The sequence below is a fragment of the Dyella marensis genome, assembly GCF_900112865.1.
Lineage (GTDB): Bacteria > Pseudomonadota > Gammaproteobacteria > Xanthomonadales > Rhodanobacteraceae > Dyella_D > Dyella_D marensis_A.
Genome location: NZ_FONH01000017.1, coordinates 57,672 through 99,137, shown reverse-complemented (window position 1 = coordinate 99,137; position 41,466 = coordinate 57,672). Strand labels below are relative to the sequence as shown.

The 41,466-nt window shown below is 66.3% G+C and carries 38 protein-coding genes, 1 tRNA gene and 1 pseudogene (1 of these 40 cut by a window edge); 19 read left to right on the top strand and 21 right to left on the bottom strand.

The genetic code is table 11. The features are described from left to right. From BM172_RS17770 to BM172_RS17760, 3 genes and pseudogenes are all read left to right on the top strand, one after another. A pseudogene (locus tag BM172_RS17770) lies at positions 1–375 on the top strand (IS30 family transposase); the annotation flags it as partial. A 50-nt stretch (positions 376–425) separates the two neighbouring features. Then, entirely contained in the window at positions 426–743 is a 318-nt protein-coding gene (locus BM172_RS17765) for a hypothetical protein (RefSeq protein WP_026633441.1), read from the top strand. A gap of 68 nt (positions 744–811) precedes the next feature. Further along, a complete protein-coding gene (locus tag BM172_RS17760) occupies positions 812–1,249 on the top strand; it encodes a hypothetical protein (protein ID WP_026633442.1) in 438 nt (145 codons plus the stop codon). 444 nt (positions 1,250–1,693) lie between these two features. Here the strand turns inward: BM172_RS17760 and BM172_RS17750 are convergent, their stop codons facing one another. The 8 genes from BM172_RS17750 to grxD form a co-directional block, all read right to left on the bottom strand. Further along, positions 1,694–2,773: an alpha/beta fold hydrolase gene (locus tag BM172_RS17750; RefSeq protein WP_231504110.1), complete on the bottom strand. Its 1,080-nt coding sequence runs from the start codon at positions 2,771–2,773 to the stop codon at positions 1,694–1,696. A 238-nt stretch (positions 2,774–3,011) separates the two neighbouring features. After that, a tRNA-Asn gene (locus tag BM172_RS17745) sits at positions 3,012–3,088 on the bottom strand. A gap of 79 nt (positions 3,089–3,167) precedes the next feature. After that, entirely contained in the window at positions 3,168–4,568 is a 1,401-nt protein-coding gene (ppnN, locus tag BM172_RS17740; RefSeq protein ID WP_026633444.1) for a nucleotide 5'-monophosphate nucleosidase PpnN, read from the bottom strand. 170 nt (positions 4,569–4,738) lie between these two features. Continuing rightward, positions 4,739–8,041 (bottom strand): TonB-dependent receptor, encoded by a 3,303-nt coding sequence (locus tag BM172_RS17735; RefSeq protein ID WP_231504111.1) that lies wholly within the window; start codon positions 8,039–8,041, stop codon positions 4,739–4,741. Between the two features lie 482 nt (positions 8,042–8,523). Next, a complete protein-coding gene (locus tag BM172_RS17730) occupies positions 8,524–10,236 on the bottom strand; it encodes a bifunctional ornithine lipid synthase OlsF (RefSeq protein WP_026633446.1) in 1,713 nt (570 codons plus the stop codon). A 102-nt stretch (positions 10,237–10,338) separates the two neighbouring features. Beyond that, positions 10,339–10,938: a YhgN family NAAT transporter gene (locus tag BM172_RS17725; RefSeq protein WP_026633447.1), complete on the bottom strand. Its 600-nt coding sequence runs from the start codon at positions 10,936–10,938 to the stop codon at positions 10,339–10,341. Positions 10,939–10,985: 47 nt separating this feature from the next. After that, complete coding sequence (locus BM172_RS17720) at positions 10,986–11,753, bottom strand: SDR family NAD(P)-dependent oxidoreductase (RefSeq protein WP_026633448.1); 768 nt, start codon at positions 11,751–11,753, stop codon at positions 10,986–10,988. Beyond that, entirely contained in the window at positions 11,750–12,076 is a 327-nt protein-coding gene (grxD, locus tag BM172_RS17715) for a Grx4 family monothiol glutaredoxin (RefSeq protein ID WP_026633449.1), read from the bottom strand. The genes BM172_RS17720 and grxD overlap by 4 nt, the downstream gene beginning before the upstream one ends. 119 nt (positions 12,077–12,195) lie before the next feature. On the opposite strand from grxD, the gene sodB reads away from it, so the two are divergent. Beyond that, complete coding sequence (sodB, locus tag BM172_RS17710; protein ID WP_026633450.1) at positions 12,196–12,774, top strand: superoxide dismutase [Fe]; 579 nt, start codon at positions 12,196–12,198, stop codon at positions 12,772–12,774. A gap of 83 nt (positions 12,775–12,857) precedes the next feature. Here sodB and BM172_RS17705 read toward each other — a convergent pair whose 3' ends face one another. After that, positions 12,858–14,012 (bottom strand): 5-(carboxyamino)imidazole ribonucleotide synthase, encoded by a 1,155-nt coding sequence (locus tag BM172_RS17705; protein ID WP_026633451.1) that lies wholly within the window; start codon positions 14,010–14,012, stop codon positions 12,858–12,860. Further along, positions 14,009–14,512: a 5-(carboxyamino)imidazole ribonucleotide mutase gene (gene purE, locus BM172_RS17700; RefSeq protein ID WP_026633452.1), complete on the bottom strand. Its 504-nt coding sequence runs from the start codon at positions 14,510–14,512 to the stop codon at positions 14,009–14,011. The genes BM172_RS17705 and purE overlap by 4 nt, the downstream gene beginning before the upstream one ends. Before the next feature lie 62 nt (positions 14,513–14,574). On the opposite strand from purE, the gene BM172_RS17695 reads away from it, so the two are divergent. From BM172_RS17695 to BM172_RS17680, 4 genes are all read left to right on the top strand, one after another. Then, the gene (locus BM172_RS17695) at positions 14,575–14,847 is read left to right on the top strand and encodes a Trm112 family protein (protein ID WP_026633453.1); all 273 of its coding nucleotides are present in this window, start codon (positions 14,575–14,577) and stop codon (positions 14,845–14,847) included. A 153-nt stretch (positions 14,848–15,000) separates the two neighbouring features. Further along, a complete protein-coding gene (locus BM172_RS17690; RefSeq protein WP_026633454.1) occupies positions 15,001–17,277 on the top strand; it encodes a DUF1631 domain-containing protein in 2,277 nt (758 codons plus the stop codon). A gap of 37 nt (positions 17,278–17,314) precedes the next feature. After that, positions 17,315–18,172 carry a carboxylating nicotinate-nucleotide diphosphorylase gene (nadC, locus tag BM172_RS17685; protein WP_026633455.1) on the top strand — a complete coding sequence of 286 codons (858 nt, stop codon included), beginning with the start codon at positions 17,315–17,317 and terminating at the stop codon, positions 18,170–18,172. A gap of 84 nt (positions 18,173–18,256) precedes the next feature. Beyond that, on the top strand, positions 18,257–18,667 hold the full coding sequence (locus tag BM172_RS17680; RefSeq protein ID WP_051548313.1) for a DUF3301 domain-containing protein: 411 nt from the start codon (positions 18,257–18,259) through the stop codon (positions 18,665–18,667). Positions 18,668–18,696: 29 nt separating this feature from the next. On the opposite strand, the gene BM172_RS17675 is transcribed toward BM172_RS17680, so the two are convergent. From BM172_RS17675 to petA, 5 genes are all read right to left on the bottom strand, one after another. Further along, complete coding sequence (locus BM172_RS17675; RefSeq protein ID WP_026633456.1) at positions 18,697–19,119, bottom strand: ClpXP protease specificity-enhancing factor; 423 nt, start codon at positions 19,117–19,119, stop codon at positions 18,697–18,699. Positions 19,120–19,173: 54 nt separating this feature from the next. Then, on the bottom strand, positions 19,174–19,797 hold the full coding sequence (locus BM172_RS17670; protein WP_026633457.1) for a glutathione S-transferase N-terminal domain-containing protein: 624 nt from the start codon (positions 19,795–19,797) through the stop codon (positions 19,174–19,176). Positions 19,798–19,868: 71 nt separating this feature from the next. Next, a complete protein-coding gene (locus BM172_RS17665; protein ID WP_035322344.1) occupies positions 19,869–20,603 on the bottom strand; it encodes a cytochrome c1 in 735 nt (244 codons plus the stop codon). 13 nt (positions 20,604–20,616) lie between these two features. Then, positions 20,617–21,921: a cytochrome b gene (locus tag BM172_RS17660; protein ID WP_026633459.1), complete on the bottom strand. Its 1,305-nt coding sequence runs from the start codon at positions 21,919–21,921 to the stop codon at positions 20,617–20,619. Beyond that, the gene (gene petA, locus BM172_RS17655; RefSeq protein ID WP_026633460.1) at positions 21,921–22,526 is read right to left on the bottom strand and encodes a ubiquinol-cytochrome c reductase iron-sulfur subunit; all 606 of its coding nucleotides are present in this window, start codon (positions 22,524–22,526) and stop codon (positions 21,921–21,923) included. Before petA ends, BM172_RS17660 begins: the two co-directional genes overlap by 1 nt. Positions 22,527–22,708: 182 nt before the next feature. Between petA and BM172_RS17650 the strand changes: the two genes are divergently transcribed. After that, on the top strand, positions 22,709–23,896 hold the full coding sequence (locus tag BM172_RS17650; protein WP_026633461.1) for a S1C family serine protease: 1,188 nt from the start codon (positions 22,709–22,711) through the stop codon (positions 23,894–23,896). Positions 23,897–23,911: 15 nt separating this feature from the next. Here BM172_RS17650 and BM172_RS17645 read toward each other — a convergent pair whose 3' ends face one another. After that, positions 23,912–24,952 (bottom strand): lytic transglycosylase domain-containing protein, encoded by a 1,041-nt coding sequence (locus BM172_RS17645; protein ID WP_035322346.1) that lies wholly within the window; start codon positions 24,950–24,952, stop codon positions 23,912–23,914. A 274-nt stretch (positions 24,953–25,226) separates the two neighbouring features. Here BM172_RS17645 and miaB point away from each other — a divergent pair, with 274 nt between their 5' ends. Next, positions 25,227–26,555 (top strand): tRNA (N6-isopentenyl adenosine(37)-C2)-methylthiotransferase MiaB, encoded by a 1,329-nt coding sequence (miaB, locus tag BM172_RS17640; protein WP_051548314.1) that lies wholly within the window; start codon positions 25,227–25,229, stop codon positions 26,553–26,555. A 99-nt stretch (positions 26,556–26,654) separates the two neighbouring features. Here the strand turns inward: miaB and BM172_RS17635 are convergent, their stop codons facing one another. The 4 genes from BM172_RS17635 to BM172_RS17620 are packed head-to-tail and all read right to left on the bottom strand — an operon-like array spanning position 26,655 to position 30,365. Beyond that, positions 26,655–27,764 (bottom strand): ABC transporter permease, encoded by a 1,110-nt coding sequence (locus BM172_RS17635; RefSeq protein ID WP_026633462.1) that lies wholly within the window; start codon positions 27,762–27,764, stop codon positions 26,655–26,657. Then, on the bottom strand, positions 27,761–28,702 hold the full coding sequence (locus tag BM172_RS17630) for an ABC transporter ATP-binding protein (RefSeq protein ID WP_026633463.1): 942 nt from the start codon (positions 28,700–28,702) through the stop codon (positions 27,761–27,763). The genes BM172_RS17635 and BM172_RS17630 overlap by 4 nt, the downstream gene beginning before the upstream one ends. 29 nt (positions 28,703–28,731) lie before the next feature. Continuing rightward, entirely contained in the window at positions 28,732–29,694 is a 963-nt protein-coding gene (locus tag BM172_RS17625; RefSeq protein ID WP_051548315.1) for an HlyD family secretion protein, read from the bottom strand. Beyond that, a complete protein-coding gene (locus BM172_RS17620) occupies positions 29,691–30,365 on the bottom strand; it encodes a TetR/AcrR family transcriptional regulator (RefSeq protein WP_026633465.1) in 675 nt (224 codons plus the stop codon). Before BM172_RS17620 ends, BM172_RS17625 begins: the two co-directional genes overlap by 4 nt. Positions 30,366–30,456: 91 nt before the next feature. Here BM172_RS17620 and BM172_RS17615 point away from each other — a divergent pair, with 91 nt between their 5' ends. From BM172_RS17615 to corA, 5 genes are all read left to right on the top strand, one after another. Then, the gene (locus tag BM172_RS17615; protein ID WP_026633466.1) at positions 30,457–31,437 is read left to right on the top strand and encodes a PhoH family protein; all 981 of its coding nucleotides are present in this window, start codon (positions 30,457–30,459) and stop codon (positions 31,435–31,437) included. After that, positions 31,434–31,916: an rRNA maturation RNase YbeY gene (gene ybeY, locus BM172_RS17610; RefSeq protein WP_081805000.1), complete on the top strand. Its 483-nt coding sequence runs from the start codon at positions 31,434–31,436 to the stop codon at positions 31,914–31,916. The genes BM172_RS17615 and ybeY overlap by 4 nt, the downstream gene beginning before the upstream one ends. Before the next feature lie 93 nt (positions 31,917–32,009). Then, complete coding sequence (locus BM172_RS17605) at positions 32,010–32,858, top strand: HlyC/CorC family transporter (RefSeq protein WP_026633468.1); 849 nt, start codon at positions 32,010–32,012, stop codon at positions 32,856–32,858. 32 nt (positions 32,859–32,890) lie between these two features. Further along, entirely contained in the window at positions 32,891–34,108 is a 1,218-nt protein-coding gene (locus BM172_RS17600; RefSeq protein ID WP_026633469.1) for a lipoprotein N-acyltransferase Lnb domain-containing protein, read from the top strand. A gap of 41 nt (positions 34,109–34,149) precedes the next feature. Next, positions 34,150–35,181 carry a magnesium/cobalt transporter CorA gene (gene corA, locus BM172_RS17595; protein WP_026633470.1) on the top strand — a complete coding sequence of 344 codons (1,032 nt, stop codon included), beginning with the start codon at positions 34,150–34,152 and terminating at the stop codon, positions 35,179–35,181. 87 nt (positions 35,182–35,268) lie between these two features. On the opposite strand, the gene BM172_RS17590 is transcribed toward corA, so the two are convergent. Further along, on the bottom strand, positions 35,269–37,371 hold the full coding sequence (locus BM172_RS17590) for an alpha/beta hydrolase family protein (RefSeq protein WP_026633471.1): 2,103 nt from the start codon (positions 37,369–37,371) through the stop codon (positions 35,269–35,271). 150 nt (positions 37,372–37,521) lie between these two features. Between BM172_RS17590 and BM172_RS17585 the strand changes: the two genes are divergently transcribed. The 4 genes from BM172_RS17585 to BM172_RS17570 all read left to right on the top strand — a co-directional run. Further along, the gene (locus tag BM172_RS17585) at positions 37,522–39,252 is read left to right on the top strand and encodes a peptide MFS transporter (protein WP_051548316.1); all 1,731 of its coding nucleotides are present in this window, start codon (positions 37,522–37,524) and stop codon (positions 39,250–39,252) included. 155 nt (positions 39,253–39,407) lie between these two features. Then, on the top strand, positions 39,408–39,851 hold the full coding sequence (locus BM172_RS17580) for a pilin (RefSeq protein ID WP_026633473.1): 444 nt from the start codon (positions 39,408–39,410) through the stop codon (positions 39,849–39,851). Positions 39,852–40,172: 321 nt separating this feature from the next. Then, positions 40,173–40,613, top strand: coding sequence for a pilin (locus tag BM172_RS17575; protein ID WP_026633474.1), 441 nt, complete (start codon positions 40,173–40,175; stop codon positions 40,611–40,613). 70 nt (positions 40,614–40,683) lie between these two features. After that, positions 40,684–41,466, top strand: partial view of a tetratricopeptide repeat protein gene (locus BM172_RS17570; RefSeq protein ID WP_231504112.1) — the 5' end (the start) only. It continues 1,242 nt past the right edge of the window; the window shows 783 of its 2,025 coding nt (coding positions 1–783); the start codon lies at positions 40,684–40,686; the stop codon falls past the right edge of the window.

Sequence of the window (41,466 nt, the reverse complement as noted above, 5' to 3'; positions counted from 1 at the left end):
CATGTTGGTGAAGGTCACGGGCAAAGACACGCAAACCGTCATCGACGCATTGATCAAGCACGCTCACAAGCTGCCTAGAGAGCTCTACAAATCGCTGACCTGGGATCGTGGCAAGGAAATGGCTGACCACCAGCGCTTCACGCTGGCCACGGACATCCAGGTCTACTTCTGCGACCCGCAGCATCCGTGGCAGCGGGGGTCCAACGAGAACACCAACGGGCTGCTACGCCAGTATTTTCCGAAGGGCACCTGTCGGGCTACTCGCAGGCTAAACTCGATGCTGTGGCCCGGCGCTTGAACGAGCGTCCTCGACAGACGTTGAACTTCGAAACACCGGCCGAACGATTCCAACAATGTGTTGCGTTGACTGACTGAAATCGCAACCCCGAGCGGACCTTGGGTTCGAAAGCCCGAGCATTCGAAATATGGAGATCACGATGGTGCGCTTGAGTTGCGCGGGTGCCAGGTTCGGCTCCTACCTCGACGAGAAGCACTTGTTCACCTGGGCGGAGGAAATTCCGTGCTTCGATCGCTGGGACGGCGATACGCTGGTTTTGCGGTCAAAAGAGATATCTGACGCCGACCTGCGGGACCTTTTGGCGCTGTTTTCGCGCTACCGGATACCAATGCAGCAACTTGCCCAGTTCAAGACGGACGCCAACCGGGACTGGTTCACAGCCCCTTCTACCTACTGGTTTTCGGAGGTTTTCACGGTTGATGATCTAAGTTCAGGCCAAGACTAAAGTGTCCGCTTACGACCCAAGGCCGACCTTGCGACCCCTGCGACAATTGACCAGACAAGGAGGGCCGGATGACGAAGCTAACGTGGGCGGACATCTTTATTGATGCTTCCGCCTTGAATGAGGCAGCGTTGTTCGAGCAGTGGCCGAGTACCGTGCAAGGCAGAGTCGCGCTCATTGGTGCGTCCGTGTTTGGCGACCTTTTCTTCCATCGCGCAGATGGAAGCGTTCATCGCCTAGATGTCTTGGAGGGCGGGGTGGGCCAAGTGGCCGCCACTTTCAATGAGTTTTCAACATACATGAACACCCCCAACTGGCAACAGGACAATCTGCTGACAAACGGCGTTGCACTGCTAGTAGAGCGCGGGGTGACTCGTGGACCAGCTCAGTTCTATGGGTTTGCGCCCCACCCTTCGTTGACCGGCAGGATTGATTGGCAGCGCGCGATGGCGCTCGATGCTGTGGTTTGGCACTCGATATGCGCGCAGATTCTCGATGGAACTGCTTAGGCCTGCTTCCGCCCATGGCAGACATTCATCCAGCACCTACGATGACCTAGAGCCGCCTCATTTAGGCGGCTCTTTTTTTGCTGGCGATAAATGCGCCGCGCGTCGCCGCGGCTTTCACGATCAAGTCGTTTTCCCCAGCGCAGCTCAGTAGTGGCACGCTTCACGGCCTACATGCTCGGCGGTGGTTGAAACGTGTTGAAAATAAAAAGGGCCTACCCGAAGGTAAGCCCTTGAATTTTGGCGCCCGATGTTGGACTCGAACCAACGACCCCCTGATTAACAGTCAGTGCGGTTGTGCAATCACTTCAATGGGTTAGGTCGATCATTTTTCAACGAACCGCCAACTTTTTTCCCGCTTAGCCCGCGCTTCCCGACGCAATTTTCAACACCGTGTAAGACGCAAACGGATGCGCAAGCGTCCACCGGACTATGAGGCCGCCTGCGCTATCTATCGCGAGTCAGCGGAAGCACTCTCTCGCGGAGCACTTTGTACTCGGCATCCACGACTTCCTGATTCGGATCGTGCCCGGAATGTTCCAGCAACACCCAATCTTTCTGCGGTGCGCTGATCGCTTCGTAATACCGGCGAGCCATCTCCGGTGGCGCAAGCAAGTCATGCGCGCCTTCGATGAAGAACACCGGGATAACGAAGTCCGTGCCCAACTTGGGCAGATCGACCTGCGACAGCATGCCGTCGCCATGCATCCCGACGAAGTTCAGGAAGGAATAGTCCTCGCCTGCCTCGTAGTCTGCTTCTGCTTTAGGGGTGGTGTAGGCAGGCGCTCGATGCCAGGTGTCGGGTGGCGGCAGCGTGACCTTCGCTTCGTACTTACGAATGATCCGGCGCACCTTTCCAAAGCTGCGCGGGTCGGTCCAGGGGGGCGACCCGACCTGTTCGAGCACGGCCAGTGCATCCTTGTCATCCGTACTGGTCGCGAGTGCGAGGAGCTTCTTGTAGCTCTCGCTTTGGGTTTCCACGGAATTGACGACCTGGGACGTACCTACGTAGGCGTAGAACAGCTCCGGATGCGCCTTGGCCATGTGCACGGCGAGGATCGAACCCCACGAGCTACCCCACAAAATGACCTTCCGCTTTCCGTAACGCTTGGCGAGGTACCCGGCCAGCTCGTTGCCGTCCTGGGCCATCCGCTCGATGGTGAGCTTTTCATCTGGCGCCGGGGGACTCCGCCCATAAGTCATGCCAGAACCGCGCTGATCCCACTGGACGATGATGAAGTCGCGCTGTCCCTCGCCATAGACACTGTCGGAAATACCGCTAAGTGGATTGCCGGGACCGCCACTGATGAAGAGAAGGATGGGATTGGCGCAACTGTCTCCCTTCGCCGTCACCCACTGCTCGATGCCGCCGATGACGACGAAGCCTTCGTCGTCGACCTTGGCCGGCCTGCCCTTGCATGAAGGTGAAACGCTCACCTTCGATTGCATGCTCTTGCCCGATGCATCGGCGCCATTCGCCTGCGCCACCCACGCCAACACCGCCAGCCCCAGGGCCAGCGCGCTCAACCTTGTCATCGTCTACTTCCCCTGTAATGGCTCACTTACGTGCCAACTGGTTGGGAATATAGCTTGTCGGCCGTTGCCGAGCGGAGGGAACCTGCCGAGCAGGCAGCGTCCGAAATCAAGCGGTCTATCCCAAGCGCAGCTCAGCAACGGCATGGCGTCGCGAAGTGGACGCGCAACCATCGTTGAAAATTCCGTAGAAAAATAAAAAGGGCCTACCCGAAGGTAAGCCCTTGAATTTTGGCGCCCGATGTTGGACTCGAACCAACGACCCCCTGATTAACAGTCAAGTGCTCTAACCGGCTGAGCTAATCGGGCGGGGTGAGTCGCGTAGTTTGAAGTCCGCTGCCCGGGCTGTCAAGCCTGACGGCCCGGGCAGGGCGAGCGAACGCGGAGCTCAGCTCGTGCGCACGCGATAGCACGGCACATAGGCTGCACCGCCCGGCAGCTTCATGCGGTGCTGCACGACGAAGGCCTGCAGCAGTTCGTCCAGCGCGCGCATGATGTCGGGCTCGCCGTCGATGTCGAACGGGCCGTACTGCTCGATCGCGCGCACGCCTTCTTCCTTCACGTTGCCGGCCACGATGCCCGAGAAGGCGCGGCGCAAGTCCGCCGCCAGCTCGTGGCGCGGGCGCTCGCGCTGGATCGCCAGGCCGCGCATGGCCTCGTGGGTGGGACGGAACGGCAGCTGGAACGGATACGGGATGCTCAGCGCCCAGTTGAAGAAGAACGCGTCCTTGTTGTCCAGGCGGTGATTGCGCACCTTGTCGATGCCGCGAACCATGGCGTGCGCCACGGCCGCCGGATTGTCGACGATGATCTGGTAGTGCTGCGCCACGCTGTCGCCCAGCGTGAGGCGGAGGAACTTGTCGATCTGCTCGAAATAGGCGGCGGACTGGCGCGGGCCGGTGAACACCAGCGGGAACGGGATGCCCGCGTTGTCCGGATGCAGCAGGATGCCCAGCAGGTAGAGGATTTCCTCTGCCGTGCCCACGCCGCCCGGGAACACGATGATGCCGTGGCCGATGCGGACGAAGGCCTCCAGGCGCTTCTCGATGTCCGGCATGATCACCAGGTTGTTGACGATCGGATTCGGCGACTCGGCGGCGATGATGCCCGGCTCGGTCACGCCGATATAGCGGTTGGCGCGACGGCGCTGCTTGGCGTGGGCGATGGTGGCGCCCTTCATCGGGCCCTTCATCGCGCCCGGGCCGCAGCCGGTGCAGATGTCCAGGCCGCGCAGGCCGAGCTGGTAGCCGACCTGCTTGGTGTATTCGTACTCGTCGCGCGAGATCGAATGGCCGCCCCAGCACACCACCAGGTTCGGGTCGATCTGCGGCTTGAGGATGCGCGCGTTGCGCAGGATCTCGAACACCGCGTGGGTGATGCCCACGGTGTCGTCGAGGTCGAAACCGCCCTGTTCCAGCTGCGTCGACACGTAGACGATGTCGCGCACCACCGCCACCAGCAGCTCGTTGATGCCGCGGATGATCTGTCCGTCGACGAAGGCCTGGGCCGGTGCGTGCTGCAGCTCGATCTTGATGCCGCGGTCCTGCTGCAGCACCTGGATGTCGAAATCGGGGTACTGCTCGAACATCGAGCGCGGATCGTCGCTGACGTTGCCCGAGGTCAGCACGGCCAGCGCGCAGCGGCGCAGCAGTGCGTGCATGCCCGAACCGCTGGCGTCGCGCAGGCGCGCCACCTCGTTGCGGGACAGGATATCCAGGCCGCCGGCGGGCGAGATGCGCGCGCTGACGGTGGCCTGCTTGCCGGACTTGCCGGTCTGAACATCGTTCATCGAATCTCCTTCGGCCGCGCGATCGCGGCTACACACCGCCGGAGCGGGCCGTCCCAAGCTGGGACGGCCGGCTAGCTTGGCTCCGGGGAACCGGGGCGGTCAACCTCTCCCATAAAAAAAACCGGCGCCCCGAGGGGCGCCGGTTCCTAATCGCAAAGTCCAGCCCTGGCTTAGAACGTGTAGCGCAGGCTGAGCATGGCGGACCAACGCGAGGCCGGGTTGACCTTGGTCGCGCTGTTGTCGGTGGAGCTGTCGTAGATCGTCTTCTGGCCCGGCTGGTAGTTGCCGTTCGGGTCGGTCGGCAGGGTGTAGATGTACTTGCCGGTGGCCTTGTCGACGCCCGCGAAGTTCGCCAGCGTGCGGGTGTAGGGGAAGCCGACGTAGTTCTGCTGACCCCACTTGTCGTTCATCAGGTTCAGGACGTTGTAGATGTCCAGGCGGATCTCGCCCTTGTTGCCCTTGAAGATGCCCGGCACTTCCTGGCTGAAGCTCAGGTCGAGCTGGTTGACCCAGGCCGACTTGGCGGCGTTGCGGCCGGCCACCTTGCCCTGGTGGTCGCTCAGGTAGTCGTCGCTCTTGATGAACGCGTAGAACTGCTGCTCCAGCTTCGCGGCCTGGGCCGGCGTCGCGGCGGAGATGATCACCTGGCCCGGGTTCGGGATGAAGACCAGGTCGCTGCGCGAGTAGGAGTCGCCGTTGGCATCGTTGCCGAACACCCAGCTGTACGGCACGCCCTTGTGGCCGTCGTAGAACAGGCTGACGGTGGTGGCATAGTTGCCGAAGAAGTTGTGCGACCAGGCCACCGAAGCATTCACGCGCAGCGGCACGTTGGTGTTCGAGGTCGAGGCGACGTCTTCGTTCGGGTTGGTCCAGGCGCTGTTGCTGAAGTTCGAGGTGGCCTGGCTGGAGGTGCCCGGGTTCACTTCGGTGGCGTGCGAGCCGGTGACGCTCAGGCTGGCGGCCCAGCTGTCGGAGAACGGCTTGCTCAGCGACAGGGTCAGCGACTCGGCCTTGCCCTTGCTGGTGTTGGTCAGGTAGGTCACGCCCTGGGCGAAACGGGCATCCGAACGGATGCGCGAGTTGTTGACGATGGCGCCGCCGGTCACGGTGCCGTTCGGGTTGGTGTTGCAGTTGGCGCCGGTGGCTCCGTTCAGCGACTGCGCACCGCCGATGCAGCCGTAGTACGTGAAGCGGCCATCCGGCAGCACGCCCGACGGAGCGCCGATGTTGAGGTTCTTGTACAGAATGCCGTTACGCGTCTCCAGGCGCTGGTATTCCGCGGTGGCGATCACGCCCCACCACGGCAGCTCGCGGTCGATGGCCAGCGAAGCCTTCCACACGCTCGGCAGCTGGAAGTTCGGATCGATCGAGTCCACCGCCATCTGCGGGGTGACGCCGGCGCCCGAGGTGTTCTGCTGCAGCGGGTTGGAGCTGAACGGCGGGCACGGCACGTTGTTGTTGTTGCCGAAGCGGCACAGGCCCGAGGTCTGGCGGTCGTACTGGTAGGTGACGATGTTGATACCGTTGTTCTGGTACGGGTTCGTCATCCACACGGTCGGCGGGCTGGACTGGAACAGGCCCACGCCGCCACGCAGCTGGGTCTTCAGCTCGGTGTCGAAGGTGTAGTTGAACGAGAAGCGCGGCTGCACCAGGGTGCTGCCATTGATGGTGCCGGCATTGCTGAAGCCGAAGCGCTGCTGGAACGTGGCGTTGTACAGCGGCTTGTCGTCGGTCATGTAGTGATTGACGCGGAAGCCGTACTGCACCGACAGGTTGTTGTTGACCTGCCAGGTGTCCTGCAGGAACACGTCGCGCTCGCGCAGCTCCCACTTCGCGGCGATGCCGTTGATGTCGTAGCCCGGCGCCGGCTGGTACAGGCTGTAGCTGGAGTACAGGCCCTGCTCGATGGCCGGGATGCTGTTGAAGGTGTAGGCGCCGAACTCGGTGCGGCCGAACAGGTTGTAGATGCGGTTGCGGCTGTAGTCGAGGCCGCCCTTTACGGTGTGGTCGCCCAGGTACAGCGTGCCGGCCCAGAACGCGCTCAGGTCCTTCACCTTGGCCGCGTTGTAGTGGCTGAACTGGTCTTCGCCCAGGTTCACCGTCGGCGCGGAGGTGCTGGTGACGTTGCTCGCACGCACCGTGATCTGCGGCTGCTGCGTGGACACCGTGCGGTGCAGGTAGAAGTCGCTGTAGGAGACCTTGGTCTCGGACGAGAAGATGTCGCTCCAGTCATCGAAGAACTGCAGCGTGTAGTTCTTGTTGTCGGTGGCGACGTTGTACCAGTAGCTGCTCAGGCCAATCGAATTGGTGCTGTTGCCCTGCGGGTTCGGCTTGAATTCCTTGGTGCGCTGGTAGGCGAAGCTGGCACGGTGGTGGTCCGTGATGTTCCAGTCGAGCTTGGCCAGGTAGCGCTTGTCGTCCAGGGTGCCGGCGTCGGCGCCGAGGCTGCCCGGCACCAGGCCGAGACGGGTCGCGGCATTGGTGATGCGCGTCAGGTCGCTGGGCGAGATCTTGTTGCTGGTGGAGCCGCCGGTCAGCGTGCTGTCGAGGCCATTGGCGGCGCCCGAGCTCAGGCCGGTGACCTTTTCCTTTTCGTAGCTGGCGAAGAAGAACAGCTTGTCCTTGATGATCGGACCGCCGAAGGTGACACCCGCCTTCCAGTTGGTGTCGAACTCGGTGTAGTCGCGGTTCTTCTGCAGCCAGCCGGCCTTGCCGACCATGTCGTCGGTGTTCTTGTAGGTGTAGTACACCGAGCCGTGGAAATCGTTGGTGCCGCTCTTGGTGACGGCATTGATCTCGGCGCCGACGGAGTCGGAGGTCACGTCATAGTTGGCGGTGGAGATCGAGTATTCCTCGATGGTGTCCATCGCGATCGGCGAGCCGACGGTCGGCAGGCCACTGCCGTTCAGGCCAAAGGGGTCGCCCACGCCCAGGCCGTCGACCTTGATGCTGTTGAGGCGGGCGTTCTGGCCGTTGGCCGAGATCGCGCCGGTGACGTGGTCCACGTTCACGCGCGGATCGAGGCGGGCGATGTCGGCGATGTTGCCGCTCGGCGCCGGGGTCATCTTGAGCTGGCGCTGCGACACGTTGGTCGACAGGCCCTTGTTCTCGGAGGTGAAGAGCTGCGAACCGGCCGTGGCGGAAACGGTCACGCCCTCCAGGTTCTTGGCGGCGATGGCGGCGCCGACGGTCAGGTTCACCGCGGTGTCCTGCGACAGCTGCAGGAAGACGTTGTCCTGCTCGGTGGTCTGCCCGTCCTTGGTCACCTTGACGTCGAACGGACCGCCCACGCGCAGACCCGCGGAGGCGTAGCGGCCGTTGGCGTCGGTGGTGACGGTCTTGGTGGTGCCCGACGGCTCGTGCACGATCTGCACGGTGGCGCCGGCAACCGGCTGGCCATTGCCATCGAGCACGCGACCGCTGATGGAGGAGGACGTGTCCTGGGCGATCGCCGGCACCGACATGGCGAGCATCGACGCGATCGCAAACGGCAGGACCTTGGCACGAATTCGGCTATTCACTGTGATTGACCCCTTGGGCGCGCAACATAAAAAAATCTGACGAGCGGAAACCAAAAATGCCGATGCCCGGCTCCAGCCAGGCAGTTGTTTCGCGCAGATTGGTTTCCCCGGAATGTTTTGTAGCTGTCCGAAGCTTTGCTTGCTGCTTTGCTTTCTTGTGGCGAGACCGCCCCGCCTGCCAACAAAGTGTTAAACGGACTTTAACGGCATTCTATGACACTTATGTAACGGATTCACGTCCTTTTTATCTCCGCCCCGCCCCATACCACTGCAGTGGAGTGCGGCACAAGTGACGTGAAAACAGTCACTTGACAATAAAGGTATAGCAACCACCGGCTTTCTTCCCCTTGCTTCCGGCCAGCCGAGGCACATGACGGAACCAACGAAAGCTTAAGTCAGGCTAACAGCCCGACCCTCACCACGGGATAGGAAATTTAGGATTTCCCGAGATACCGCGCACGCTTCGCGGGTTTCAGCGTGGCCAGGTCGAGCATCACCAGGCCGTCGACGCAGCCGGAGAAGCTCGGGTCTTCGCCGAAATCGAGGAACTGCACGCCTTCCGGCTCGACCAGGTCCACGTACTGGCGATACAGCACCGGCAGGCTCACGCCGAGCGCATCGAGGTGATGCTTGAGCTTGCCCAGGCCCGCGGCCGGATCCAGGCCTTCGAGCGCGTCGCGCACCAGGTCGATCACTGCCGGCGAAATCACGAAGGGCTGGCGAGCGGCGGCCAGGCCGGTCACGCCGAAGTAGTGCTTGTGCGCGGCGGCGATCCATTCGCGCGCCTCGCGCGGCAGGCTCACCGACATGCTCACCGGACCGAACAGGTAGCGCAGATCCGGATGGCGCTGCAGGTACAGGCCGATGCCCTGCCACAGCTGGTCCAGCGCGCGCGAACGCCAGTACGCCGGCGCGATGAAGCTGCGGCCGAGTTCGAGGCCCTGCGACAGACGCGATTCCAGCGCCGGCGAATAACTGAACAGGCTGGAGGTGTACAGCCCGGTCATGCCGCGCTCGCCGATGATCTTGCCGCCGTGGCCAAAGCGGTAGGAGCCGACGATGCGCAGCGCCTTCGGATCCCACAGCACCAGGTGCTCGTAGTGCGGATCGTAGATATCGAGGTCGCGCCGCGCGCCGGTGCCCTCGCCGACCTTGCGGAAGGTCAGCTCGCGCAGGCGGCCGATCTCGCGCAGCGCCGCGCTGTCGGTGGCGCCCTTGAGCAGCAGCACCTGCTTGCCGTCGTTGAGGTCGGCCAGCTTCTCGGCGCGCGCGGCCAGGTCGGCCACCACGCGTTCGGTGGGTTCCGGATGCGCGATCGGCGACTGCCCGCCGAAGATCAGGCCGCGATGGCGGCCGACGCGGTACACGTGCCGGCGCATCAGCTTCGCCGCGCGCTGGGTGGAACCGCCGCTGCGCTGTTCCAGCTCGTCGGCGCCGACCAGCGGGCCGACGCTGAAGCCGATGCGGCGCTTGATCGGTGCCACCGCCTCGCGCGGCAGCATCGCGGTGCTGAGCGGCTTGGCCAGCATGGAAAGGCCGTAGAACATGGTGGAATTGCGCGCCGCCACGTGGATCGGCAGCACCGGCGTCTTGCTGCGGAAAGCCAGGCGCGCGAAGCCGTCGGACCAGCGTCCGTCGCGCACGCCATCGGGGCGAATGCGCGACACTTCGCCGGCGGGGAACACGATCAGCGCCTCGCCGCGATCCATCGCGCGGAAAATCTCGCGCATGCGCGAGGCGGCGCCCTTGCCGAACACGTCGACGTGCAGCATCAGGCGATTGAGCTGCGGAATCGAAGCGAGCCAGTCGTTGCCCAGGATCTTCACGTCGCTGCGCACGGAACCGACCAGGTGCAGCAGCGTGATCGCATCGACCATGCCCAGCGGATGGTTGGCCACCACCAGCACGCCGCCCTCGACCGGGATGTTCTCGCGCTCGCGCGGATTGACGTAGTAGTTCGCGCCCAGCACCTCGAGCGCCTTCTCGACGAAGTCGAAGCCTTCGGCCTCGCCGATGGCGGTGAGCACGCGATTGAAACCATCCGCATCGGCAAGGCGGCCCAGCAAGCCCGCGGCCGAACGCAGCAGACCAGGGTGCTGTGCCAGCCATGGCAGACGTTCAGTGAGGGTCTGTTCGACGCTTAGCATGATCGTCTCCTTAACGACTTCGCCCATGCTGGCCGCGGATTATGACAGCAAGGTGATCCCGGAAGGGCAAGGCCCATTGGTCCCGGGCAAACCCTGATCGTTTCAAACGGCAAGATGCAAATACGCTGCCAGTCCGCCCAGGAACATCTGCACCGACAGCGCGATCAGCAGCATGCCCATCACCCGCTCCAGCGCGGTCAGCACGCTTTCGCCGAGCCAGCGGAACAGATAGGTCGAGCACAGCAGGATCACTGCCGTCGCCAGCCAGGCGCCGAGCAGCGCGATCGCCCAGTCGGCGGTGCGCCCCGGTTGCGTATTGGTGAGCAGCAGCAGCGCCGCCATCGCCGAGGGACCGGCCACGCCGGGAATCGCCATCGGCACGATGAAGGGCTCGCCCTCGCCGGACTTGCCGAAGATGCCGCCGCCGTCCGCCGGCGGGAACACCATGCGGATACCGATCAGGAACAGCACGATGCCGCCGGCGATGCTGATCGACTCCTGCCGCAGCTGCAGCAGCCTGAGCAGGTGCTGGCCGCCGACCAGGAAACCCAGCAGCACGCCGAGCGCGATCAGCAGCTCGCGCACCATCACGCGGCGCCGGCGCTTGGGCGCCACGTCCTTGAGCAGGCTGAGGAAGATCGGGATGTTGCCCAGCGGATCCATGATCAGGAACAGCAGGATCGCCGCCGACAGGGTGGTCATCTGCGTTTCCATCTCAGCCCCCTGCGCCGCGAGGACGCGCGCGCCGCTCAGTCATGGCGCAGGTCGAGCATGCCGCCGCGCGCCGCCGCGCCCTGTGCGCTGAGCAGGTACACGGCCGCTTCCGCCGCGGTGTCCGGCAGCGGCAGCTGGCTGGTGTCCTCGCCGAAGTAGGCCTGGCGGCGCAGCGCCGTGCGCATCGGCGCGGGCAGCAGCGCCTGCGTGCGCAGCGGCGTGTTTTCCGTTTCCTGGTGCAGGATCTCGACGAAGCGCTCGGTCGCCGCCTTCGCCACGCCGTAGGCGCCCCAGTGCGCCTTGCGCACCAGCGCGGGATCGTCCAGCAGGAATACCACGGCGCTGTCCGGCGCGGCAGTGAGCAGCGGCATGCAGGCCTGGGTGAGCGCGAACGGCGCGGACACATTGACGTGCAACGCGCGCAGCCATTCGTCCGGCTTGTGCATGGCGATCGGGGTGAGCCCGTCGAAGCTGGCGGCGGCGTGGACGATGCCGTCGAGGCGGCCGAAGTCGCGCTCCAGTCCATCGGCCACGGCCTGGTAGTCGTTCGGCGTGGCGGCTTCCAGGTCCAGCGGATGGATCACCGGCTCCGGCAACTGTTCGGCCAGCATGGCGTCGTACAACTGCTCCAGCTGGCGCCGGCGCCGGCCGGTGATCACCACCGTGGCGCCAGCGCGCGCGGCGGCGCGCGCCACCGCGGCGCCGAGGCCGCCGTAGGCGCCGGTGACCAGCACGACGCGATCCGCCAGTGCGCCGGGCTGCAGGATCCAGTTCGCGGGAAGACGATGACTCTGCAGCGTCATGCCTGCGACGCCCCGCTGACGTCGAGCACCATGCGTGCCAGTTCGCCGGAGGCCTTGAGGTCCTCGACGATGTCGCAGCCGCCGATCAGCTCGCCCTGGATGAACAGCTGCGGGAAGGTCGGCCAGTTCGCGTAGTGCGGCAGCGCGGCGCGCACTTCCGGATCGGCCAGCACGTTGACGGCGTGGACCTCCGCGCCGGCCTCCTTCAGCGCCTGCGCGGCGCGGCTGGAAAAGCCGCACATCGGGAACTGCGGCGTGCCCTTCATGAAGAGCACGATGGGGTGCTCGGCGAGCACGGCCTTGATTCGCTCGTTAACGTCCATAGCTCGGGGATTCATCATTACAATGCGGCAAGATCGGTAGTGTATCAGTCGCGCACCGGCCCGCCGTCCCGCGGCGCCCGCCGCGACTTTCCTTAGCCAACCGCCCAGGAGCCTCCACCATGGCGTTCGAACTCCCCCCCCTGCCCTACGAAAAGAATGCGCTCGAGCCGCATATCTCCGCCGAGACGCTGGAGTATCACTACGGCAAGCACCACCAGGCCTACGTGACCAATCTCAACAACCTGATCAAGGGCACGGAGTTCGAGAACGCCTCGCTGGAGGACATCATCAAGAAGTCGTCCGGCGGCGTGTTCAACAATGCCGCCCAGGTGTGGAACCACACCTTCTACTGGAACAGCCTCAGCCCCAAGGGCGGCAGCGAGCCCAGCGGCAAGCTGGCCGACGCCATCAACAAGGCGTTCGGCTCGTTCGAGAAGTTCAAGGAGGAGTTCTCCAAGTCGGCGGTCGGCAACTTCGGTTCCGGCTGGACCTGGCTGGTGCAGCGTCCGGACGGTTCGCTGGGCATCGTCAATACCTCCAATGCCGCCACGCCGATCACCGGCAGCGACAAGCCGCTGCTGACCTGCGACGTGTGGGAACACGCCTACTACGTCGACTACCGCAATGCGCGCCCGAAGTACGTCGAGGCGTTCTGGAACCTGGTGAACTGGGACTTCGCGGCCAAGAACCTGGCCTGATCTCCGTCCCGGGATCCATAAAAAAAACGGAGCCGGCGACGGCTCCGTTTTTTTTGGACGGCTTTACCGGACAGCGGCGCCGCTCAGCCCAGCACCTGGATGGCGGGCTCCGCCTGCGACTCGCGCTGCAGCGCACGGGCCACGCCGGCCAGGCGCTCGGCCATCGACTTCGCGTCGACCGCGCAGACCGTCGCATGCCCCACCTTGCGGCCCGGACGCGGCTGCTTGCCGTAGTCGTGCCAGTGCCCGTCGACCGCCTGCAGCACCGGCGCGGCATCGGGCAGCTCGCCGATCCAGTTGAACATCGCCGACAGCCCGCGCGCCGAGGTATCGCCCAGCGGCAGGCCGAGCACGGCGCGCACGTGGTTCTCGAACTGGCTGGTGAGCGCGCCTTCGATGGTCCAGTGCCCGGAGTTGTGCACGCGCGGCGCCATCTCGTTGCCGAGCAGCTGGCCATCCTTGACGAACAGCTCCAGCGCGAACACGCCGACGTATGCCAGGCGCTCGGCCAGGGTGCGCGCCAGTTCGGTGGCGCGCTGCTGCAGCCCGTCGACGGCGGGTGCCGGCGCCAGGCTCAGCGACAGTACGCCGTCGGTGTGCCAGTTCTGGGTCAGCGGCCAGGTGCGGAAGTCGCCGTCGCGCCCGCGCACCGCGACCACCGAAAGCTCGCGCTCGAACGGCACGAAGGCTTCCAGGATCAGCCCATGCGCAGCGGCCTGCGCGCCCAGCGCGGCCCAGGCGGCATCCGCGTCGGCCAGCGTGCGCAGGCGGAACTGGCCCTTGCCGTCATAGCCGAGGCGGCGGGTCTTGAGGATCGCCGGCGCACCGACGGTGGCCAGGGCGCGATCCAGGTCGGCGCGCGTGTCGACCGCCATGAAAGCCGGCGTGTCCAACCCGCACTCGCGGAACAGCGTCTTCTCGGCCAGCCGGTCCTGCGCCACCGCCAGCGCGCGCGGCGCGGGGAACACCGCCACGCGTTCGGCCAGCCAGTGCGCGGTCTCGGCCGGCACGTTCTCGAAATCGAAGGTGACCACGTCGACCTGGCGGGCGAAGCTTTCCAGCGCCGCGTAGTCGGTCCAGTCCGCCGCCAGCAGCGGGGCGACCTGGGCCGCGCAGGCATCCGGCGCGCTGTCCACCACCAGGGTCTTCACCCCGAGCGGCGCCGCGGCGAGCGCCAGCATGCGGGCCAGCTGCCCGCCGCCGAGGATGCCCAGCACGGCTTGGCGGCGTGCGGTCACTGGCGCGGGTCCGGATGGTCCAGGACGGTCTGGGTCTGGCGGGCGCGGAAGGCATCCAGCGCCGCGGCCAGTTCGGCGTCGTGCAGGGCCAGCACGGCGGCGGCGAGCAGGCCGGCATTGGTGGCGCCGGCGCGGCCGATGGCCAGGGTACCGACCGGGATGCCGGCCGGCATCTGCGCGATCGAAAGCAGGGAATCCATGCCGTTCAGGGCCTTGGACTGCACCGGCACGCCGAAGACCGGCAAGCGGGTCTTGGCCGCCAGCATGCCCGGCAGGTGGGCGGCGCCGCCTGCACCGGCCACGATCACCTGGATGCCGCGGCCCGGGGCCTGTTCGGCGTACTGGAACAGCAGGTCCGGCGTGCGGTGGGCGGAGACCACGCGCACCTCGTGCGGCACGCCCAGTTCGGCCAGCACGCTGGCCGCATGCTCCATGGTTTCCCAGTCCGAACGGGAGCCCATCACTACGCCCACCAGCGGCGCCCTGCCTGTCGAAGTCATGGTCCGGCCATCCAAAAGGGGCTATTGTACGGACCTTTCCGCAGCATCACACGACCTCCTTCATGGACAAGCGCCTGCTCGACATCCTCTGCTGTCCAGTCAGCAAGACCCCGCTAAGGCCGCTCGGCAAGAACGAGCTGGACGCCATCAACACCGCCATCGCCCAGGGCCAGGTCGACACCGTGGCCGGCACCCGGGTCGAGGCCTCCCTGCACGAAGGCCTGATCACGGTGGACCGCAAGGTCGTCTATCGGATCGACGAGGGCATCCCCGTGATGCTGCCCGAAGAGGGCATCGGCACCGCCCAGCTGCGGGATTTCCCGGCCGCCGCCTGAGGTAGGCCGGACGGCCGCTTGAGGGACGGCGGGAATGTCCCCAGATGCCAACCTGAGCATGACATGGCAATGATCTTTCGCGTATCGTTCCTGGTCATGCGGTCGGCGTAGCCGCCTCGGAACGACGGCAGCACATCACACAGGGGTGTGGCGATGAACAACGCCAGTGAGCCATCGAACATTGTCAGTCTCAGTCAGCGCCTGGACCCTTCCAGCGAGCGCGGCGGTGCCCTGCTGAACACGGTGCGCGACATCGCCTCGCGGCGCCTGCAGCTGCTGGCCAACGGCATGTTCGAGCACGTCGACGACGCCCTGTTCGACCTGGCCGAGAAAGCCGAGAACAACGCCGCCCAGATGCACTACTTCGACGGCATGCGCGAAGTGCGCAAGCGCCGTCCGGCGGTGGAACGGGCGTTCCTGGCCGCGGTCACCCGCGGCATCGCCGACTTCGCCTCCCAGCAGCGCGCCAGCGCCAACCCCACCGCCGGCGTGCCGCTGCCGATCGGCACGGTCGAGCTGACCCTGGTCGCCGACAACGAGCTGGAAGAGTCGCTCGCGATCACCAGCATGATCGGCAAGAACGAAACCCGCCTGACCCGCGACCTGTTCGCGGTGAACCAGCGCCTGTCGGTGATCTACGGCGGCATCCGCGTCGAGGATGCGAACAACCCGGTCGCCCCGGCCTCGCTCACCCAGGCGTTCCGCCAGGCGATGCGCGAGCTGTCGGCGGAGATGCGCGTCAAGCTGATCATCTTCAAGCTGTTCGACCGCTACGTGCTGGCCGCGCTCGACGAGCTGTATCAGGAAATCAACACCGAGCTGGTGCGCGCCGGCGTGCTGCCGCAGCTGCGCCACGAAGTGCAGCGCAGCGGTGGCGCCGCCTCGAGCGGCACCGCCGCGGCCGCGGCAGCCCAGGGCGCCGCGCAGATCGGCGACGTGCCGCTGGCCGACGACGCCGCCTCCGGCGAACTGCTGCAGACCCTCCGCACGCTGTTCAGCGCCCGCCGCGGCGGCATGCCGGAGAACCTGCCGGTCGGCGGCCCGCTGCAGGTTCCCACCGTCAACGAACTGATCGGCGCGCTCAGCGTGCTGCAGAGCCAGGCCGCCACCGTGGGCAGCCCGCTGCCCCTGCGCGGCGGCGCGTCCGCATCCAACGCGGCGGTGATGCAGGAAGTCGCGCACCTCAAGGAGCAGCTGCTCACCCAGATCGGCTCGCTGCGCGGCGAACGTCCCGGCCAGGTCGCGACCATGGACGAGGACACCATCGACCTCGTCGGCATGCTGTTCGAGTTCATCCTCGAGGACCGCAACCTGCCCGCCGAAATGCAGGTGCTGCTGGCACGCCTGCAGATTCCGTATCTCAAGGCGGCGATCCTCGACCGCCGCCTGTTCGCGCACCGCCAGCATCCGGCCCGCCGCCTGCTGGACAGCCTGGCCGATGTCGCCAAGGGCTGGTCGCCCGAATCCGACCGCGACCATCGCCTGCACGACAAGGTGAAGGCGGTGGTCGACGCGCTGCTGCAGGAATTCGACGACGACCTCACCATCTTCGACCGGCTCAATCTCGAGCTGCAGGATTTCCAGGACCAGAGCCGCCGCCGTTCCGAGCTGGCCGAGCAGCGCGTGGCCGAGTCCACCCGCGGCCGCGAGAAGCTGGAACAGGCGCGCCGCCGCGCCGCCAAGGAAATCCTCACGCGCATCGGCGACTACACGCTGCCGCCGCTGATCCACGGCATCCTGTCGCGCGCCTGGGCCAACTACATGGTGCTGACGATCCTGCGCCAGGGCGAGGAATCCTCGGAGTTCCGCGACTCGCTGCGCTTCGTCAACGACTTCATCGCCAGCACGCGCCCCGCGCGTTCGCTGGAAGACCGCCGCATGCTGCGCCAGATGCTGCCAGGCATCGAGCGCTCGCTGCGCCGCGGCCTGGCCAATGTCGCTTTCCAGGAAAGCGACATCGAGCGCCTGCTCGCGCAGTTGCACACTTACTACCGCCATCAGCTCGGCGAGCAGATCCCGGTGGCCGAGGTGCAGGCGGTGGAGGAATCGGCGGTGCTGCCGATCCCGGACAACATCCAGCCGATCACCGAGACCGAAGCGGCGCTGGACCTCGACGCGGCCCCGGCCGAGCCGGAAGAAGACACGCCGGAACTGCGCATGGTGCACGAGCTGAAGCCGGGCATCTGGCTGGAGTTCGCCACCGAGGGCGACACCATCGAGCGCGCCAAGCTGTCCTGGGTCAGCCCGATGAGCGGCCGCTACCTGTTCGTCAACCGGCGCGGCCTGAAAGTCGCCGACTACGCACCGCACGAACTGGCCCGCGAAATCATCGCCGGCCGCGCACGCGTGCTGGAGTCGTCGGCCCTGTTCGATCGCGCGCTGGATGCCATCGTCGGCCGCCTGAGCCAACCGGCCACCGTCGCGCCCTGATAACATCGGCCCGATCACATCGGGCTGATTCCTCGGCATGACCTCTTCGAACCTGCTTGCTCCGCCGCCGGCCGAACTCGTGCTGGCCGATGTCGAACGCGCCTTCGCCGAAGACATCGGCAGCGGCGACGCCACCGCCGAACTGCTGCCCGCCGGTGCCAATGCCAAGGCCACGCTGACCTGCCGCGAAGACGCGGTGATCGCCGGCACGGCCTGGTTCGATGCCTGCTTCCGCCGCCTGGATCCCGCCGTGCGCATCGACTGGCAGGCCGGCGACGGCGCGCGCGTCGCGCCCGGCTCGGTGATCTGCCGGCTCGAAGGCAGGGCGCGCGCGCTGGTCAGTGCGGAGCGCTCGGCGCTCAACTTCCTGCAGCTGCTGTCCGGCACCGCCACCACCACGGCAGCCTATGTGCAGGCGGTCGCCGGCACCGCGGTGCGCGTGCTCGACACGCGCAAGACCGTGCCTGGCCTGCGCATCGCACAGAAGTACGCGGTGCGCTGCGGCGGCGGCCATAACCATCGCGTAGGCCTGTACGACGCGATCCTGGTCAAGGAAAACCACATCATCGCGGCCGGCGGCATTGCGCAGGCGGTGGAAGCGGCGCGGCGGCTGCATCCCAGGCTATTGCTCGAAGTGGAAGTCGAAAACCTGGACGAACTGCAACAGGCCATCGAGGCCGGCGTCGACCGCATCATGATCGACAACTTCACCCCGCCGCTGATGCGCGAAGCGGTGGCCATCGCCGCCGGCCGCATACCGCTGGAGATCTCCGGCAACGTGGATCTCGACACCATCCGCACCTATGCGGAAACGGGCGTCGATTTCATCTCGGTGGGCGCGCTGACCAAGCACGTGCGCGCCGTGGATCTCTCGCTGCGCCTGCAGCTCGACTGAAACCCGATCGGCGCGGCGCCCATGCGCCGCGCCGTTGGCCGGCGGGCCTTGCGGGCGGCACCTGTCGACCACACACTGCCACGCATGGCCCGATTCGACGACTTGTTCCTGCTGCTGCTCCTGGCGAGCATCGTGGTGGCATGGCTGAAACTCAGCCGCCTGCGCGAACTCGCCGCCGCCGAAGCGCGCCGGCAGTGCGAACGCCACGGACTGCAGCTGCTGGACGAAACGGTCGGCCTGAGCAGCCTGCGCCTGCGCCGGCTGGACGGCATGCGCGTGATCGAGCGCGGCTACAGCTTCGAAGTGAGCATCGACGGCAACGACCGCGAACCCGGCCGCCTGTGGCTGGCGCACGGTCGCGTCACCGGGCTGAGCCTGCCGACCATCGAGGCGCGCATTCCCGAGCGGAACGATGCCGACGCGGATGCGAGCAACGTCGTGCCGCTGCGTCCGCGCCTCGAAGGCAGGAAATCAGGGGATCCGCGAATTCACTGAAGCGCGGCGGCGATCGACGCCGCCGCCGCTTACTTCACCACGCGCAGGAAGGGCGCGCCCTTGCGGGGCTTGTCGCCGGTGTCCGGGCTGTCCGGCGGCGGCGTGTCGTCCGAGGGCGGTTCCGGCGGCGGCTGGTCGCCGCCTTCGTCGGCGGGAAACATCATGCCCTGCCCGTTCTCCTGGGCGTACAGCGCCAGCACCGCATGCACCGGGATCAGGATCGAATGGCTCACGCCGGAGAAGCGCGCCTGGAAACTGATCCACTCGTTGCCGAGGTCCAGGTTGGCGACCGCGCGCATCGCCAGGTTCAGCACCACCTGCCCGTTCTTCACCACCTGCGGCGGCACGCGCACGCCTTCGCGCGCGGCGTCGACCAGGATGTACGGAGTGAGGTTGTTGTCGGTGATCCAATCGTAGATCGCCCGCAACAGGTACGGGCGATTGGAACTCATCGGCACATGTGGATCGTTACTGCTCATCGGCCTTTACTGCTCTTCTTTAGATCTTCAGGGCCGCATGGCCTTTTCTTCGGCCGTCATACTGCGCGCAAAGCCCTGGCTATGGAATAGGCGCTCGCCGTAGTCCAGGATCGGCTTGCCTTCGCGGCCCAGGTCCACGCCCAGCCACGGCAGCCGCCACACCACCGGCGCCACCAGGCAGTCGGCCAGGCTCATTTCCGGGTTGAGGAAGAACTTGGCGGCCTTGAACAGCGGCAGCGAGGCCAGCAGGTGTTCGCGCAATCGCTTGCGCGCGCCGTCGGCGGGACGGCCGCCGGCGCGGATGGTGTGCACTTCCGGGAGCCAGTCCAGTTCGATGCGCAGCGAAGCCAGGCGCAGGCGCGCGCGCGACAGCGGATCGATCGGCATCAGCGGCGGATGGGGATAGCGCTCGTCGAGGTATTCGCACACCACCGAGGTGCCGTAGAGCGTGAGGTCGCGATCGACCAGGGTGGGCGTGGAGCCGTAGGGATTGAGGTCCAGCAGGTCCTCCGGCGGCTTGCTCGGATCGACGATTACTCTTTCGTAGCTGACACCCTTGGCCGCCAGCACCAGGCGGGTGCGGTGGCATTGGATGTCATCCGCGGTCGAGTACAAGGCGAGTACGGATCGCGAACGTGCGCTTTGAACCATGCGCGGTCTCCCCATCGACTAAGCGCATGCGGCGGCCGAGGCCGCCGCATGCTGGGCCAAGGAGCGACGTCTCAGTGGACGTCCTTCCAATATTCCTTCTTCAGTGCGTACGCGAGCAAGGTGAACGCGGCCAGGAACAGCAGCACCCAGATGCCGTAGCGCTGGCGCTGCAGGGCGGCCGGCTCCGCGGCGTATTCCAGGAAGGTGGTGAGGTCGCGCGTGGCCTGCTGGTACTCGGCCGGCGTCAGCTTGCCCGGGCGCGAGAGCTCCAGCTTCTCGACCGCCTCCTCGCCGTCGACCTTGTGCATCACCGCGGTCTGCAGGCCCTGCAGTTCCCACAGCGGGTTGGGCATGGAGGCGTTCGGGAACACCGTGTTGTTCCAGCCCACCGGACGGCTCGGGTCCAGGTAGAAGGAGTTGAGGTAGCCGTACACCCAGTCGGCGCCCTTGGCGCGCACTTCCAGCGAGAGATCCGGCGGCGCCTTGCCGAAGAAGGTCGTGGCCGACTCCTCGGGCATGTGCGAGACCACCGGGTCGCCGAACTTCGCGCCGGTCATGTTGAGGTTGCCCATCACGTCCTGCTCGCTGAGGCCCAGGTCCTCGGCGATGCGCGAGTAACGCACGAACTTCAGCGAATGGCAGCCGACGCAATAGTTGAAGAACAGCTTGGCGCCGCGCTGCAGCGCCGCCTGGTCGTGCACGTTGGTGCCGGCGGAGGGCAGCGAGCCCTCCTCCGAGGCCATGGCCGAGGAGCTGCCCAGCAGGAGGCCGGCGGCAAGGGCGATCGAAGAGAGAGTGCGCTTCATCAGGGATTGCCGCTTAGTCATGGTCATACACCACCCGCTCCGGGACCGGCCTGGTCTTCTCACGGCCACCGCGCGTGTAGACCCACATGAACACGAAGAAGCCGAAGTAGACCAGCGTCCACAGGCGGCCGAACGAGTTCTCCCAGAACGTCACGTCGACATTGCCGAACCAGGCCGGGATGACCTCGGCCACCACGCCCGCGCCCACCGCGCCCAGCGCGATGAAGGACAGCACGAACAGGCCCAGCGCCACCTTGAAGCCGGTGCCGCGGTAGCGGATCGAGCGCACCTTGCCGGCATCGATCCACGGCAGCAGGAACAGCAGCACGATCGCGCCGAACATGCCCAGCACACCCCAGATGGCGGTGCTGAACAGGGACGGGATCATGCGCAGGATCGCGTAGAAGGGCGTGAAGTACCACACCGGCTTGATGTGGGTCGGCGTCACCAGGTTGTTCGCCGGCACGAAGTTGTCGTGCTCGAGGAACCAGCCGCCGAAGGTCGGCGCGAAGAAGATGATGAAGGCCGCGATGATCAGGAAGAAGCCCACGCCGACCAGGTCCTTCACCGTGTAGTACGGATGGAAGGGAATCGCGTCGGCCGGCTTGCTGGCATCCCAGCGGTTGCCCTTGGGGCCGTGCTTGACGTCGACGCCGTCCGGGTTGTTCGAGCCCACCTCATGCAGCGCGGCCAGGTGCAGCACCACCAGCAGCAGCAGCACCAGCGGCAGCGCGATCACGTGCAGCGCGAAGAAGCGGTTGAGCGTGGCGTCGGCCGGCAGGTAGTCGCCCATGATCCACTCCACCAGGGAGTTGCCGATCACGGGGATGGTGCCGAACAGCGAGATGATCACCTTGGCGCCCCAGAACGACATGTTGCCCCACGGCAGCACGTAGCCCATGAACGCTTCGGCCATCAGCACCAGGAAGATCAGCATGCCCAGCAGCCACACCAGCTCGCGCGGCTTCTGGTACGAGCCGTACATCAGGCCGCGGAACATGTGCAGGAACACCACCACGAAGAACAGCGAGGCGCCGGTGGAGTGCATGTAGCGGATCAGCCAGCCCCATTCCACGTCGCGCATGATGTACTCGACCGAGGCGAACGCTTCCGCCGCGCTGGTCTTGTAGTTCATGGTGAGGAAGATGCCGGTGACGATCTGGTTGACCAGCACCAGCAGGGCGAGCGAACCGAAGTAGTACCAAAGATTGAAATTCTTCGGCGCGTAGTACTCGGTCATGTGCTTGCGATAGGTCGGCGCCAGGTTCGGCGCGCGCTCATTGACCCAATCGCCGATGCGCGAGAACACAGTAGCCATCAGCCGGCCTCCTTCGGGTCCACGCCGATCTGGATGTGCGTGTCATCCACGAAGTGGTACGGCGGAATCAGCATGTTCTTCGGCGCGGGCACGCCGGCGTAGACGCGGCCGGCCAGGTCGTAGCGCGACTTGTGGCAGGGGCAGTAGAAGCCGCCCTTCCACTCCGGATCGAACGGCTCGGGCTTCATCACCGGCACGAAATCCGGCACGCAGCCGAGGTGGGTGCACAGCGCCACCATGACCAGCCACTCGGGCTTGATCGAGCGCGTGCCGTTCTGCGCGTACTTGGGCTGCTGCTCGGCGGAGCTGCCGTCGGACTTGGCGTCCACCAGGCGGGCGTCCTGCGCGGGCAGGGCGTCCAGCTGCTCCTTGGTGCGATTGACCACGAAGACCGGGAGGCCGCGCCACGGGTAGGTGACCTTCTGGCCGGCCTCGATCTTGCTGATGTCGACCGTGACGGGAGCACCGGCGGATTTGGCTCGAGCGCTCGGTTCCCACGACTTGATGAAGGGCACGGCTGCCGCGATGACTCCAACACCACCAACCACCGCGGTGGTCGCTGTGAGGAACCTTCGGCGGCCATGATCGACGACTTCGTTCGCCATCAGGCTCTCCGGTACTTATGCCATTGAGGTGCGACTTTGGGGGCCGCAAAAATCGCGTTAGTGTAGCGTCAGCCCCTGCCACGTACAATAAAACGGCCCAAGCGTCCGCGGCGACGCAAGCGCCCTTTCCGATCCACCCTCCCGTCCTCCGTCCAGCGTTTCGCCAAGGCCCATTTTTCCGCATGAAACAAGCCGTCGGCACGCTAGCCTTCATCGCCCGGTTCGTCGTCCTGGGGCTGGCGGTGGCCTTCGTGATCAGCCTCTTGTGGCCCGGCGTGGGTGACCGGCTGCGTGCGGGAGTGGGTCTGCACAGTGCGCAGGCACCCGGCAGCGGGACATCGGCCCCGACCATTCGCGGGCGTTCGAGCGGGCCGGTGTCCTACGCCGATGCCGTGGCCAGGGCCGCACCGTCGGTGGTCAATATCTACGCAAACAAGATGGTCACCGAGCAGGGCGTGCAGATGTACTCCGACCCGGTGCTGCAGCGCCTGTTCGGCGGCCGCCCCGCGATCTACAAGCGCCGCGAGCAGAGCCTGGGCTCGGGCGTCATCGTCAGCAGCCAGGGCTACGTGCTGACCAACAACCATGTGATCGCCAAGGCCGACGACATCCAGGTGCTGCTCTACGACGGCCGCGTGGCCAAGGCGCAGCTGGTCGGCGCCGATGCGGAGACGGACCTGGCGGTGCTGAAGATCGACGTATCGAGCCCGCCGGTGATCCCCTTCGCCGACGAGCACCCCGCCCGCACCGGCGACGTCGTGCTCGCCATCGGCAATCCGCTGGGACTCAACCAGACGGTGACCATGGGCATCATCAGCGCGATCGGCCGCCAGCTGAGCAGCTCCAGCCCGGAAGACTTCATCCAGACCGACGCGGCGATCAACCTCGGCAACTCCGGCGGCGCGCTGGTCAACACGGACGGCGAGCTGGTCGGCATCAACACGCTGCTGATCGGCAAGGCGGCCAATGCCGAAGGCATCAGCTTCGCCATCCCGGCGAGCAGCGCGCGCAAGGTGCTGGAGCAGATCATCGACAGCGGCCACGTGGTGCGCGGCTGGCTGGGCGTCGACTACACCTTCGTGCCGGTCGCCGCCGACAGCGGCCTGCCCGCCGCGGCGCGCGGCGCACAGGTGAGCGATGTCTATCCCGGCGGCCCCGCGGCCCAGGCCGGCATCCAGCCGCACGACATCCTGCTGCGCATCGGCAAGGACGACATCGTCGATGCAGCCGATCTGCGCCGGCGCGAAGCGGCGCTGCCGCCCGGCAGCAAGGTGGAAGTCTCCGGCCTGCGCAACGGCACGCCGTTCCATGCCGAAGTCACCCTGGCCCAGCGGCCGCCGCTGACGCCGACCGCCTCGCTCGACGGCTGATCGTCCGACCGCGGCTCAGCCGCGTCCCGGCCGCGTGTCCTGCGCGGAGGCCACCGGCGGACGCACCACCGCGCCGTAGCGCTTGCGCAGCGTGCCCACGCGCTCGACATAGACCTGCGTTTCCGCGAACGGCGGCACGCCGCTGTAGCGCTGCACCGCGCCGGGACCGGCGTTGTATGCCGCCGCGGCCAGGCGCTCGTCGCCGTTGAAGTTCTTCAGCAGCAGCGCGAGATAGCGCGCGCCGCCGCGGATGTTCTGGTCCGCATCGAACGCGTCGCGCACGCCCATGTCGTTGGCCGTGGCCGGCATCAGCTGCATCAGTCCCTGCGCGCCCTTCAGCGACAGCGCGCGCGGGTTGTATGCGCTCTCGGCATGAATGATCGCGCGCAGGAAAGCCTCGTCCAGGCCGAACTCGGCGCTGGCCAGGCGGATCGTGTCCGCATACGCGGTGAGGTTGAGCTCCACGCTGTTCCAGCGGATCGGCGAATGCAGATTGCACGCCACGCAGGTGGAGATATAGGTGAACAGCATGGTCACGGCATGCGTGCCGGGACCGGCCGGCTTCATATTGGTGTATTCGACCGACCCGTCCGGACGCGTCACCCGGTATACCGCACCGCGCAGCACGCGATCGGCCTCCGGGGCCGGCGGCGCCGCGGCGACATCGCTGGCCGTCTTCGATTCGCTGTAGCTCCACTGCCCCGGCTTGCCCGCCGGCGCCGCGGGCGGCGGCGGCACTGCGCGCCCCGAGGTGACGACGTCGCCATGCGCCCCGACCAGGGACGGCTCGGGCAGCGCCTGCGCCGAGGTCTGCACGGCGCCCTTCACCCAGGCCAGCGAACTGGCCGGAGGTATCGGCGCCTGCTTCGGTTTGGCGGCACGCGGCAGCGAGTCCGCCACGGTCGCGATCTTCTGGCAGCCCTGGTAGCCCTGGGTGCTGTTGCTGTAGACCGTCTCGCCGGACGAGCCGGTGCAGCGGTACAGCCCGCCCGCATGGGCCGGCGCCAGCCACAGCAGGCCGGCCAGCAGCGCGCACGCGGCAGCGGCCCGGCTCAAGGCCAGGCCCGCACGGAAAGCCCGCGAAGACGAGCCGATGCTTTCCCCTTGTCGCTCGGCATCAGACATGGCGCGCAGTGTGCCCCTGCCCCGGGGCCAAGCCAAGCGCCGGCTCCCGGTTTCGTGCGCCGCGCCAAACTCCCCGCCCGGCCACCCCGGCAAACCCACGCAAGTCCCTGATCGCACTGGCGCTTCGCTGGCATGCGCGACGGCGGGCGCGTAAACTGCACGGTTCGGCGCCCCAGCGCCCCTTCTCACGACCGGTACCAGCGCCATGAGCGGCAAGCTTTTCATCAAGACCCACGGCTGCCAGATGAACGAGTACGACTCGGCCAAGATGGCCGACGTGCTCAAGGCTTCGCACGGCCTGGAGCTGACCGCCGACGAGTCCGAGGCCGACGTCATCCTGGTCAACACCTGCTCGATCCGCGAGAAGGCGCAGGAAAAGGTCTTCAGCCAGCTCGGCCGCTGGAAGGAATTCAAGCAGGGCGGCAAGCCCGTGCTGATCGGCGTGGGCGGCTGCGTCGCCTCGCAGGAAGGCGAGGCCATCATTAAGCGCGCCCCGTACGTGGACCTGGTGTTCGGCCCGCAGACCCTGCACCGCCTGCCCGAGCTGATCGAGGCCAAGCGCGCCACCGGCAAGCCGCAGGTGGACATCAGCTTCCCCGAGATCGAGAAGTTCGATCGCCTGCCGGAGCCGCGCGCCGAAGGCCCCACCGCCTTCGTCTCGATCATGGAAGGCTGCTCCAAGTACTGCTCCTACTGCGTGGTGCCCTACACCCGCGGCGAGGAAATCAGCCGCCCGTTCGACGATGTGCTGGTCGAGGTCGCCCAGCTCGCCGCGCAAGGCGTGCGCGAAGTGAACCTGCTCGGCCAGAACGTCAACGCCTACCGTGGCGCCACCCACGACGGCGGCACCGCGGACCTGGCCGTGCTGATCCATGCCATCGCGCAGATCGACGGCATCGGCCGCATCCGCTTCACCACCTCGCATCCGTTGGAGTTCTCCGACTCGCTGGTCGAGGCCTACGCCAACGTGCCGCAGCTGGCCAACTTCCTGCACCTGCCGGTGCAGGCCGGCTCGGACCGCATCCTCGGCGCGATGAAGCGCGGCTACACGGCGCTGGAGTTCAAGCAGAAGATCCGCAAGCTGCGCGCGGTGCGCCCGGATATCTGCATCTCGTCGGATTTCATCGTCGGCTTCCCCGGCGAGACCGATGAGGATTTCGAGAAGACCATGAAGCTGATCGAGGACATCGGCTTCGACCAGAGCTTCTCCTTCATCTTCTCCTCCCGCCCCGGCACCCCGGCCGCCAACCTGGACGACGACACGCCGATGGCGGTCAAGCACCAGCGCCTGGAGCGCCTGCAGGCGGCAATCAACGCCAATGCGCGGCAGATCAACCAGGCCATGGTCGGCAGCGTGCAGCGCGTGCTGGTGGAAAAGCCCAGCAAGAAGGACCCGAACGAATTCACCGGCCGCACCGAGAACATGCGCTTCGTGAACTTCCCGGGCCACGCGCGCATGATCGGCCAGTTCATCGACGTGGTGATTACCGAGGCCATGGCCAATTCGCTGCGCGGCCGCGTGCACACCGCATGACGCAGGTTGGGGTGAGCCGCAGGCGAACCCCAACATCGCGACATTCGAACGCATCGCACCATTGGGGTTCGCCTGCGGCTCACCCCAACCTACGCGGACTCAATCCAGCCGCTTGCGAAAACGCAAGATCGCCGCCGTCATCATCACGGCGGTGAACGCGACCAGCGCCGCCACCTCGCGCCACAGTTCCCACAGGCTCGCCCCGCGCAGCATGACGCCGCGGATCAGCCGCAGGAAATGCGTCAGCGGCAATATCTCCGCCAGCCACTGCGCCGCCTGCGGCATGCCGGCGAACGGAAACATGAAGCCCGACAACAGGATCGACGGCAGGAACACGAAGAAGGTCATCTGCATCGCCTGGAACTGCGATTGCGCGCGCGTGGAGATCAGCAGGCCCATGGTGAGGTTGGCCAGGATCAACAGGCCCGCGGCCAGATACACGTCCAGCAGGCTGCCGTGGATCGGCACGGTGAACAGCCAGCGCCCCAGCGCCAGGATCACCGTCACCTGCAGCAGGCCGATGCCGATATACGGCAGCACCTTGCCCACCATCAGCTCGGCGCTGGTCAGCGGCGTGGCGATCAGCAGCTCCATGTTGCCGCGCTCGCGTTCGCGCACGATGGCGATGCCGGTGAACAGCACCATGGTCATGGTCAGGATCACCCCGATCAGCCCCGGCACGATATTCACCGCCGAGCGCCGCTGCGGATTGTAGAAGCTGACGATGCTGATCGGCCCTGCGGCCGGCGTGCTGACCAGGGGCGCGCGCGTGTCCGGCGCCGAACCGTCGACCGGCACCTGCGCCAGCTGCGCGGCGGCGCTCTGCACCACGTTGTCGCTGCCGTCGACCATGATCTGCGCGACCTGGCGCCCATCGTAGCGGCGGCGCTCGAAGTCCGGCGGCACTACCACGCCGATACTGATCTGGCCGCGGCGCAGCATCGCCACCAGTTCCTCAGGGGTGTCGGCATGCGCCACCGGCGCGATCACCCCGGTCGCCAGCATGTCCATCACCAGGGCGCGAGAACCGGCGCTGTTGGCCTGGTCGGCGATGCCTGCATCGAGGCCGCGCAGGTTGGTGTTGATCGCGTAGCCGAACAGCACCAGCTGGATCACCGGGATGCCGACGATCATGGCCAGCGTGATGCGGTCGCGACTCATCTGCCGCAGTTCCTTCAGCACGATCGCCCACAGGCGCCGCCAGTTCATGCCGCGCGCTCCTGCCCCGGATGCTGCTGGCGCGTCACGGCGACGAAGACGTCCTCCAGGTTGGGCTGCACCGGCTCGATGCGCGCCTGCGGGTCGCGCTCGGCCAGCAACTGCTTCAAGCGCGCCAATGCCTCGTCGCCATCGGCCAGGCCTTCGCGCACGATCACGCGCAGCTCGTTGCCGACCTGGGCCACGCCGAGCACATCGTCCGCCTGCGCCAGCGGCTGCTGTGCACGCCGCGGTTGCGCACTGGCCACCACGAAAGTGCGGCCTTCGAGCCGGCCGGTGAGTTCGGCCGGCGTGCCGTCCGCGACCAGCACGCCGCGGTCGAGCACGGCCAGGCGATGGCAGCGCTCGGCTTCGTCCATCAGGTGCGTGGAGACCAGCATGGTGGTGCCGGCGTCGGTCAACTCGAAGAGTTTTTCCCAGAAATCGCGGCGCGATTCCGGATCCACCGCGCTGGTGGGTTCGTCGAGGAACAGCAGTTCCGGATCGTGGATCACCGCGCAGGCCAGCGCCAGGCGCTGCTTCTGGCCGCCGCTCATGGTGCCGGCCAGTTGCTTCTGGCGGTCGCCGAAGTGGTACTGCTCGATCAGCTCGTCGATGCGCTGCCTGGTGCGCGCCTTCGGCACGCCCTGCACCGCGGCCATGAATTGAAGGTTCTCGCGCACGCCCAGGTCGTCGAACAGCGAGAACTTCTGCGTCATGTAGCCGATGCGCTTGCGCAGCGCCTCCGCTTCGCGCGGCACGCTCAGGCCGAGCACGTCGATCTCGCCCTCGCTGGGCGTGAGCAGGCCGCACAGCATGCGGATGGTGGTGGACTTGCCCGAACCGTTCGGGCCGAGGAAGCCGTAGACGTGGCGTGCCGGCACTTCCAGATCGACATGATCGACCGCGGTGAAGTTGCCGAAGCGCTTGGTCAGGCCGCGCGCGCGGATGGCGCAATCGTTGCGGCCGGTTTCGCCGCTCACGGCTTCGCCTCGGGATAGTCGACGCGCACCGGCACGCCGACCGGCAGCTCGGCGGCGTCCGGGCCCAGGGTCACTTCGGCGAGGTAACTCAGGCGCGCCGCGTCCTCGCCGATCAAGGCGTAGTAAGGCGTGAACTCCGGCTCGCTGCGGATCAGGCGCACCTTGCCCTGATAGACCTTGTCGTGGCCGTCGACATGCACCTGCACCGTGTCGCCGACGCGCAGGCGCGCGCGCTGCGGCTCCTGCAGATAGATGCGCGCATACGGCGCATCGCCCGCCAGCAGCACCACCAGCGGCGCGCCGACCGGCGCCTGGTCGCCCAGCTTGTACGGCAGGCTGTCGACGCGCCCGGCCCGCGGTGCGACCAGGGCGAGCTTGCCCAGCAAGACTTTCTGCGCCGCCGCCTGCGCCTGCGCAGCGGCGAGCGCCGCTTCGCCCTGCGCGACCTGTTCCGGCCGCGTGCCGTGCACCAGCGCGTCGAGTGCGGCTTTCGCGGCCGCGACCTGGCCGTTGGCATTGCCGGCGGCGGCGCGGGCACGGTCGATGTCGGCGGCCGCGGCGTAGTTGTCTTTCTGCAGCGGCAGCAGGCGCTGGTAGTAGGCGCGCGCATCGCGCGCCTGCGCCTCGGCGGCAGCCAGGTCGGCGCGTGCCTTGGCGATGTCCTCCTGGCGCGGCCCCACGCGCAGCTCCAGCAGATTCGCCTGCTGTTGCTGGGCCTGCGCTTCGGCGGCGGCCAGGTCAGCCTGCGTGTGGGTGGGATCGAGTTCGAGCAGCGGCTGCCCCGCCGCGACCTGTTCGCCTTCGCGCACCTTGATCGCCAACACACGCTCGGCCGCCGGCGCGGGCATGCCGATGCGGTCGTATTCCAGCGTGCCCAGCGCCTGCGGCGGCGCCTTGCTGCAGGCGGCCAGCGCGAGGGCTAGCGCGCAGGCGACGGAGCGGAGGATGGGTCGGTTCATGCGGAAGCTCCGGACGGCTGCGGGCCGAGGCCGCGTTCCAGCAGGGCCAGGGTGTGGTTGACCAGGGCTTGCGGATCGAGATCGTCCGCCTCGAACACGCGCCGCCAGATCGGCGCGCCCGCAGCGGGAAACAAGGTGAGGCCGACCAGCGACACGACCAGCAGGCGCGGGTCCAGCCCGGGGTTGAGCGCGCCGGCTTCCTTCGCGGCGGTGAAGCGCTGCGCCAGCAGCTGCGGCAGGTTGGGCAGCAGGTGGTGGAACAGCACCTCGCGCAGCTCGCCGCCCTCGCACAGCACCTCGCGCACCCACAGCGGCGGCAGCCAGGGATGCCGTGCCACCACCTCGCTGATGCCGCGCACGAAGCCCGCCGCCAGCACCGCCGGTTCACTGCCGGCCTGGGCCAGCCGCTCGCGCATCGGCGCCAGCGCGGGCAGCAGGCGCTCGTCGATCACCGCCTGCTTCAGCTGCTCCTTGTCGCCGAAGTAGTAGTGCAGCATCGCCGGCGTCACGCCCGCCTCGGTGGCGATCGCGCGCAGCGGCGTCGCGCCGATGCCGTCGCGGGCGAATCTGGCCAGGGCGACGTCGAGCAGGTGCGCGCGCAGGTCGCGGTCTTCCTTGGCGGGACGACCGGCGCTGCGGCGAGGCGAGGCGGGGGGCTTGGTTCGGGCCATGAGGCTTAAATTAATTAAACAATTAATTACTGGCAAGTGCGGCCCCGTCCGGGTAGCCCTGATCCCTCCCCCGCGCTACTCTCGCGCGCCTATGACCGAGCTCAATCAGCGCGACTTCGCGCTAGACCCCGAAGACAACGCCCGCCTCGCCAACCTCTGCGGCCCCTTCGACGAACACCTGCGCCAGATCGAACTGCGCCTTGGCGTGGAGATCGACCATCGCGGCAACCTGTTCCAGGTGATCGGCGAGGACGCCGCCACGCGCGCGGCGGAAAAAGTGCTGCGCGCGCTGTACAGCAGCACCGAGCAGGAGACCCTCACCGGCGCGCGCATCAATCTCCATCTGGCCGAATCCGGCATCGACGCGCTCACTGCCGAGGCAGCCGAGGGCGCGCAGGAAGTGGTGATCAAGGTCAAGCGCGGCGTGATCAAGGGCCGCGGCCCGAACCAGGCGCGCTACCTGCACGCGATCACCACCCACGACATCAGCTTCGGCGTGGGCCCGGCCGGCACCGGCAAGACCTACCTGGCGGTCGCCAGTGCGGTGGAAGCGCTGGAAGCGAACCGCGTGCAGCGCCTGCTGCTGGTGCGTCCCGCGGTGGAGGCCGGCGAGAAGCTCGGCTTCCTGCCGGGCGATCTGTCGCAGAAAGTCGATCCTTACCTGCGGCCGCTGTACGACGCGCTGTACGAAATGCTCGGCTTCGAGAAAGTGGCCAAGCTGATCGAACGCAATGTGATCGAGATCGCGCCGCTGGCCTATATGCGCGGCCGCACGCTCAACGACTCGTACGTGATCCTGGACGAGGCCCAGAACACCACGGTCGAGCAGATGAAGATGTTCCTCACCCGCATCGGCTTCGGCTCGGTGGCGGTGATCACCGGCGACGTCAGCCAGGTCGACCTGCCGCGCAACGTGCGCTCCGGCCTGCGCCATGCGGTCGAGGTGCTGCGCGGCGTGGAGGGCATCAGCTTCACCTTCTTCACCTCGCGCGACGTGGTGCGCCATCCGCTGGTGGCGAAGATCGTGCGCGCCTATGAGGCGTTCGAACAGAAGCCCGAGGAAACCAGGTGAGTCCGGCGAAGGCCGCCGCCGCGTCGAACCTGAGCCTCTCGGTCGGCTACGCGGCGCCGCGCGCCGGCGTGCCCTCCTCCGCCAGTTTCCGCCGCTGGGTCGAAGCGGCGCTGCGCGGCGCCAGGCGGCGCAAGGCGACGGAACTGTCGATCCGTATCGTCGACGCCAGGGAAGGCCGCGCCCTCAACCGCGACTACCGCGGCAAGGACTACGCCACCAACGTACTGTCCTTTCCCGCCGAGCTGCCGCCCGGCGTGGCCCTGCCGCTGATCGGCGACCTGGCCATCTGTGCTCCCGTGGTGGCCCGCGAAGCGGCCGAACAGGGCAAGGCGCCGCGCGACCACTGGGCCCATATGACCGTGCACGGCGTACTGCACCTGCTGGGCTACGACCACCAGGAAGACGCCGAGGCCGAGGCCATGGAGGCGCTGGAAACCCGCACCCTGGCCGGCCTGGGCATCGCCGATCCGTACGCCTGAGGGCCTGCAATGCGAGGCTTGCGCCCTGAATCGTCACAAGTTTTAGGCTAGACTCGCCATTCCGCCCTACGCATGGGCACACCCGCAAGCGTAATGAACGAGGACCCTGGCAGTACCAGCGGCCCGGCCCACCGCAAATGGTGGGATCGACTGGGCCATCTGTTTTCCGGCGAGCCGCGCAATCGCGAAGAGCTGATTGAAGAGCTGCGCTCGGCCCAGGCCAACGGCCTGATGTCCAACGACACCCTCACCATGGTCGAGGGCGCCATCAAGGTCACCGAGCTGAGCGTGGACGACGTGATGGTCCCGCGCGCCCAGATCGTGATGGTCTCCGCCGAGGCTCCGCTGAGCGAGATTTTCGCCACCGTGGTCGAATCCGGCCACTCCCGCTTTCCAGTGCACGGCGAGGACAAGGACGAGATCCTCGGCATCCTGCTGGCCAAGGACCTGCTGAAGTTCGTCGGCGACGGCCGCGATTTCAGCCTCGCCACCGTGCTGCGTCCCGCGGTGCTGATCCCCGAGGCCATGCGCCTGAACGTGCTGCTGGCCGAGTTCCGCCACACCCGCAACCACATGGCCCTGGTGGTCGACGAGTACGGCGGCGTCGCCGGCCTGATCACCATCGAGGACGTGCTGGAGCAGATCGTCGGCGAGATCGACGACGAGCACGACGACGAGGAAGAACCCGAGCTGATGCACGAGCAGGCCGGCGGCGGCTGGCTGGTCAGCGCGCTGACGCCGATCGCCGACTTCAACGAGCAGGCCGGCGCCGCGTTCTCCGACGAGGAGTTCGACACCGTCGGCGGCATGGCCACTTCAGAATTCGGCCATCTGCCCGAGGTCGGCGAGGAAGTCGCCATCGGCGATTATCTGTTCCTGGTCACCGAGGCGGACGACCGCCGCGTGCAGCAGTTCCGCGTCACCCGCCTCGCCGAAGGCTGAGCCGCTTTTCATCCTCTGGGAAACCCACGCCGATGAGCCTGATCGCTCGCACCCTCCTGCTGTTTGCGTTGCTGGGGGCTGCGTTCGCCCAGGCTCATGCGAGCGTCGCCAACGCGCCGGGAGCCAACCTCGAGATCGCCCTCGTCACCTACGGCCCCGGCGAGACGTATTGGGAACGCTTCGGCCACGACGCCATCCAGGTGCACGACACGGTCAGCGGCGAATCGGTCGACTTCAACTATGGCGTGTTCGATTTCGACGAGAGCGGTTTCCTGCTCAACTTCGCGCGCGGCCGCATGCATTACCTGATGGATGCGGCGTATACCGCGCAGGACCAGCATTACTACATCGAATCCGGCCGCTCGGTGACGCGCCAGCCGCTGGCACTCACGCCGGACCAGGCCGCGGCGCTGCGCGACTTCCTGCTGTGGAACCTGCGCCCCGAGAACGCGCGCTACGACTACGACTACTACGTCGACAACTGCACCACCCGCGTGCGCGACGCGCTGGACCGCGCGGTCGGCGGCGCCATCCGCAAGCAGCTGGAAACGCGCGCCGGCGGCATGACTTATCGCCAGCAGACCGCACGCCTGATGAGCGCGCAGTCGTGGCTGATGCTGATCCTGGACCTGGGCCTGGGGCCCTACGCCGACCAGCCGCCGACGGCATGGCAGGAAAGCTTCCTGCCGATGGTGCTGCAGCGCGAACTGGCCAGCGTAAAGATCGACGACGGCACCGGCGGCACGCGCGTGCTCGCCGGCGAAAGCCAGCTGGTGTCGCCCAACCGCCTCGACGTCCCACCGGAACACGCGCCCGACCTGCGTGCGCCATTGGCGATCGCCGGCCTGGTCTTCGCCGCGCTGCTGATCGTCACCGCGCGCCGCTGGCCTACCGGCCTCGCCCTGCTGGGTACGCTCTACCTCGTTGCCGCCGGCATCGTCGGCCTCTTGCTGCTGGTGCTGTGGACCCTGACCACCCACCACTCGGCCTGGGCCAACGCCAACCTGCTGCTGTTCAACCCGCTCGCCTTCCTGCTGCTGCCTTCGCTGTGGCGCGCCCGCCGCGGCCTCGCCGCCTCGCGCCTGGCCGACCGCATCCTGCTGCTGCAACTGCTAGCCATCGCCACCGCCCTCACCCTGCACCTGCTGCCCGGCACCGTGCAGCAGAACCAACCCTGGCTGCTGTTTGCGATTCCGTGCTGGCTGGCGTTGTCGTGGAGCCTGCGGCGGGGGTTGCGGCGTATTCACTGAAACAATCCCGCTATTGAACCGCGCATGTGGCCCTGGGCATCATGCGCGGCATGGTCCTCAGCACACGCACCGCCTCCACGCCCGACGACGCAAAGCCCGCCATGGTGGTCAACTGCGTCGCCTACAACACCCGCGACGGCAAGCGCATCGGCGATGTCACGCTGGATGCGATCAGCGATGTGCTGAAGGAGCCGGATACCTTCGTCTGGGTGGGCCTGCACGAGCCCGATGAATCGCTGTTGCTGAAACTGCAGGAAGAATTCGACCTGCATGATCTTGCGATCGAGGATGCCCAGGCGGCCCATCAGCGCACCAAGATCGAGGCCTACGGCGAATCGCTGTTCATCGTGGTGCAGACCGCGCAACTGGTGAACGGGCACATCGCCTTCGGCGAGACGCACATCTTCCTGGGCGCGCGCTACCTGGTCACCGTGCGCCACGGCGCCTCGCTATCCTATGCGCCGGCCCGCCGCGCCTGCGAGCACACGCCGGACCTGCTCGCGCTCGGTCCCAGCTATGGCCTCTACGGCGTGCTCGATTTCATCGTCGACAACCTGCTGCCGATCGTGCGCGAGTTCAAGGAAGAGCTGCAGGAGCTGGAGCAGGACATCTTCGGGGATACCTTCAAGCGCCGCACCGTGCGGCGCCTGTACGACATGCAGCGCGACCTGATGACGCTGCGCCTGGCGGTGGCGCCGTTGCAGGACATCATCAGCCAGCTGGTGCGCATGCATCCGCACCTGATTCCGGACGAGCTGCGCGCGTATTTCCGCGACGTCTACGATCACGTGTTCCGCGTCAACGAATCGATCAGCGCGATGCGCGAGATGCTCTCCGCCGCCATCAACATCAACCTTTCGCTGGTGACCTTCAACCAGAACGAGGTGATGAAGAAGCTCGCCGGCTGGGCCGCCATGCTGGCCGCGCCGACGCTGATCACCAGCTGGTATGGCATGAACTTCCATCACATGCCGGAGCTGGACAAGACCTGGGCCTATCCGGCGATGATCGCCCTGGTGGTCGGCGTGGTGGCAGGCATCTACTACTGGCTGAAGCGTTCGCGCTGGTTGTAGGTTGGGGTTCGCCTTCGGCTCACCCCAACCTACGCGAGATTAAAAAAGGCGGCCCGAAGGCCGCCTTTTTATTTGCTGGAGCGAACGTCACTTGCCGTTCTTCCTGCCCCCATCCTGCGCCGTCCACTGCTTCAGCCAGGCATTGACCGTCTCGTGCCACTGCACGCTGTTCTGCGGCTTCAGCACCCAGTGGTTCTCGTCGGGGAAATGCAGGAACTGGCTGGGAATGCCGCGGCGCTGCATCGCGGTGAAGGCGCCCAGGCCTTGCACGTCCGGGATGCGGAAGTCCTTGCCGCCATGCACCACCAGCATCGGCACGCGCCAATCCTTCACGCGGTCCAGCGGATTGAACTTCTCGTAGTTCTCCGGATGCTCGTACTGCGTGCCGCCGTTTTCCTTCTCCTCGAACCACAGTTCTTCGGTGGAGTAGTACATCGAGCGGGTATCGAACACGCCGTCGTGGTCGACCAGGCACTTCCACGGCTCGTTCCACACGCCGGCAATCCAGTACACCATGAAGCCGCCGTAGCTGGCGCCCAGCGCGCAGGCGCGGTCGCCGTCGAGGAAGCTGTACTTGGAAAGTGCGGCCTTCCAGCCGGCCTTGAGGTCATCCAGCGGCTTGCCGCCCCAGTCGCCCGAGATGGAGTCGGTGAACGCCTTGCCATAGCCGGTGGAACCATGGAAGTTGACCGTGACCACCGCGAAGCCCTGGCCCGCATAGGTCTGCGGATTCCAGCGATAGCTCCAGGCGTTTTCCATCGCGCCCTGCGGGCCGCCATGGATGATGAAGGCCACCGGGTACTTGCGGCCCGATTTGTAATTGGCCGGCTTCACCACATAGCCCTGCACCGTCTCGCTGTTCCAACCCTTGAAGGTGAAGAACTCCGGCTCGCCCATCTGCGTGTTCTTCAGGCGCTGCTCGTTGTAGTGGGTGACCTGCTTGAGGCTCTTGCCTTGCAGGTCCGCCGTGTACAGATCGGCCGGATGCTTCAGATCGTCGCGCTGCAGCAGCAGGCGCGACTTGCCCAGCGAATAGCCGCCGATGGCGCCGTCGGTCACCAGGGTGCGCACCTTGCCGGTCGCCACGTCGATGGCGAACAGCGGATGCTGGCCGTGATCGTCCGCACTGGCATACAGCGTCTTGCCGTCGGCGGAAATCTTCAGGCCGCCGGCAGAGCGGTCCCAGTCGGGCGCCACTTCGCGCTTCTGCCCGCTGTCCAGGTCCAGCGCCATGATGCCGAAGCGGTCGGCCTCGAAACCCGGCTCCTTCATCGCCAGGTAGTACAGCGTCTTGCCGTCCGGCGAGGCGACCGGCGCGGTATCCCAGGCCGGGTTGGCGGCGGTGAGGTTCTTTGGCGCGGCGGAGCCGTCGGCCGGCACGCTGAACACGTCGAAGTTGGTCGACCAGGGCTCGGTCTTGCCGGCGATGCGCGCATCGAAATACACGGTGCGCCCGTCCGGCGAGAAGCTGAATTCGTCGTCGCCGCCGAACGGCTTGCTCGGCACGTCGCCGTCGATGCCGAGGCTGAGCAGGCGCGGCGCTTCGTCACCCTGCAGATCGGCGATGTACAGCTGCGCGCGGCGCCCGTCGGCCCAGGTATCCCAGTGGCGCACGAACAGCTTGTCGTACACGGTGCCGGTGGACTTGTCGGCTTCGCGCCCGTCCAGCCGCTCCTTGGTGCAGGCCAGGTCGGCGCAGTCGGTGAATACGTCGAAGCTCAGCAGCGCCTGCTTGCCGTCCGGCGACAGCACGAACGCGTTGACGTCAAGCGGCGTATGCGTCACCTGCGCAGGTGCGGCCGCGGTCTTGCCGAGCAACCCCGCTTTCGGGTCGCTGGAGCCCCAGCGCCACAACTGCGCGACGCCATCCTTCGCGGCGAGGTAATAGAACGACGCGCCATCCGGCGCCCAGCGCGGCGAGGAGCCCTTGTCGACCAGCTTGCGCGGCTTGCCGCCCTGCTGCAGATCGAGCAGGTAGATGGCGGTGATGCCCTTGTTCGCGGCGTAGTCGGTGCTGCGTACGGTGTACAGCGCATAGCGGCCATCCGGCGACAGCTGCGGATCGCCGACGCGATCCATCATCACCAGGTCGCGGATGTTGAACGGATGCGGCGAGTGATTCTCGACCTCGGCCGCGATGGCGGAGGAGGCCGCCAGCGACAGCGCCAGCGCGACAAACAAAGGCTTCATGGGCAGGATTCCCTGGGTGGAACGAAGCGCAGACGGTACAGAGGCCCCGCCTCGCGACGCAAGGAATAACGCAGCAAGACGGGGACTTGCGGCGGGCGGCGGGCGGCCCGCGCTCGCTATACTCGCCGCTTTTGCAGTCCGGCACGTTCCATGGCATCCAACCACCCCGACCTTCCGGCCCCGCTCGATCGCGACGAGCTGTTCGGCCATCCCAAGGGCCTGTACGTCTGCTTCTTCACCGAGATGTGGGAGCGCTTTTCGTTCTACGGCATGAAGGCGCTGCTGGCGCTGTACCTGATCAAGCACCACGGCTTCACCGACGCGGAAAGCCTGTCCGTACTCGGCGCCTACGGCGGCCTGGTCTACGCCACACCGGTGCTTGGCGGCATCCTGGCCGACCGCTACCTGGGCATGCGCAAGGCCGTGCTGCTCGGTGGCGTGCTGCTGTGCCTGGGGCACCTGGGCATGGCGGTGGAAGGACATGCGGCGACGGTGGGACCGGATGGCGCGGTGCATCGCGACCTGTTCGCGCTGAGCGTGTTCTATCTGTCGCTGGCGCTGATCATCAGCGGCGTGGGTTTCCTCAAGCCGAACATTTCCACCGTGGTCGGCAAGCTGTACGCGGAAGGCGATCCGCGGCTGGATTCGGGCTTCACCCTGTTCTATGCGGGCATCAATGTCGGCGCATTGTTCTCGGCGCTGATCTGCGGCTACCTCGGCGAGCGCTATGGCTGGAGCTATGGTTTCGGCGCGGCGGGCATTGGCATGCTGGCGGGCCTGGCGGTATTCCTCACCGGCCAGAAATACCTGCAGGGCCACGCCGAGCCGCCGGACCCGGAGGCGCTGCGGCGACGCCTGTTCGGCCCGCTGACGGTGGAATGGACCATCTATCTCTGCGCCGCTCTCGCGCTGCCTGCGCTGTGGGCGCTGATGCAGCTGGGCAATGCGGTGCTGTGGCTGCAGGTGGCGACGATGGCTGCATGGCTGGGCTGGCTGGCCTGGTACGTGACCGCGCGCTGCAACAAGGTGCAGCGCCAGCACATGCTGGCCTGCGTGTTCTTCGTGGCGGTGTGCCTGTTGTTCTTCACCCTGTACGAGCAGACCTACGGCTCCTGGGTGCTGTTCAACGACCGCATGCTGACCAAGGATCTGTTCCCCGCGCTGGTGATCCGCGAAGGCCATCCGATGCCGTGGTCCACGCTGCCGCTGGTGCTGAGCCCGTTCCTGGTGGCGCTCGCACTGCGCCTGCACGGCGGCCGCCTGCCCGGCCTGCTGCTCGGCGGCCTCACGCTGATGGGTGTCGTCTTTATCGTGCGCGATTGCATCGTGTTGCCGCAGACGGCCAGCTCGCTGACCTATCTCGGCCCGCTGTTCATCGTGCTGCTCGCACCCATCGCCGCATGGCTGTGGCCCTTCCTCGAACGCCATGGCCTCAATCCGTCCAAGCCCGCCAAGAGCGCGATCGGCCTTGCCTTCGCCGGCCTCGCCTTCATTCCGCTGCTGATGGGCAACCCGGATCCGGCCAGCGGCGCGCTGGGCAGCGTGTGGTGGATAGCGCTGGCCTATCTGCTGATCGAGATGGGCGAGGTGGCGTTGTCGCCGATCGGCCTCTCCGCGGTCACGCAACTGTCCGTGCCGCAGGTGGCCGGCCTGATGATGGGCGCATGGTGGCTGGGCACGTCGTTCTCCGAACAGCTGGCCTCGATCCTGGGCAAGCTCGCCGCGCTGGACGTGCCGGCGGACGGGCAGATCGACATGGCGCTCGCTACGGCCAAGTATGGAACCCTGTTCCAGCAGATGGTCTGGCTGGGGCTGGGAGCTGCCGTACTTGCGCTGCTTGTGACGCCGGTGGTCAAGCGGTGGATGCAGGGAGTGAAGTAAGACCGGTCGCGGCTTGGCCCGAGATGACCAAGATCGTGCGGGCGGTCACGGAACAGATATCCGCTGGTCCCAGCTGATGCGTTCCCTGCCCCCTGTTTCACCGTTGGTACAAAACATGCCTTCACTGGGGCGTCGACACCCAGGGGGATGCTTTTATGTTGCGCCAACGCCTTGCCAAGGGCTTTACGTTGATCGAGCTGATGATCGTGGTGGCGATCATTGCGATTCTTGCGGCGATTGCGATTCCGGCCTATCAGGACTATGCCATTCGTGCGCAGGTTGCCGAGGGCATGAGCCTGGCTACCGGGGCCAAGACAGCCGTTTGGGATTACGTTTCAAACACGGGTCGTTTTCCCTCGAATAACCAGTCCGCGGGGCTGGCGACAAACACGTCGATCGTAGGGAATTATGTTTCGAACGTGGACGTCTCCGGCGGGTTGGTCAAGGTGAAGTTCCAGACCGCGAAAGCGAATTCGCATATCAACACTGCAAGTACTTACCTGGCGCTTTCGCCGGTAAGCCACGCCGGAAGCATCACGTGGACCTGCACCAGGAGCACGGTCGATCCGAAGTACCTGCCGACGTCCTGCAGGCAGTAAACCCTCACAAGAGTGACGCAACACGTCACCTACTGCCCAACAACGACATCGAAAGCTTATGTTGGATCGATCACAGTTCACTCGATTAGGATGTTGCCAGCCCACTCGTTGTGAGCTTTCGTGAAGCTAGGCACAATTCCTAACCCCACCGCCATGCGGGAATATGTCCGCGGCAAAAATGGCATGCAAGCTGCTTAATTTGTCGCGAGCTTCCTGGTCGTTCCTGACCGTAAGTATGGGTCCGATCCCGCCTAGGGGGATTCGGGACTGGGGCTCAGGGGGCATCAAAACGGTTAGCTAACCAAAAACAGAGGAACCATCATGAAGAACGTGCAGAAGGGCTTCACCCTGATCGAACTGATGATCGTGGTCGCGATCATCGCCATCCTGGCCGCCATCGCCATCCCGGCTTATCAGGATTACCTGATCCGCTCGCAGGTGTCGGAAGGTGCGGTGCTGTCGGACGGTGCCAAGACCGCGATGGGTGAGTTCTACAGCAACACCGGCCGCTTCCCGCCGGCCAACCAGTCGGCTGGCCTGGCCAAGAACGTCAGCATCGTCGGCAAGTACGTGGCTTCGATCGACGTTGGCGCCACCCAGGGCCAGATCCAGGCCAAGTTCAACACCACCACCGCGAACTCCAAGATCCAGGGCAAGGTGCTGGCCTTCTCGGCCGTCACCAACACCGGCAGCATCTCGTGGGTGTGCAAGACCAACAACACCAACATCGATCCGAAGTACCTGCCGACCGCTTGCCGTTAATTCTCGGCTTTCAAGTCGTCATTCCGGGAAGGGCCGCCTCGTGCGGTCCTTCTCTTTTTTAAGATCTGCCATGTCCCAGATGCGCCAACACCTCCCGACTCTTCTTTGGCTATCGGCGGCGTTGGCGTTGACCGCCATTGCATACTGGCCAGGCCTGCACGGCGGCTTCCTGTTCGACGACTACATCAATCTGCCCAGCCTCGGCGCGCAAGGGCCGATCGATAACTGGCCGGCGTTCTGGCGCTACATCACTTCAGGCACCGCGGACCCCACCGGCCGCCCGCTGACGCTGCTCACCTTTCTGCTGGATGCACGGGACTGGCCCGCCTCGCCCTATCCCTTCAAGTGCACCAGCCTCGCGCTGCACATGATCAACGGGGCGTTGCTTTTCTGCGTGCTGCTCCGTCTGGGCAACTTCCTCCACGGCGAGGACAAGGCCCGGGTACGCAGGTCCGCTGCCGTGGCGACCGCGCTGTGGCTGCTGCACCCGCTGCTCGTCTCGACCACGCTGTATATCGTGCAGCGCGAAGCTATGCTGCCCGCGACTTGCGTACTGGCAGGCCTGCTGATATGGATGCATGGTCGCGAGCTGATCGTCCGGGGACGATTGCATCGCGGTCTCACCGTCAGCGTCGCCGGCATCGCCGGCTTTACCCTGCTCGGCGCCCTGGCCAAGGCCAATGGCGCGCTCCTGCCACTGTTCGTGTTGCTGATCGAATACGTCGTGATCAGGCCGCGGCGCAGCATCGACACGCCCAAGGCACGTTCCTGGTACGGCGCCACGCTTTTTGTCTTCGGCATCCTGCCGGCGGCTGCTATTGCCGCCTACCTGCTATGGGTAGGCATTCACGGC

What these genes read in the sequence shown, in the direction of transcription:
- BM172_RS17765 (WP_026633441.1), top strand. Translation starts at nt 426, where the DNA reads ATGGAGATCACGATGGTGCGCTTGAGTTGCGCGGGTGCCAGGTTCGGC.
- BM172_RS17760 (WP_026633442.1), top strand. Translation starts at nt 812, where the DNA reads ATGACGAAGCTAACGTGGGCGGACATCTTTATTGATGCTTCCGCCTTG.
- ppnN (WP_026633444.1), bottom strand. Translation starts at nt 4,568, where the DNA reads ATGAACGATGTTCAGACCGGCAAGTCCGGCAAGCAGGCCACCGTCAGC.
- BM172_RS17735 (WP_231504111.1), bottom strand. Translation starts at nt 8,041, where the DNA reads ATGCTCGCCATGTCGGTGCCGGCGATCGCCCAGGACACGTCCTCCTCC.
- BM172_RS17730 (WP_026633446.1), bottom strand. Translation starts at nt 10,236, where the DNA reads ATGCTAAGCGTCGAACAGACCCTCACTGAACGTCTGCCATGGCTGGCA.
- BM172_RS17725 (WP_026633447.1), bottom strand. Translation starts at nt 10,938, where the DNA reads ATGACCACCCTGTCGGCGGCGATCCTGCTGTTCCTGATCATGGATCCG.
- BM172_RS17720 (WP_026633448.1), bottom strand. Translation starts at nt 11,753, where the DNA reads ATGACGCTGCAGAGTCATCGTCTTCCCGCGAACTGGATCCTGCAGCCC.
- grxD (WP_026633449.1), bottom strand. Translation starts at nt 12,076, where the DNA reads ATGGACGTTAACGAGCGAATCAAGGCCGTGCTCGCCGAGCACCCCATC.
- sodB (WP_026633450.1), top strand. Translation starts at nt 12,196, where the DNA reads ATGGCGTTCGAACTCCCCCCCCTGCCCTACGAAAAGAATGCGCTCGAG.
- purE (WP_026633452.1), bottom strand. Translation starts at nt 14,512, where the DNA reads ATGACTTCGACAGGCAGGGCGCCGCTGGTGGGCGTAGTGATGGGCTCC.
- BM172_RS17695 (WP_026633453.1), top strand. Translation starts at nt 14,575, where the DNA reads ATGGACAAGCGCCTGCTCGACATCCTCTGCTGTCCAGTCAGCAAGACC.
- BM172_RS17690 (WP_026633454.1), top strand. Translation starts at nt 15,001, where the DNA reads ATGAACAACGCCAGTGAGCCATCGAACATTGTCAGTCTCAGTCAGCGC.
- nadC (WP_026633455.1), top strand. Translation starts at nt 17,315, where the DNA reads ATGACCTCTTCGAACCTGCTTGCTCCGCCGCCGGCCGAACTCGTGCTG.
- BM172_RS17680 (WP_051548313.1), top strand. Translation starts at nt 18,257, where the DNA reads ATGGCCCGATTCGACGACTTGTTCCTGCTGCTGCTCCTGGCGAGCATC.
- BM172_RS17675 (WP_026633456.1), bottom strand. Translation starts at nt 19,119, where the DNA reads ATGAGTTCCAATCGCCCGTACCTGTTGCGGGCGATCTACGATTGGATC.
- BM172_RS17670 (WP_026633457.1), bottom strand. Translation starts at nt 19,797, where the DNA reads ATGGTTCAAAGCGCACGTTCGCGATCCGTACTCGCCTTGTACTCGACC.
- BM172_RS17665 (WP_035322344.1), bottom strand. Translation starts at nt 20,603, where the DNA reads ATGAAGCGCACTCTCTCTTCGATCGCCCTTGCCGCCGGCCTCCTGCTG.
- BM172_RS17660 (WP_026633459.1), bottom strand. Translation starts at nt 21,921, where the DNA reads ATGGCTACTGTGTTCTCGCGCATCGGCGATTGGGTCAATGAGCGCGCG.
- petA (WP_026633460.1), bottom strand. Translation starts at nt 22,526, where the DNA reads ATGGCGAACGAAGTCGTCGATCATGGCCGCCGAAGGTTCCTCACAGCG.
- BM172_RS17650 (WP_026633461.1), top strand. Translation starts at nt 22,709, where the DNA reads ATGAAACAAGCCGTCGGCACGCTAGCCTTCATCGCCCGGTTCGTCGTC.
- miaB (WP_051548314.1), top strand. Translation starts at nt 25,227, where the DNA reads ATGAGCGGCAAGCTTTTCATCAAGACCCACGGCTGCCAGATGAACGAG.
- BM172_RS17635 (WP_026633462.1), bottom strand. Translation starts at nt 27,764, where the DNA reads ATGAACTGGCGGCGCCTGTGGGCGATCGTGCTGAAGGAACTGCGGCAG.
- BM172_RS17625 (WP_051548315.1), bottom strand. Translation starts at nt 29,694, where the DNA reads ATGAACCGACCCATCCTCCGCTCCGTCGCCTGCGCGCTAGCCCTCGCG.
- BM172_RS17620 (WP_026633465.1), bottom strand. Translation starts at nt 30,365, where the DNA reads ATGGCCCGAACCAAGCCCCCCGCCTCGCCTCGCCGCAGCGCCGGTCGT.
- BM172_RS17615 (WP_026633466.1), top strand. Translation starts at nt 30,457, where the DNA reads ATGACCGAGCTCAATCAGCGCGACTTCGCGCTAGACCCCGAAGACAAC.
- BM172_RS17605 (WP_026633468.1), top strand. Translation starts at nt 32,010, where the DNA reads ATGAACGAGGACCCTGGCAGTACCAGCGGCCCGGCCCACCGCAAATGG.
- BM172_RS17600 (WP_026633469.1), top strand. Translation starts at nt 32,891, where the DNA reads ATGAGCCTGATCGCTCGCACCCTCCTGCTGTTTGCGTTGCTGGGGGCT.
- corA (WP_026633470.1), top strand. Translation starts at nt 34,150, where the DNA reads ATGCGCGGCATGGTCCTCAGCACACGCACCGCCTCCACGCCCGACGAC.
- BM172_RS17590 (WP_026633471.1), bottom strand. Translation starts at nt 37,371, where the DNA reads ATGAAGCCTTTGTTTGTCGCGCTGGCGCTGTCGCTGGCGGCCTCCTCC.
- BM172_RS17585 (WP_051548316.1), top strand. Translation starts at nt 37,522, where the DNA reads ATGGCATCCAACCACCCCGACCTTCCGGCCCCGCTCGATCGCGACGAG.
- BM172_RS17580 (WP_026633473.1), top strand. Translation starts at nt 39,408, where the DNA reads ATGTTGCGCCAACGCCTTGCCAAGGGCTTTACGTTGATCGAGCTGATG.
- BM172_RS17575 (WP_026633474.1), top strand. Translation starts at nt 40,173, where the DNA reads ATGAAGAACGTGCAGAAGGGCTTCACCCTGATCGAACTGATGATCGTG.